The sequence below is a fragment of the Phocaeicola intestinalis genome (assembly GCF_014837065.1).
Lineage (GTDB): Bacteria > Bacteroidota > Bacteroidia > Bacteroidales > Bacteroidaceae > Phocaeicola > Phocaeicola intestinalis.
The window spans coordinates 1-57,671 of the sequence record NZ_JACSPP010000017.1 but is presented as its reverse complement, the minus strand read 5'-3'; the positions used below and the strand labels follow the sequence as shown (position 1 = coordinate 57,671).

At 46.0% G+C, this 57,671-nt stretch carries 50 protein-coding genes and 1 tRNA gene (1 of these 51 running past the window's edge); 24 read left to right on the top strand and 27 right to left on the bottom strand.

Annotated elements, in window-relative coordinates:
* The 3 genes from xyl3A to purT form a co-directional block, all read left to right on the top strand.
* Positions 1-1,216 carry the 3' end of a xylan 1,4-beta-xylosidase gene (xyl3A, locus tag H9625_RS07520; protein WP_225226345.1) on the top strand. It extends 1,349 nt beyond the left edge of the window, so the window shows 1,216 of its 2,565 coding nt (coding positions 1,350-2,565); its start codon lies off the left edge, out of view; it ends in the stop codon at positions 1,214-1,216.
* 122 nt (positions 1,217-1,338) lie between these two features.
* Positions 1,339-5,556 carry a hybrid sensor histidine kinase/response regulator transcription factor gene (locus H9625_RS07515; RefSeq protein WP_225226343.1) on the top strand — a complete coding sequence of 1,406 codons (4,218 nt, stop codon included), beginning with the start codon at positions 1,339-1,341 and terminating at the stop codon, positions 5,554-5,556.
* A 115-nt stretch (positions 5,557-5,671) separates the two neighbouring features.
* Positions 5,672-6,841: a formate-dependent phosphoribosylglycinamide formyltransferase gene (purT, locus tag H9625_RS07510; RefSeq protein ID WP_022039361.1), complete on the top strand. Its 1,170-nt coding sequence runs from the start codon at positions 5,672-5,674 to the stop codon at positions 6,839-6,841.
* A gap of 118 nt (positions 6,842-6,959) precedes the next feature.
* Here the strand turns inward: purT and ccsA are convergent, their stop codons facing one another.
* The 4 genes from ccsA to H9625_RS07490 all read right to left on the bottom strand — a co-directional run bounded on the left by ccsA (position 6,960) and on the right by H9625_RS07490 (position 13,720).
* Positions 6,960-9,170, bottom strand: coding sequence for a cytochrome c biogenesis protein CcsA (gene ccsA, locus H9625_RS17975; protein WP_191763717.1), 2,211 nt, complete (start codon positions 9,168-9,170; stop codon positions 6,960-6,962).
* Positions 9,171-9,285: 115 nt separating this feature from the next.
* Positions 9,286-10,962 (bottom strand): di-heme oxidoredictase family protein, encoded by a 1,677-nt coding sequence (locus H9625_RS07500; RefSeq protein WP_191763715.1) that lies wholly within the window; start codon positions 10,960-10,962, stop codon positions 9,286-9,288.
* Positions 10,963-11,064: 102 nt separating this feature from the next.
* Entirely contained in the window at positions 11,065-12,333 is a 1,269-nt protein-coding gene (locus H9625_RS07495; RefSeq protein WP_225226341.1) for an imelysin family protein, read from the bottom strand.
* A gap of 46 nt (positions 12,334-12,379) precedes the next feature.
* Positions 12,380-13,720, bottom strand: a complete 1,341-nt coding sequence (locus tag H9625_RS07490; protein WP_087249639.1) for a hypothetical protein — start codon at positions 13,718-13,720, stop codon at positions 12,380-12,382.
* A gap of 157 nt (positions 13,721-13,877) precedes the next feature.
* On the opposite strand from H9625_RS07490, the gene H9625_RS07485 reads away from it, so the two are divergent.
* Positions 13,878-14,588: a DNA alkylation repair protein gene (locus H9625_RS07485; protein WP_191763713.1), complete on the top strand. Its 711-nt coding sequence runs from the start codon at positions 13,878-13,880 to the stop codon at positions 14,586-14,588.
* Between the two features lie 224 nt (positions 14,589-14,812).
* On the opposite strand, the gene rlmH is transcribed toward H9625_RS07485, so the two are convergent.
* Complete coding sequence (gene rlmH / locus H9625_RS07480) at positions 14,813-15,283, bottom strand: 23S rRNA (pseudouridine(1915)-N(3))-methyltransferase RlmH (protein ID WP_191763711.1); 471 nt, start codon at positions 15,281-15,283, stop codon at positions 14,813-14,815.
* 99 nt (positions 15,284-15,382) lie between these two features.
* Between rlmH and nadC the strand changes: the two genes are divergently transcribed.
* The 3 genes from nadC to H9625_RS07465 all read left to right on the top strand — a co-directional run bounded on the left by nadC (position 15,383) and on the right by H9625_RS07465 (position 18,848).
* Positions 15,383-16,237, top strand: coding sequence for a carboxylating nicotinate-nucleotide diphosphorylase (gene nadC / locus H9625_RS07475; RefSeq protein WP_087398210.1), 855 nt, complete (start codon positions 15,383-15,385; stop codon positions 16,235-16,237).
* Positions 16,238-16,322: 85 nt separating this feature from the next.
* A complete protein-coding gene (locus tag H9625_RS07470; RefSeq protein ID WP_022039370.1) occupies positions 16,323-16,946 on the top strand; it encodes a DUF4923 family protein in 624 nt (207 codons plus the stop codon).
* A 267-nt stretch (positions 16,947-17,213) separates the two neighbouring features.
* On the top strand, positions 17,214-18,848 hold the full coding sequence (locus H9625_RS07465; protein WP_191763709.1) for a glycoside hydrolase family protein: 1,635 nt from the start codon (positions 17,214-17,216) through the stop codon (positions 18,846-18,848).
* Between the two features lie 27 nt (positions 18,849-18,875).
* Here the strand turns inward: H9625_RS07465 and H9625_RS07460 are convergent, their stop codons facing one another.
* Positions 18,876-19,943, bottom strand: coding sequence for a PspC domain-containing protein (locus H9625_RS07460; RefSeq protein WP_022039373.1), 1,068 nt, complete (start codon positions 19,941-19,943; stop codon positions 18,876-18,878).
* Entirely contained in the window at positions 19,921-20,286 is a 366-nt protein-coding gene (locus H9625_RS07455) for a PadR family transcriptional regulator (RefSeq protein WP_022039374.1), read from the bottom strand. The genes H9625_RS07460 and H9625_RS07455 overlap by 23 nt, the downstream gene beginning before the upstream one ends.
* Before the next feature lie 194 nt (positions 20,287-20,480).
* Between H9625_RS07455 and H9625_RS07450 the strand changes: the two genes are divergently transcribed.
* Positions 20,481-20,978: a GNAT family N-acetyltransferase gene (locus H9625_RS07450; RefSeq protein ID WP_087249633.1), complete on the top strand. Its 498-nt coding sequence runs from the start codon at positions 20,481-20,483 to the stop codon at positions 20,976-20,978.
* Here the strand turns inward: H9625_RS07450 and H9625_RS07445 are convergent.
* Complete coding sequence (locus tag H9625_RS07445) at positions 20,968-22,056, bottom strand: endonuclease/exonuclease/phosphatase family protein (RefSeq protein ID WP_449428998.1); 1,089 nt, start codon at positions 22,054-22,056, stop codon at positions 20,968-20,970. The genes H9625_RS07450 and H9625_RS07445 overlap by 11 nt on opposite strands.
* Positions 22,057-22,076: 20 nt before the next feature.
* Positions 22,077-23,534, bottom strand: a complete 1,458-nt coding sequence (locus tag H9625_RS07440; RefSeq protein ID WP_191763707.1) for an aminoacyl-histidine dipeptidase — start codon at positions 23,532-23,534, stop codon at positions 22,077-22,079.
* A 139-nt stretch (positions 23,535-23,673) separates the two neighbouring features.
* On the opposite strand from H9625_RS07440, the gene H9625_RS07435 reads away from it, so the two are divergent.
* The 3 genes from H9625_RS07435 to trxA all read left to right on the top strand — a co-directional run bounded on the left by H9625_RS07435 (position 23,674) and on the right by trxA (position 25,009).
* A complete protein-coding gene (locus H9625_RS07435; protein ID WP_022039378.1) occupies positions 23,674-23,910 on the top strand; it encodes a hypothetical protein in 237 nt (78 codons plus the stop codon).
* Between the two features lie 24 nt (positions 23,911-23,934).
* Positions 23,935-24,534, top strand: coding sequence for an OmpH family outer membrane protein (locus H9625_RS07430; protein WP_022039379.1), 600 nt, complete (start codon positions 23,935-23,937; stop codon positions 24,532-24,534).
* A gap of 178 nt (positions 24,535-24,712) precedes the next feature.
* A complete protein-coding gene (gene trxA / locus H9625_RS07425) occupies positions 24,713-25,009 on the top strand; it encodes a thioredoxin (protein WP_022039380.1) in 297 nt (98 codons plus the stop codon).
* A gap of 3 nt (positions 25,010-25,012) precedes the next feature.
* On the opposite strand, the gene H9625_RS07420 is transcribed toward trxA, so the two are convergent.
* Both H9625_RS07420 and udk read right to left on the bottom strand, forming a co-directional pair.
* Positions 25,013-26,392 (bottom strand): MltF family protein, encoded by a 1,380-nt coding sequence (locus H9625_RS07420; protein WP_191763705.1) that lies wholly within the window; start codon positions 26,390-26,392, stop codon positions 25,013-25,015.
* A complete protein-coding gene (udk, locus tag H9625_RS07415) occupies positions 26,389-27,000 on the bottom strand; it encodes a uridine kinase (protein ID WP_191763703.1) in 612 nt (203 codons plus the stop codon). Before udk ends, H9625_RS07420 begins: the two co-directional genes overlap by 4 nt.
* A gap of 257 nt (positions 27,001-27,257) precedes the next feature.
* Here udk and H9625_RS07410 point away from each other — a divergent pair, with 257 nt between their 5' ends.
* The 3 genes from H9625_RS07410 to tpx all read left to right on the top strand — a co-directional run bounded on the left by H9625_RS07410 (position 27,258) and on the right by tpx (position 28,659).
* On the top strand, positions 27,258-27,560 hold the full coding sequence (locus H9625_RS07410) for a Dabb family protein (protein ID WP_022039383.1): 303 nt from the start codon (positions 27,258-27,260) through the stop codon (positions 27,558-27,560).
* Positions 27,561-27,567: 7 nt separating this feature from the next.
* A complete protein-coding gene (locus H9625_RS07405) occupies positions 27,568-28,041 on the top strand; it encodes a PaaI family thioesterase (protein ID WP_022039384.1) in 474 nt (157 codons plus the stop codon).
* A gap of 111 nt (positions 28,042-28,152) precedes the next feature.
* Complete coding sequence (gene tpx, locus H9625_RS07400) at positions 28,153-28,659, top strand: thiol peroxidase (RefSeq protein ID WP_022039385.1); 507 nt, start codon at positions 28,153-28,155, stop codon at positions 28,657-28,659.
* Positions 28,660-28,731: 72 nt separating this feature from the next.
* On the opposite strand, the gene H9625_RS07395 is transcribed toward tpx, so the two are convergent.
* The 5 genes from H9625_RS07395 to H9625_RS07375 all read right to left on the bottom strand — a co-directional run bounded on the left by H9625_RS07395 (position 28,732) and on the right by H9625_RS07375 (position 35,445).
* A complete protein-coding gene (locus H9625_RS07395; protein WP_022039386.1) occupies positions 28,732-29,796 on the bottom strand; it encodes a mannose-1-phosphate guanylyltransferase in 1,065 nt (354 codons plus the stop codon).
* Between the two features lie 252 nt (positions 29,797-30,048).
* On the bottom strand, positions 30,049-31,521 hold the full coding sequence (xylE, locus tag H9625_RS07390) for a D-xylose transporter XylE (protein WP_022039387.1): 1,473 nt from the start codon (positions 31,519-31,521) through the stop codon (positions 30,049-30,051).
* A gap of 118 nt (positions 31,522-31,639) precedes the next feature.
* Positions 31,640-32,956 (bottom strand): xylose isomerase, encoded by a 1,317-nt coding sequence (gene xylA / locus H9625_RS07385; protein ID WP_022039388.1) that lies wholly within the window; start codon positions 32,954-32,956, stop codon positions 31,640-31,642.
* 251 nt (positions 32,957-33,207) lie between these two features.
* Positions 33,208-34,695: a xylulokinase gene (locus H9625_RS07380; RefSeq protein WP_022039389.1), complete on the bottom strand. Its 1,488-nt coding sequence runs from the start codon at positions 34,693-34,695 to the stop codon at positions 33,208-33,210.
* Positions 34,696-34,707: 12 nt separating this feature from the next.
* Complete coding sequence (locus H9625_RS07375) at positions 34,708-35,445, bottom strand: NUDIX hydrolase (protein WP_191763701.1); 738 nt, start codon at positions 35,443-35,445, stop codon at positions 34,708-34,710.
* 464 nt (positions 35,446-35,909) lie between these two features.
* Between H9625_RS07375 and thiD the strand changes: the two genes are divergently transcribed.
* The 3 genes from thiD (at position 35,910) to H9625_RS07360 (ending at position 38,599) form a co-directional block, all read left to right on the top strand.
* On the top strand, positions 35,910-36,743 hold the full coding sequence (thiD, locus tag H9625_RS07370; RefSeq protein WP_191763699.1) for a bifunctional hydroxymethylpyrimidine kinase/phosphomethylpyrimidine kinase: 834 nt from the start codon (positions 35,910-35,912) through the stop codon (positions 36,741-36,743).
* A 138-nt stretch (positions 36,744-36,881) separates the two neighbouring features.
* Complete coding sequence (gene fabD, locus H9625_RS07365) at positions 36,882-37,766, top strand: ACP S-malonyltransferase (protein WP_013618893.1); 885 nt, start codon at positions 36,882-36,884, stop codon at positions 37,764-37,766.
* 89 nt (positions 37,767-37,855) lie between these two features.
* Entirely contained in the window at positions 37,856-38,599 is a 744-nt protein-coding gene (locus tag H9625_RS07360; protein WP_191763697.1) for a hypothetical protein, read from the top strand.
* 533 nt (positions 38,600-39,132) lie between these two features.
* Here H9625_RS07360 and H9625_RS07355 read toward each other — a convergent pair.
* The 8 genes from H9625_RS07355 to H9625_RS07320 form a co-directional block, all read right to left on the bottom strand.
* Positions 39,133-39,327: a hypothetical protein gene (locus H9625_RS07355; protein ID WP_158100131.1), complete on the bottom strand. Its 195-nt coding sequence runs from the start codon at positions 39,325-39,327 to the stop codon at positions 39,133-39,135.
* Between the two features lie 43 nt (positions 39,328-39,370).
* The gene (locus H9625_RS07350; RefSeq protein WP_191763695.1) at positions 39,371-41,068 is read right to left on the bottom strand and encodes an alpha-amylase family glycosyl hydrolase; all 1,698 of its coding nucleotides are present in this window, start codon (positions 41,066-41,068) and stop codon (positions 39,371-39,373) included.
* Between the two features lie 90 nt (positions 41,069-41,158).
* Positions 41,159-42,244, bottom strand: a complete 1,086-nt coding sequence (locus tag H9625_RS07345; protein ID WP_022039395.1) for an HpaII family restriction endonuclease — start codon at positions 42,242-42,244, stop codon at positions 41,159-41,161.
* A 382-nt stretch (positions 42,245-42,626) separates the two neighbouring features.
* Positions 42,627-43,295, bottom strand: coding sequence for an FKBP-type peptidyl-prolyl cis-trans isomerase (locus tag H9625_RS07340; RefSeq protein WP_191763693.1), 669 nt, complete (start codon positions 43,293-43,295; stop codon positions 42,627-42,629).
* The gene (locus tag H9625_RS07335) at positions 43,295-44,839 is read right to left on the bottom strand and encodes a glycine--tRNA ligase (protein ID WP_191763691.1); all 1,545 of its coding nucleotides are present in this window, start codon (positions 44,837-44,839) and stop codon (positions 43,295-43,297) included. The genes H9625_RS07340 and H9625_RS07335 overlap by 1 nt, the downstream gene beginning before the upstream one ends.
* Before the next feature lie 123 nt (positions 44,840-44,962).
* Positions 44,963-45,157 (bottom strand): hypothetical protein, encoded by a 195-nt coding sequence (locus tag H9625_RS07330; protein WP_087249615.1) that lies wholly within the window; start codon positions 45,155-45,157, stop codon positions 44,963-44,965.
* Between the two features lie 105 nt (positions 45,158-45,262).
* Positions 45,263-45,418 carry a hypothetical protein gene (locus H9625_RS07325; protein WP_162608546.1) on the bottom strand — a complete coding sequence of 52 codons (156 nt, stop codon included), beginning with the start codon at positions 45,416-45,418 and terminating at the stop codon, positions 45,263-45,265.
* A 198-nt stretch (positions 45,419-45,616) separates the two neighbouring features.
* Positions 45,617-45,940 carry a DUF6722 family protein gene (locus tag H9625_RS07320; protein WP_225226339.1) on the bottom strand — a complete coding sequence of 108 codons (324 nt, stop codon included), beginning with the start codon at positions 45,938-45,940 and terminating at the stop codon, positions 45,617-45,619.
* 12 nt (positions 45,941-45,952) lie between these two features.
* Between H9625_RS07320 and H9625_RS07315 the strand changes: the two genes are divergently transcribed.
* The 5 genes from H9625_RS07315 to H9625_RS07295 all read left to right on the top strand — a co-directional run bounded on the left by H9625_RS07315 (position 45,953) and on the right by H9625_RS07295 (position 52,531).
* A complete protein-coding gene (locus H9625_RS07315) occupies positions 45,953-47,302 on the top strand; it encodes an MATE family efflux transporter (protein WP_191763689.1) in 1,350 nt (449 codons plus the stop codon).
* 438 nt (positions 47,303-47,740) lie between these two features.
* Positions 47,741-50,380, top strand: coding sequence for a DNA gyrase/topoisomerase IV subunit A (locus H9625_RS07310; protein ID WP_087212415.1), 2,640 nt, complete (start codon positions 47,741-47,743; stop codon positions 50,378-50,380).
* Positions 50,377-51,294 carry a DUF3316 domain-containing protein gene (locus tag H9625_RS07305; RefSeq protein WP_225226337.1) on the top strand — a complete coding sequence of 306 codons (918 nt, stop codon included), beginning with the start codon at positions 50,377-50,379 and terminating at the stop codon, positions 51,292-51,294. The genes H9625_RS07310 and H9625_RS07305 overlap by 4 nt, the downstream gene beginning before the upstream one ends.
* Positions 51,295-51,297: 3 nt before the next feature.
* A complete protein-coding gene (locus H9625_RS07300) occupies positions 51,298-52,311 on the top strand; it encodes a S41 family peptidase (protein WP_013618564.1) in 1,014 nt (337 codons plus the stop codon).
* 138 nt (positions 52,312-52,449) lie between these two features.
* Positions 52,450-52,531, top strand: a tRNA-Leu gene (locus tag H9625_RS07295).
* Between the two features lie 8 nt (positions 52,532-52,539).
* On the opposite strand, the gene H9625_RS07290 is transcribed toward H9625_RS07295, so the two are convergent.
* Positions 52,540-53,958, bottom strand: a complete 1,419-nt coding sequence (locus H9625_RS07290) for an ATP-dependent DNA helicase (RefSeq protein ID WP_191763687.1) — start codon at positions 53,956-53,958, stop codon at positions 52,540-52,542.
* Between the two features lie 100 nt (positions 53,959-54,058).
* Here H9625_RS07290 and H9625_RS07285 point away from each other — a divergent pair, with 100 nt between their 5' ends.
* Positions 54,059-54,886: a DUF3822 family protein gene (locus H9625_RS07285; protein ID WP_191763685.1), complete on the top strand. Its 828-nt coding sequence runs from the start codon at positions 54,059-54,061 to the stop codon at positions 54,884-54,886.
* A complete protein-coding gene (locus tag H9625_RS07280) occupies positions 54,877-55,410 on the top strand; it encodes an RsmD family RNA methyltransferase (RefSeq protein WP_087213300.1) in 534 nt (177 codons plus the stop codon). Before H9625_RS07285 ends, H9625_RS07280 begins: the two co-directional genes overlap by 10 nt.
* Here H9625_RS07280 and cls read toward each other — a convergent pair.
* A complete protein-coding gene (gene cls, locus H9625_RS07275; protein WP_087213304.1) occupies positions 55,407-56,843 on the bottom strand; it encodes a cardiolipin synthase in 1,437 nt (478 codons plus the stop codon). The two genes, H9625_RS07280 and cls, sit on opposite strands and share 4 nt — an antisense overlap.
* A 9-nt stretch (positions 56,844-56,852) precedes the next feature.
* Entirely contained in the window at positions 56,853-57,494 is a 642-nt protein-coding gene (locus H9625_RS07270; RefSeq protein WP_087213307.1) for a MarC family protein, read from the bottom strand.
* Positions 57,495-57,671: the final 177 nt, after the last annotated feature.

Here is a 57,671-nt window from a genome sequence, read left to right as displayed (position 1 = left end):
ATTCAAATCTACTTATTGGAACAACATCCGACAGGAAGGAACTCCTGCGGCAATAGTACAAACCACTACTCCGTTCCATTTTACGACTTTAGGTGCAACTGTATTTGCACCGGGAGTAAACATTACCGATTTTTCGGCACGCTATGAATCCGTATTCACAGCAGACAAGACAGAAAATATAGGTTTTCATTTCCAGACACAAGGCATCATACGCTTGTCGGTCAACGGCAAAGAAGTAGCCTCAGGCAAATATCTTCAAAATAATGCCAATCTTTATACCCTAAAAGCTGAAGCAGGAAAATCATACGATATCCGAATTGATTTCATCTTCAACAGCAAAGACCGTGCGGCTCAGCTGGATTTCGATATGGGCCGAAATATCCCTGTAAACCTGCAGGCATCAGTAGAAAAAGTGAAAAATGCCGATGTAATTGTCTTTGCCGGTGGTATCTCTCCCACTTTGGAAGGAGAAGAAATGCCGGTCAATGTAGAAGGTTTCAAAGGTGGAGACCGTACCACCATCGAACTGCCTGCCATCCAAAGACAAATGATCCGGGAATTGAAAAAGCTTGGCAAACCTATTGTTTTCATCAATTTTTCAGGCTCTGCAATGGGGCTTGCTCCTGAAAGTGAAATCTGTGACGGTATCCTTCAGGCTTGGTATCCAGGACAAGCCGGAGGAACAGCCATCGCCGATGTCCTGCTAGGCGAATATAACCCTTCGGGCAAATTACCGATAACGTTCTATACCCGTACAGAGCAACTGCCCGACTTCGAAGATTATTCGATGAAAGGACGTACCTACCGTTATATGACCGAAGCTCCGTTGTTTTGTTTCGGACATGGACTTAGCTATACTCAGTTCGTTTATGGGAAAGCACGGATAAGCAGTCCGACATTCAGCAAAGGCAATACTTTGACACTGACTGTCCCTGTCACCAACAATGGGAATAAAGACGGAGAAGAAGTGGTACAAATATACCTGCGCCGTCCGGGAGACACCGATGCTCCTTCGCATACCCTACGCGCATTTCAACGTGTATATATTCCGAAAGGTGAAACCAAAGAAGTTGTCTTGACGCTTTCAGATGACAATTTCTTATGGTTCGATACTCAAACCAATGCGATGAATCTGATAGAAGGAAATTACGAACTTCTATATGGAGGAACATCGGACATCGACTCTCTGCACAAGATTCAGGTTAAAGTTTTATAACAACTCAAATGAACAGATGACAGCCAGCGGAGGAAAGTAATTTCCAATGCACACAATCCACTGGCTATCATTCATTATGACTATCATTTATACTTATGCTAAAAAAGATTCTATATACCGGTTTGTTTTACTGTTTTGTTGTAGCGGAAGCTTTTGCGCAAATTTCCGTTCTCTATTCAACTGATAATCAAATATCGAGTAGCCTTATCAACGACATCTATCAAGACAGAAGCGGGTTTATTTGGATATCAACAGAATATGGACTCAACCGTTTTGACGGAAACAAATTCAACACCTACAGACATCAGGACAATGATACTACCTCGCTAAATAATGACTACGTGCATCTGACTTTCGAAGACAGCAAAGGAAATATCTGGGTAGGCACTATGGGAGGACTGGTAAAATACAACCGGAACACCGATTCTTTCACAAACATACCGCTATATAAAGAAGAACGACAGATTTATACAGATGTAACCCACATCATCGAAGACCGAGAAGGCACTTTATGGGCATCGACTTCAGGAGAAGGTTTATTCCGTATTCATCCCGAAAAAGAACAGGGAGAATGCATCATGGCCATCAACCAATTAGGATTCCGGCATCTGAGCACAATACTGGATGACGGGAAAGGCAACTTATGGATTGGCGCAGAAAATGATGGACTTATCTGTTACAATATAATCAAAGAAACCATAAAGACATTCAAGACTCCTCTTATCAGCGAAAATAATATATCCAGCCTGGCTAAAGACCCGTACGGAAATATTTATATCGGCACTCTGACCGGCGGACTGAATATTTATAACAACTCGACCCGGAAATTCAGACAAATTCCCTATCAAGACAGATACAACCTGCCCGTAAAAGCTCTGACTTATGCCAACGGACAACTTTATATCGGTACTGATGGAGAAGGACTGAAAGTATATACGACGGAAAAACATGAAATAACAGACAAAGAATTAGAGGATACACAGTTCAATCTGAAAAACAAAAAGATACATACCATCCTTTTTGACCGTAACAATGACCTATGGTTAGGATTATTCCAGCAGGGAGTAGCTTTCATCCCGATGAGACATAATCCATTCCAATACCATGGATTCAAATCCATGCACGGAAGTCCTTTCGGCAAACAATGCGTCATGTCGATATTCCAAGACAATAAAAAGAATTTGCTTGTCGGGACCGACAACGACGGACTATACATCCTGGACAACCATTTCCATACGCTCCAACACCTGACACCGGACAAAGGACCGCATAGCGTAGCAAATACCATACTGAGCATATTCCAAGACTCGGACAATACGATATGGTTAGGCTCCTATACAAAAGGCGTTGCCCAACTAAATCCAAGCATGAATTCATGCACTTTCATACCCGAACTATATAACGAGCGGGTATTTGCCATTACCGAAGACCACGACCGGCACCTGTACTTCAGTTCATACGGCAACGGACTGTTTGTCTATCATAAAGAAACAAAACAGTTCACACAGTACAAGTCAACAGAAAAGAGTACATCTGCACATAGTTATGACGAATTGCCAAACAATTGGATTAACAGCCTCTATTGCGACAGTGAAGGACTGGTTTGGATTGGACACTTCAAAGGAGTGACTTGTTTCAACCCTAAAACTAAAAGTTTCATAAACTTCACACAAAAGAACTATATCCTGCAAGGATGTATCGGATATACCCTTACAGAAGACCATATGGGAAACATTTGGGCAGGTACCTCAAAGGGACTGTACAAATTCGATAAAAAAAACAAAAAACTGAAACGTTATTCCCAACAAGAAGGACTCAGCAACAACATCATATGCGGCATTTGCGAAGATAAACTGGGAAATATATGGGTAAGTACATTCAACGGCATCAACCGGCTTGACCAAAAAACGCAAACTTTTACAGTCTATCACTCTGGAGACGGACTGCAAGGCAACGAATTTACACGAGGCTCTTATTTCCACTCATCCGATGGTACCATCCATTTTGGCGGTATCAACGGAATCACCAGTTTCGTACCTGAACAAATCATCAACGAGCGTACTGTTCCACCCGTAGTCATCACAGATTTCAAGGTGTCCGGACAGTCTGTCAACACCAACACCTTATCGGGAGGACACCCCATCATCAATACTGCTGTAACGGATGCCAACCGTTTCAAGTTGAACTATACCGACAATACGTTCAGCATTTCGTTCTCTACCTTACAATTTGCACAGGCGGGACAGGTTATTTACAAATACCGCATCCATGAGCTGGATAAAGAATGGCAAACGACTGCACCCGGAACCAACTTTGTCACCTACAACAACTTGGCTTCCGGGAAATATACCTTCGAAGTCTATGCCATCGACCATGGATACCATTCGAACATAAAGACAATAAGCATTCTCATCACACCTCCCTGGTTCCAGTCATGGTGGGCATACTTGTTATATAGTGCATTGATTGTACTTATTGTGCTTGCCTTTATCGGCTATGCCCGCACACAGCTCAAACAACGGAAAGAAATGGTAGAACGCAAACATACAGAAGAAATCAATGAAGCCAAACTACAGTTCTTTATCAATATCTCACACGAAATACGCACACCGCTTACACTCATCATCAATCCGATGGAAAAGTTAATAGCCAACTGTGACAATCCGGAGTTAAATAAAACCTATTTAATGATCTATCGTAACTCGATACGCATCTTGCGGCTGATAAACCAACTGATGGACATACGCAAAATAGATAAAGGACAAATGAGTCTGAAATTCCGCGAAACAGACCTCGTCGGCTTCATCAATGATGTCGTCAACACATTCGGCTATCTGGCACAAAACAAACACATCACATTTACCTTTCATCATAACGATGAACGGCTTAAAGCATGGATAGATCTGAACAACTTCGACAAAGTACTGATGAATCTACTTTCAAATGCCTTCAAATATACTCCCGAAGGAGGAAGTGTAGACATTACCCTCACCGTAGGAGAAGATGCAGCTGCACCTGCTCCTCTAAAAAAATACATTGAGATAACAGTTTCTGATACAGGCATAGGATTGGATGATGCACAAATAGAACGTATCTTCGAACGGTTCTATCAGATAAACAATGACATTACCCGCAATCAGGCAGGTACTGGCGTAGGACTTCATCTGACCCGTTCGCTCGTAGAACTTCACCATGGAACTATCACTGCCTGCAATCGCACTGATTGCCAGGGCAGCAAGTTCATCGTACGCATTCCTCAAGGCAGTAATCATTTGAAGATGGAAGAACTGGATATCTCGCACAACAATCTTAATCTGAAAACCTTCAAACAGAACAAAGAAAAACAATATATCGGAAAGAATGACTCTGAAACATCTGAACCAGAAGCAGGAACAAAGAAAGCGAAAACGAAATACAATCTTCACGTTCTAATAGTTGATGATGAAAAAGAAATACGCGAATATCTATGCAACGAACTGTCTGACGAATACAAAGTAGATACGTGCAGCAACGGATCCGAAGCATACGATTTCTTGCTAAACCATCCGGTAGACCTGCTCATCAGCGATGTAATGATGCCCGAAATGGATGGTATCACATTGTGCAAAAAGGTACGGTCGAATACGAATATCAACCACATCCCTATCATTCTGCTTACAGCCAAAGGAAGGAATGAAGAACAAGCGGAAGGCATCGAAACCGGAGCTGACAGCTACATCGTCAAACCTTTCAGCATCGAAGTGTTGCGGAGCACCATTACCAATCTGATAGAAACACGACGTTTACTGAAAAACAAATTCAGCGGAGCTCAAGAACAAAATGACAAGATGCAGGAAGTAAAAGTTCCATCATCCGATGAAATGCTGATGAGCCGCATTATGAAAATCATTAACGACAACTTAGCAGAGCCATCACTCAGCGTAGAAATGCTTGCCAACAGCATTGGTTTAAGCCGTGTCCATCTGTATCGGAAACTGAAAGAACTTACCAATCTTTCTACGCGCGATTTCATTCGCAACATCCGTATGCAGCAGGCAGCCAAATTGCTGAAAGAGAAGAAACTGTCTATCTCGGATGTTGCCTATGCTGTAGGTTATAGCAACTTGTCTCATTTCTCGAATACTTTTAAAGATTTGTTTGGACAAACACCTAAAGAGTACATGCAGGCATTCCGTGATTTACCAACAGAAGAGGAAGAAGAAAATGTAGACAACGAACTTTCAGAACCAGACGAAACCCAATCCGAACAGCCACAAAATGAACCGGATGAAAATGAAAATGATAAAAATAATGAAACATCATCTCAAAGCCAGACAGCCACACCAGAAGAAAGTGCATGACGCGATAACTAAGTCGGATACCCCATGAAAAGAATTGATACTGTTTTTTCATAGTTTCCATGCAAGCAAAGCAAAATTTGTGTTATCTTTGTCCACATAGAAAAAAGTTAATCGTATGACGAAGAAAATATTGTTGCTGGGTTCCGGCGAATTAGGAAAAGAGTTTGTGATTGCTGCCCAACGTTTGGGACAGTACATCATTGCGTGTGATTCGTATGCAGGAGCTCCTGCCATGCAGGTGGCAGATGCTTGTGAAGTATTCAATATGCTGGATGGCGATGCGCTCGACCGTGTAGTTGAAAAATATCATCCGGACATTATTGTGCCTGAGATTGAAGCCATCCGTACCGAACGGTTGTACCATTTGGAGAAAGAAGGCATTCAGGTGGTGCCCAGTGCGCGTGCCGTAAACTTTACGATGAACCGCAAGGCGATACGCGACCTTGCCGCAAAAGAATTAGGATTAAAGACCGCGAAATATTTCTATGCCAAATCATTCGACGAATTGAAGGAAGCGGCAGAAAAAATCGGTTTCCCCTGTGTCATCAAACCCTTGATGTCCTCATCGGGCAAAGGCCAGTCGGTAGCGAAAGGTCCGGAAGACCTGGAACACGCATGGCATTACGGTTGCGAAGGAAGCCGGGGCGATATCAAGGAACTGATAATCGAAGAGTTCATCCAGTTTGACAGTGAAATCACCTTGCTTACGGTGACGCAGAAGAACGGTCCTACCCTGTTCTGCCCGCCTATCGGACATGTACAGAAAGGCGGGGACTACCGCGAGAGCTTCCAGCCTGCACACATCGCTCCCGAACATCTTGCCGAAGCGCAACGCATGGCAGCAAAAGTAACCGAAGCATTGACCGGCTATGGCATTTGGGGCGTAGAGTTCTTCTTGAGTCACGAAAACGGCGTGTACTTCTCCGAACTTTCTCCACGTCCGCACGATACGGGTATGGTAACTTTGGCAAATACCCAGAACCTGAACGAATTTGAATTGCATTTATACGCTGTGCTGGGATTACCTATCCCAGGCATTACACAAGAGCATATCGGTGCCAGTGCCGTGATTCTTTCGCCCATAGCCAGCAAGGAAGCTCCGCGTTATCGGGGTGAAGAACTGGTCTGCTCACAACCCGATACGTATTTACGCATCTTCGGCAAACCGTTTACGAAGCTGAACCGCCGTATGGGCGTAGTGGTTTGCTACGACAAACCGGACGGCGACCTCGATGCCTTGCGCGACAAGTGCAAGTCGCTGGCTGCCAAGGTGGAAGTATATTGATATTGAATCCCCATCATACAAGACAATCTTTTATAGCAACAGAGGCCGGTGCTCACGCATCAGCCTCTGTTTTCATTCTCAACAGAATGACAAGTAAAAACAAATGATGCTTTCTTTTTTAAGCATAGCTATGTATGCCGCCTAAGATGAAATTGACGCCAAAATAAGTAATCAGTACGCTCAAAAACGCGATAACGGCAAACCAGTGAAAGAACATAGGCCGACGGAATGCGGGGAGCGACGAAGCATGCAAGGCTGCCGCATATATAAATAAGGTGATAAGCGCCCAAGTCTCTTTCGGGTCCCATCCCCAATAACGCCCCCATGAAACATTCGCCCATACGGCACCGATGAAGATGCCGAGTGCCAGGCAGAACACCGCCGGATAAAGGATAATCCGGCTGATGACTTGCAGGCGGACGATGGCTTCTTGGTAATCTGTGCGGGTGGAGCGCAACACAATCGCCATGATGCCATTCAGCATGACAAATGCGGTCAATGAATAGGCAATCATGATGGTCACCACGTGGAGGCTCAGCAAAGGAGATGCCAGTACCGGCATCAGTTGGGTGATGGGTGGATTGGCTTCACCCAGCATCGCCACCAGCAATGCCAGCCCGCATAGCATATAGCCGAAAGCGATAACGGTTTCCAGCTTGCGGTAAAAGAGGAAAGTGAGCACGACGGCGCACAACGCCATGAATTGCATCGTTTCGTATCCGTTCGAGAGCGGAAGGTGTCCGCTTACGAACCCTCTCAGGCAGATAAGTATAAGCAGATAGCCCGCTACGATGCCCAATGTGGCGAGCAGGAAAGCGTTCAAGCGTGTTTTGTCATATAGCGAGCGGCTCATCCTCCGTGCATAGAAGACAAAGGACAGGATGCCTATGGCAAGGCAGGCCATAGCCAAGGGCTTGGTATAATCCAAGCGGTTGTAGAGCTTTTCCGCCTCGAAGCGTGCGTCGGAAGGTAACACTTCGCCTGCGGTCTTTTGCTGGTATTTCCGTATCTTGTTTGTAAGTCCGATAATGGCGGCATCGTTTCTTTTCATCACCTGTTCGCTCAACAATCCCAGGCTTTTGCGTATAAACAACCATTGTTCATCGGGAAGTTCTTTGGGAAGGTCGTCTACGGGGGCGAACCAGTTTATTCGGTTATGTACCACAGGGCACGGATAGATTTCCAGGATGCTTCCCGTAGCGGTCATGCTAATCAGGTTGAACTTCTCGTTCGCCTCGTTCCATTCACGTTTGTATTGGGAACTGCCCGTTCCATTCTCTTTCAGCTTATACCCTTCCGTTCCGAAAAAATCGTTCAGGCAAGCATAATCCCCTCCGATACCCAGCCGGCGTTGCACTTCCTTGCTTTTAATGCGGATGACAGGCTCGGCTTTCCAGTCATCGTAATAAAAGAACCAGCCCGTAAACACCTGTTCGGCAGTCAGTCCTTTGTAGGTCGTTTTGCCGTAAAGCTTTACGGTAAAGTCTTTCGCCAAGGTCTGCAAGGGACAGATGCGGTCGTGGTAATAGATGTAGAGGTTGCCTACCGCGGATGCCGCCTCACGGGATAAGTGCTTGGGTTGTCCCGAAGCCATGCCAGCGACGGATGAAAACAGCGCGATACCTAACAGAACGGTTTTATTACGCAACGCGGGATGACGGAGAAGCCGGCGGAACATGCTGTCTTTCTGAAAAAAGAAGCCCAAGACAGAGAGCAGCAATAAAGCATATCCGGTATAGGTAATGCCGATGCCCCACGGGTCGTAAGACACCGCAAGGGTAGTTCCTTGCCCGTCCTTGTCGTATGCCGACTGGTAGAAACGGTAATGGCGATAGGTGAATATCCGGTTCATCGACACTTCTCCCTCTGCCTGCATTCCGTTATCCTCAATTCGGATGCGGCTGGTAAAGTCCATGGGCGCAAAGCTTCCTTTGTAATAGTCTATACGGAAATCGTGCAGCCGCACATCGAAAGGAAGCGGCTCTTCCTCCGTTCCTGAAGTGACGAAAGCCGAAACAGGCGTATCGTTCATCCGCAAATGGATGCTTCCTTGCTTTCCGCAAAGGCGCGTGGTGAGCGCTCCTGCCAGGATAACCAGAAACGCGATGTGCAGCAGGAACGTAAAAAAATCCCGTTGCATCCTCCGGCTTATCAGGTAAACCAAAGCGCATACCGCCAGGATTCCCCACAGTATGGTAAAGAACGGAGAGCCATAGATAGCCGTCCAAGCCGTACCGGTTCCTTGCAGTTTTTCTACAACGGTGGCGGCCATCATCAGCAAGACGAGCAGTCCTGCGCTTCCGAAAGCAATACGTTTTATCAGTTTCATTTGTTTTTTATTAGGTGACTAGTTGACTAGGTACTAGTTGACTAGGTACCAGGTTTTAAATAGTCTTTAAAACGAGGTGTTTAATACCTAGTCACCTAGTACCTAGTCTACTGATTTAAATAGAATCGATGAATTTCACGATGGCGTCACGGTCTTCTTTCGAGAGCTGGCGGAACTGTTCCACAGTCTCGTAAGCATCGCTCTCAGTGCTGGTTCCGTGCCACATGATGGCTTCCAGCGTGGTTCGTGCACGGCAATCGTGCAGACGGTCAGCATATTCGGCTCCGGTGCAACGTTGGTGTAAGCCGCGTCCCCAAAGCGGAGTGGTGCGGCACCAGCCGGTACGGATATCGTTCTGCATGTGCAGCTTGTGCTGTATCATGTCGGTATAGGGCCAAATCTTCTGGTGCGGATAACGGGGCAACTGGTTTGCCTTGTCTCCTGTGAAGAAGCGTGCCGGGTCGCGTATCTCGTCATCGCCCGTAGTCCAGCTGGGCTTGTGGCAATACGTACAACCGATTTGCTCGAAGAGTTCCTTGCCTTTCAATACTTCTTCATCGTCTACGTTGCGTGCGGCAGGTACGGCAAGCCCACGATGCCATACCATGAGGTCGATGTAGTCTTGGTCAGACACTTCCACGTCCAGTTCTTTCGAAGTCAGGTAGTTGTAGATGTTCTGCTGTTCGTTGTACGTGCCGTCCTCGTTCTGGATGTGCCAGTCGGGATGATTCTTGTCGGGGTCTGCCTGCTCGATGTAGTCACGGAAGCCTGCCTGCACTTCGGGGTCTTCCGAAGAATACTGGGCATACGTGCCTGCCGCATCCAGGTAATGGAACCGGCGGTCGCTACGTGTAACGTTGGTGATGTTCCAAAAGGCGTTGGCTCCGGCTGCATCCTGCAACGGACCACGGCTCAGAGCATACGTATAACGGAAAGGATATTTCGTCCCGTCACCTCCCTGTGCCGTGTTGGCATATTGCCCCGTCCAGTCTCCGTTGGCAAAGATGTTGGGGTTCAGCCCGTTCTTCAGATAACCGTCTTTTTCTTCCTGCACGTATTGCGCCTTCAGGTCTTCATCCGAAATGGCATCCAGCAAGCCGGTACCGTAAATGCCGATGGTGGATTCGAGGCGGACTTCGTATGTGCCCACATCATATCCTTTGTTGGCTACATAAATGGCACTCTTGGGAATCGTTATTTCCGGATAGCGCAACGAATAGGTCTCACCGTCGGGGAACTTGTTCCCGTTCTGGTCGGTATATTCATGCCAAGTCAGCATAATCTGGCTTTCGTCCAGCGGAGCCTTGAAAGGGGCCACGGCATGGGTCTGCGGCATACCTGCAAGCCAAGAAACGTAGGCATTGGTTGCAGGGTTGTAGACAACTAATAAGTAGCCGTTGCCTATTGTGTTTGTATTGAAAGAACCGGCAGGTTGGCTTTGTCCGTGCCCGTATCCCGGATGGCAATGCTGGCAAGAGGTACGGATATAGATAGGTCCCAAACCGTGACGCATACCAGAGAAATTAGATGTATAAGGTTTCTCGAAGAATTGTTCTCCTCTGTTAAAAGAGGCGGTCATATCGGCATCACCGTCCACTACGGGAGTCGGGTCTTCGAAGGCGGTAGAAGACGAGTTGAATGTCGTACCCAATTCTCCACCTGTATAATACCAGTCAGGGAGTTCTGACGGTTCCGGATTGGGAGTGGGATTATCTGTTTTTACTTCATCGTCGCTACAAGCCGTTAGCATGCCTATTGTCAGAAATGCGACTAAATAATACTGTTTCTTCATAATCAAAAGTAATATAAAGTTAGTGTGGTTACGGTATGTTTAAAGGACATAGACATTCTTCCGAAGAGGAATGCCTATGCCTTTGTATCAGGGCAAATCGTATTAATGGTTTGCTTGTAGCAAAGCTTTCACTTCGTCGAAGATGTCATTCATTACGTTGCAGGCATCGATTGCGTCTTGGTTAACGGTATCATACTCAGATGCTCCGCACGTATATGCAAACGGTTCACCCATCAACGAAATTTTATCGTATGCATCTTGGATGGCTGCTTTCACACGGTTGTCCAGGTCGGCATCAAGTGTAGCGATATATGTGCTAAGCGTATTCGTTGGCACTTGGATGGTTCCGTCTACCGAAGGAGAACCCTGGTAGGCGTTGCGGATGCTTTGGATATTGCCCAGGAAGTCGCGGATGGAGTTCAGGCTATAAGGCGATTCAATATAGTTCGGGTCGTATTCCATACCTCCCGAAGGAAGTCCTTTACCTGTCGGGTTCCCGATTTTGATATTACCTACTTCGTTTGCGATGTTTTGGATTCCGGCGGTGATGATGTCGTACATCACATCAAGATAGTTTACGTATTCACTGCCTGCGTTGCCTGCATTTTTGATACGTTCACCGAAGTTGATGCCTTTGTCCAATTCGGTATCGGTCAGAATCTGTTGTTTTTCAGCCGTTACATTTTCGGTGCCTGCCCAGCATGCTTCCAATAAGATGCATTGATTACGCAAGTCCGCAGCTAAACCTACTAAATAGTTTAATTCTTCAGCGCTATAGTTCAGGTTATGTGCCACGCTTTTGGAATCAGCTGTAGCATTGCCGTCTGCATTTGTATTTGTCAATTCGAATAAAAGATATTCGATGGCGTGGAATCCTTGTAATGCATATCCTAAATAGTTACCTACGTATACACCTTCATCATCCATTTGTGCCATCTGCGCTGGGTTGTTTAGCAGAGCGTCCATACCGGTCTTATCAAGCGGCCAAGAGTCAATGTGCGGGTCTATATAGTAGTCTCCGGCTGGGCCGAACAGCCAGGCTTCGCTTTTTTCCCAATAATCGCGTGCGGTTTTCCAAGCTTCGCCGGCTGCTTCTACATCGGCGGTAGATAAGGTTCCGTCCGCTTTTTTGGTACGAATATCAATACATAGGCTATGCAGTTCCATAGCGGCATCTGCCATTCCTTTGTAAGTAGGTATCACAGTTTGGTCTGTATAATCAGTTATTACATCTTTCAGAGCCTGTTCCTGTGCAGAGAGAGTTCCAGATTCTTCCTGATTAACAGGGTCGTCATCACTACAAGCCGTAACATTCATGCCTACCATGGCAGACAATGCCACGTAAATCGGAAATTTCAAATACTTTTTCATTGTCTTATTTTTAAATTAGTGTTTTGTTTGTATCTTGTTTTTGATTTTACAAATTGAAGAAACCGGAATATGCTACTCCCAATGAGACGGCAGGTTCATTATTAAATTTGCTTTTAAGGATACCCAATGAATATTCCCCCTTCAGTACAATGTCTTTCATCGGATAGTAGTTGACACCGAAAGCGATGCGTTGCCGTCCATATTCTTCATAATCAGTCACTGCATCTTCCGTTTTATACATTGAATCATAATATTCATAACGACCGAAAAGATAGAATTTGCGTCCTTTTTCTTGCTGCTTTTTGCCAAGCCAACCGAATAAGTCGTAGCCCACTTCTACCCCTGTAGAAATTGCTGATGTAGCTACAGGTCTTTTTTTCGCAGGCGAGTCATTGGAGAAACTTTGGTTATAACGGGTTATCAAAGCAGCATCCGACAAGTGTCCATAATCGAAATTTCCACGTGCCACCCAGTTATGGTCGTTGTAATGAAAATCAAATGAACCGATTAATACTGTTCCCTTTACATTGTCGTATATGGCATTGGTCGCTTTCTTCAGCGTATTGCTGAATGTGTTTCCGGCATATCCGCTTACAGAAAGTCGAAGGCCTTTTACCGAATAATTATCTACACGGACAGCACCAGCCATAGCATTGGCTATCTTGAATTCGTAAGGACTTCCGGCACCGCCTTTTATCCATTCCTTATCATTAAAACGGTCAGAGTCAAGTCCAGGAAGCAACATAGCTTCATACCGCCAATCTCCTGCACGTCCCCAAATGCTTAATCCGGTTTCATGCCACGTACAAGGCATAATGGTATTTTCACCTTCCGGACGATATACACCAAAGAATTCGGTAGGAAGGTGATGGGCATTCGTAGCACCTACCGGGATGACCATGTGCCCTAATTTAATGTTGAACTCCGGACAGAAAGATTTCTGGATCCAAAATTGCTCGAGGGCAACTTCACCTCCACGTTCCACTTCGGTTTCGTATTCACCTCCTTCATGTTCTTCTATCTCAACGGCACTTTCTGTACCTCCGTGTTCAAATTCGATTTCCATCCCCATTGACCAGCCTTTGCCAAAATCATATCCTAACATCAGGACAACATGTGGCAGGTCAAAACGTCCGTGTTTATCGTCTTTATAATCCTGCGGACTGTCATAGCGCAAATAATTGTCGCTATAAAAGTTCCGGCTATATACCGCTTCGCCATACCCGCCGATGGTGAAGCGTGATTTCTTCTTTTCCGTCTTAACCGTTTCCGATGCGCTCTCTGCGGTTATGTCCGCATTGCTTTTACTTGCCTGCTCTGCTATAGCGAAAGCGTGCGGGGCAAGCATCGCTAAACAGAGTGAGAATAGGAGTCTCGTTGTTTTCATTTCTCTTTATCTTTTGTTGATTTTTAACTACCGCAAAGGTATGGAGCTTGCTTTATAGCGGCAATACCTACTTTTAGGTAAAAAAAGATGTTAAATACCTACTTATGGGGATAGCAATGCGTATTTTTGCAGGAAATATGACAACAAAGCAAAAGATATGGAAGAATACAGACTCGAAGGCTTGACCATCAAAGAGCATCTGCTCCGGTTGGCAGAGCAGGGGAACAAAAAGTTTACCGAAAGCCTGAATCCGGGCGTGGAACATGTGTTGGGTATCCGTGTGCCCCACTTGCGGAAACTGGCGGCACGCATCGCCAAAGCCGATTGGGAAGCTTACCTCGATACCGCCGACACCTATTATATGGAAGAGCGGATGTTGCATGGAATGGTATTGGGCTGCATCCGTCCCGATGCCGACATCGAGGTGTACCTGCACCGAGTGACCCGTTTTGTATGGAACATCAACAGCTGGTCGGTATGCGACACGTTCAAGTTCGGAGGAGGAAAGCGGTTCGTCGAAACGAACAAAGAACGGCTGTGGGAGTACCTGAAGACTTGGATGCAAGCCGAGGGCGAGTATGAAATCCGTTTCGGAGTGGTGATGGCGATGCAGCTCTTCATCGACAAGGAGCACATCGGTGAACTTCTCTCCTTATATAATATGATTCACCACGAAGGCTATTACGTACGGATGGGAGTGGCATGGGCACTCTCTGTCTGCTTCGTGAAATTTCCCCAACAGACGATGGCATACCTGCAACAAAATTCGTTGGACAACTTCACTTACAACAAGGCATTACAGAAAATCGTAGAGTCATACCGGGTAGATGCCGCCACAAAAGACGTGATACGGGGAATGAAGAGGTAATTCGGATACAGTAGGCTGCGTTGCCGGATGCGGCAAACTGCATAATTAAAGCCATTGGATTGCGTAAAAAGTCCTGTGCAGTCAGGATTGCTGTCCCGATAGGTCAGGACTCCAGTCCTAGTAAGCTTAGGACTGCAGTCCTAGCAATATGGGATTGAGGGAGGACTGGGATGTCCCGGACTGGGCAGCCGTTTGACTTTGTAAAAACAGTAATATGTGTCCATCTATTCGTGGTGGTACGGACTGTTGTTCAGGATGCTCATCGCACGATATAATTGCTCGACAAAGATGAGACGTATCATCTGGTGCGAAAAAGTCATTTTCGAAAGTGAAAGTTTTTCTTGCGCCGCCTGATAGACGGCAGGCGAGAACCCGTACGGACCTCCGATAATGAACACCAACCGCTTGACGGAATGCATCTTGCGTTCTATCCAAGCGGCAAATTCTGTCGAGCGGAACTCCTTGCCGTGTTCATCAAGCAAGACCAGCACGTCTCCAGGCTGGAGTGCTTTCAGTATCAGTTCGCCCTCCTTTTCTTTTTGCTGGTCGGTACTAAGGCTCTTGGTATTCTTCAGTTCCGGAATCACTTCAATGTCGAACGGAATATAATGCTTTATCCGCTGCACATAATCACCTATGGCGGAAATGTAATGTTTCTCTACTGTCTTTCCTACAACCAATAGTACAAATTTCATAATCTTTAATCGGGTTTTAAACATTTTCTTTTTGCAAAGGTATGAATAAATCCGTACCTTTGCCCCGATTTGATAGTACAATAAAAAAACAGAACGAATATGGACGAGAAAATTGTAAAAGATTTGATTGACCGGCTTATCGACTTGTCGTTTGCCGAAGATATAGGTGATGGCGACCACACTACATTATCGTGCATTCCAGCCGATGCTATGGGAAAATCGAAGCTGCTGATAAAAGAAGAAGGCATACTGGCAGGCATTGAAGTGGCAAAGGAAGTATTCCGCCGTTTCGACCCGACATTGAAAGTGGAAGTGTTCATTCAGGACGGCACTCCTGTGAAACCGGGAGATGTACCCATGATAGTATCGGGAAAAGTGCAGTCGCTTCTGCAAACCGAACGTCTGATGCTGAATATCATGCAACGCATGAGCGGCATCGCTACAATGACCCATAAATACGTAGAGCGTCTGGAAGGCACAAAAACCCGCGTACTGGATACGCGTAAAACTACTCCGGGCATGCGCATTCTGGAAAAGATGGCAGTAAAAATCGGTGGCGGAGTAAATCACCGCATCGGTCTCTTCGATATGATTCTGCTGAAAGACAACCATGTAGATTTCGCCGGAGGAATCGACAAGGCCATTTTGCGTGCGAAAGAATATTGCAAGGAGAAAGGAAAGGATTTGAAGATAGAAATCGAGGTACGGAACTTCGACGAACTGCAACAAGTGCTCGACTTGGGTGGTGTAGACCGCATTATGCTGGATAACTTTACGCCTGCCGACACACGCAAAGCTGTAGAAATGGTAGGAGGACGCTACGAAATCGAATCATCAGGAGGCATCACCTTTGATACTCTTCGTGATTATGCCGAATGTGGTGTCGACTTCATTTCGGTAGGTGCGTTGACCCATTCGGTAAAAGGATTGGATATGAGCTTCAAAGCTTGTTGATTTTCCTTTTCATCACAGAGTCACAGAGTCGTTTTGCTGTACACTGTGACTTCTGCCATACTAGAATAATGAAAGGATGAACAAAATGAAAAAGAACAATTTCATAAAAGGAATGTTGGTGTTTGCCTTATGCTTTGTATTTTGCAGCACAGGCAAGGCACAAGACTGGAAATCGATTCTTTCCGGAGTAGCCAATGCGATAACGGAAGGAAAAGGAAGCGACCTTGCTTCGTGGTCGATAGAAGGCACGTGGAATTATACGGGACCCGATTGCAAGTTTACCAGTGACAATCTGTTGGCAAAAGCGGGAGGCGAAGTAGCGTCAAAGAAAGTAGAAGAGAAGATGACTGGCATTCTGGAAAAGCTGGGCTTTACAGAAGGATGTTCATACACCTTCAATTCCGATGGTACCTACACCTCGACAGTAAAAGGGCGTACCACATCTGGAACCTATACGTATGACAGTGAAACGAAAGAATTGCAACTGAAGACAAAACTGGGACTGAAATTCAACGCCATCGTTTCGCAGAATGTACTGGCTCCCAAGAAGATGAGCCTGCTTTTTAAGGCAGACAAAGTCATGTCGCTGATGCAGACAATAGGCAGTGCCTTAAGCAGCAATTCCTCCAATTCGGTGGTAAGCACCGCCAATTCCTTGCTGGACGAATACGACGGCCTGCAGCTAGGCTTCGCACTGGAAAAACAATGACAAGACAGACTTATAACCAATGCAGAAGCCGATTGGATACATACAAACAGCGTAAATTCCGCGACACAAACAGTGTCGATGAAATCAGCCCAAAAAGGTCGTATCATTACTCAAAGCAGTGATTGATATGACCTTTTTAAGTATTAAGTAACTGTTTACACGTTCCAATAACATTATCAACGGAATCTTTCATGCCGGAAAGAATTATCTGATATCGAAAAGACAGAATACTTTAAACTAATATACTAAAACCAAACACAGAAGAATATGAAGAAAAACATCGCAACCAAAATACTCCTGGGACTGTCTGTACTAGCATGCAGCACCAGCACCTATGCACAAACCGTCGAACGCGAACGTCCTGCCGAATGGCAACAACTGGTTCCCGGAGCCCGGTTTATGGACCGCTTCCTTGCCATGCCTGAAGGAACCCAAGGAAAACAGACATGGGGAACAGACAGCGTGCAGAACCGATATACAGACAACGGCATCGAACTGCCAGACATCTCTTTTTGGGGAGGCAATATCCTCCAGACTCCCGACAAACGGTATCATCTATATGTATGCGGATGGCCGGAAAACTCACCCAAAGGACACATGTTCTGGTCTAATTCGACCGTCTTTCACGCCACCTCCGATAAACTGACCGGTCCCTATCACATCCAGAACTCCATCGGGAAAGGGCATAACCCTGAAGCCTTCCGACTGGACGACGGACGTATCGTAGTCTATGTTATCGACGGATACTACATCGCAACAAATGAAGATAGCCCGATATGGTATTACCAGAAATTTGATTTCGACCCACGCGACAGACCAATCATCGAAGGATTGTCCAACCTCACCTTTGCCCGCCGGCAAGACGGCTCACGCCTGATGGTATGCCGTGGTGGAGGTGTATGGATTAGCCGCGACGGCATCTCCCCTTACCGGCAACTGACAGGCAAACGGGTCTATCCTGCTGTAGAAGGCAAATTCGAAGACCCAGTGGTATGGAAAGACAGCCTACAGTATCACCTGATTGTCAACGATTGGCTAGGACGCATAGCCTATTACCAACGTTCGAAAGACGGCATACACTGGGTAACGGAACAAGGCGAAGCCTACATGCCCGGCGTATCTTTCCATCGCGATGGAGAAATAGAGCATTGGTTCAAATACGAACGACCGAAAGTTTTCCAAGACCACAACGGACGAGCCATACAAATGAATTTTGCAGTCATCGATACCATTAAATGGAATGATCTTCCAGGTGACCGGCATTCATCGAAAAACATCTGTATCCCACTCAACAAAGGAATACTGCTTTCGGTACTCAACACCCAACCCATTGATGACTCTACCCGACGTATTGAAGTACGGATACAGGCCGAACCGGGATTCAATCCTCAAACAGACATAGATATTCAGTCCCTCCGCTTCGGTGCATACACAGAAGTCAATTACGGACGAGGTTGCCTGCCAGTAAAGACACGCAAAGACGGAAAAGACCTGATAGTGACCTTTGACGGAAAAGGAAGCGGTATCACTCCCGATGAATTTGCGCCCAAACTTATTGGACACACAACAAAAGGTGAGTTACTGTTCGGCTATGCCTACCTGCCCTATGTCAACTATACTCCTGCCCTTCTCTCGGCACGCCGCCCACAATACGACTCCTCGCAAGGAACCCTGAAAGTAAAAGTGGAAAACTTCGGACTTTCTACCTCACAACCAGCTGAAGTTGAAGTGCGCCTGAACGATAAAACCATAGCACAAGGTACTGTAGAAAGCCTGGAACCTTACGGAGTATCCGAACTTATACTGCCCCCCTCATTCCACCCAGACGGTGACAACCTGCCATACGAAGTAATCATCCGTTCGGGTGGAGTAGAAATGGAGCGTCATACTTTTCTACAATAGGAAACTGTATACAGACTGGCACAAAGTTCAAACCCAGTCGGTGACACTATGGATAACAAAGGGAAGCTGGAACACAAAGAATGAACCTACTGCTACCGCTATAATCCATAACAATATCAGAGTCACCTTGACTCCCGTAGCCATCGGACGCCAGACCTTGAAACTCTGCAAGATAACCTGCAACAAACCGACTACGGGAATGCCTATTACCAACAGTGCACAGACTGCGAGCCCGATAACAGGAGCAGGGCTCGTAGTCAGCATGCTCCAATCTACTTCTGGCAATGCATAATAAAGCAGGGCAGGCGTACTTGCCAATACTCCCGTGGCAGCCATCAACAATGCAAAGGCTACAGCCAGCCCGACAAGCAATGCCGGCACACAACAAATGGCAACCAATACCAGCACTACCTTGATGAGGAAACCTGCCACTTGTATCACAGCATCGCAAAAACGTGCCAGCAACGAACGAGACCCGGCAGAACGTATCTTATCGCCTTCCCGTTCGAACCCGTCGGTCACTGTCCGCCCGATATTCTCCATATTGATGGGTTCACCTCGCATCTGAAGTTTCTCGGTGGCGGTGCGTGCCTGGGGAATAATAATCCACATGATAATATATGCCAACATCAACGGGAAAAATCCTCCCACACTGAGCAGGATAAAGCCTAATATCAGCAACAAAATACGTAAAGGAGTAGAATCGATGCCGAAATAAGCAGCCAATCCCGAAAGTACACCGCCCAGAATACGGTCGTCCGGATTACGGAACAAGCGCCGTTGCACTCCTTGCAACGATTCATCGGTCTTTCTCTCGGCCGTTTCTTCCTCATCCGGACTCAGGTCTTCAGGTTTTCCCATACGGGCGATAACCTCTTCCACTTGCACAACGGTAATGACTTGAATGCCTCCGGCAAGGTATTCATTAAACAACTCCGAAATGCGGATTTCCATATCACGTACAATCTCGTCGGCACTTTCTTCTTTCCGGAAATGATAGCGAAGATTATTCAAGTAATTGTCAAGCAAAATATAGGCGTCCTCGTCTATATGATAAACGGTTCCACCCAAATTAACAGTCAGTGTCTTTTTCATTGTCTTTACAGGTTATTAGTTTCGTTCTTAAATGATTTACCGTAGCCGCCAGTTCGTCCCATGCCGTTTCCAGCCCTTTCAAGAACTCTTCCCCTTCGGAAGTGAGGCGATAATATTTCCGTGGAGGTCCTTGCGTGGATTCCACCCATTCATACGACAACAAATTATCATTTTTCAGGCGTGTAAGCAACGGATACAAAGTACCCTCCACCACAATCAGTTTTGCTTCTTTCAGGTTCTGGATGATATCCGATGCATACAGAGGCTCCCGATGAAGCAGCAATAAGATGCAATACTCAAGCATCCCTTTGCGCATTTGAGATTTCACATTATCAACATTCATCTGTCATTCCTCCTTATTTCTTTGTATGGCACAAATATATGTATTATATAAATACCTTGTATTGCATAGTACTTTTATTTTATCTCTTTTAACAAAACAAAGTATGCAATCATACTTTTTGAAACAGAATTTATCCTGTCTTTATTCTTCTTTTTCAAGCAAAAACAATAACTTTGTAAGAAAAATCAAGAACAATGTTTACAATTAGAAAAGCTACACTCGAAGACATTCACTTAATCAACCAATTGGCAAAAGAGGTCTTCCCTGCCACTTACAAAGATATCCTGACTCCGGAACAAATCGACTATATGATGGACTGGATGTATTCGCCCGAAAATCTGAAAAAACAAATGACAGAAGAAGGGCACATCTACTATATTGCCTACGAAGAATGCGAGCCTGCAGGTTACGTATCCATCCAACCCGAAGGGGAAGACCTGTATCACTTACAGAAAATCTATGTGATTCCCTATTACCAAAAAAGTCATCTAGGCAAACTCCTGTTCCAACAGGCCATCAAAGGTATCAAGGAACTGCATCCGGCTCCCTGCCGAATGGAATTGAACGTAAACCGGGAAAATCCGGCTCTTGGATTTTACCAACACATGGGAATGGAAAAAGTACGTGAAGAAGACACGCACATCGGCAACGGCTTTTATATGAACGACTATATTATGGGAATCAGTATCTGATTCGGATATCCAGACATACGGGCAGATGATCGCTGTATCCGCCTTGATACCTCATCCCCTTGTAAGTGCGAAAAGGAGTAATACCTCCATATCGTTCGTCTTCTTCAAGCAAAAAAGGAAAGTCAAGCACATGGGCTTCCGCAGTACCGGTATGAAGTGAGGCTGAAGGAAGAAGCATACTGCCATTAACGATGAACTGGTCGAGTACTCCCCATTCTCCACGGTAACGATAAGTTCCGGGTTCTTTTCCCGCCATTAAATTATAAAGAAGAAAAGATGAGACATCATTCTCCTCTTCTGGCGTTTGTGCCCCCAGCACTTGGGATATTGAACGGCTGGACGGTTCATCATTGAAATCGCCCATTATAATAAGGTAAGGGGATTGACGTACGGAGAGCAACGAATCGACCGTATGACGCAATACATCCGCAACAAACAAACGGTATGGTTCGCTTTGCCTTGTTCCGCCAGAACGGGAAGGAAAATGACAAACAAATACATCAAGGGTATCGCCTGAAATGACACGCCCGCTTACATGCAACAAGTCACGGGTAGGCTTTCGCCCGATACGGAAAGAAGGAATACGGATGCACTGCATACCAAGCAACCGGAACGTAGCAGGCTGATAAAGCAAAGCTACATCAATGCCACGTTCATCAGGCGAATCAGTCATCACATACCGATAAGCGGCATCACGCAAAGGCGAATACCTGGTCAGTCCATCCAGGCAATAGGCATTTTCCACCTCACACAGTCCTACCAAATCAGGAACCTGATTACTCGAAGCAGTCAACACCACCTTGGCTATCTTATTCATCTTTGCATGATAACGGTTCCAGTTCCATCCACGGACGGCATGTGGTAAGAATTCTTCGTCTTGTTTCAAGGAATCATCACGGCAATCGAAGAAATTCTCTACATTATAGTGCATCACCCGAAAAGATTCCTGTGCACTGACCCGCAAACAGAAAAAGCACACACCTAACACAGACAAACATAAAAAGCCCCTGATTCTATTTACTTTCCTGCCGATACGGCATCCGGTAAACCTATATGAACTTACGTGTGCCTGTGCCATGGGTGTGCAATCATTTTTTATCAAGATTTCGCAGGAATATGTGCCAAAACATCCAGCAGATGACGCCAGAACTTATCTACTGTAGGAATCAGCATACGCTCATCGGGCGAATGCACGCCACGCAAAGTAGGTCCGAACGATACCATATCCAACGAAGGATACTTCTCCAAAAACAATCCGCACTCTAATCCGGCATGAATGGCTTTTACTTTCGGTTCTGTTCCAAACAAGCGCTTGTAACTCTCTACGGCAATGTGCAATATTTCTGAAGAAGGATTGGGTTTCCAACCCGGATATCCGTCACCTGTTGAAACAGAAGCACCACCCAACAAAAATGCTGCACTTACCATCATCGACATATCCTCACGCGAAGAAAGGATGGAACTACGCTGACTGGTCACCACTGTCAGTTCCCCTTTTCCTTGTTTCACCGAAGCCAGGTTAGACGAAGTCTCTACCAATCCTGCAATGTCCTGGCTCATAGCATACACTCCATTATGCACAGCATAAATAGAAAGCAAGAAACGCTTCATGTCAGCAACTTCCATCACTTCCGCACGAGGTGCTTCCGATTCCAAGTCCATCTGCAAATTAGGTTCAGTTACGGCATATTCGTTTTCCACTTCCGACAAATACACGTTCAGGTCCACACGCACCGACTCCTTGTTATCCATCGGGACTGCACATACAGCATAAGCCTCGCGCGGAATGGCATTATGCAGATTCCCTCCGTCTATCTCGCACAGACGCAGGTCGTATTTCCGCATCAGTTGCACCAAGTAACGGTTCAACAGTTTGTTAGCATTCGCACGGTTCTTATTTATATCATCCCCTGAATGACCTCCAGTAAGTCCTTTTACAACTACACGGAAAAAGAAATATCCTTCGGGAGCATGCGTCATCGGACAAGGAAATACAGCCGTCGTACCCGCCCCTCCGGCACAACCGATAAATAACTCTCCTTCATCCTCCGAATCCAGATTTATCAGGATATCCCCTTTCATAAAACCTTCTTTCAAAGCGAAAGCACCGGTCAGCCCTGTTTCTTCGTCTACCGTAAACAAACATTGAACAGGTCCGTGTTCCACATCATCCGAAGCCAGCAAGGCAAGTTCGGCAGCTATTCCGATACCATTGTCGGCTCCCAACGTGGTTCCTCTGGCTCTCAACCATTCCCCGTCAATATATGTTTCTATCGGGTCGGTTTCGAAGTTATGCTGTGTATCCTTGTTTTTCTCACACACCATATCCATGTGCGACTGGAGAATTACCGTTTTCAAATTCTCCTTGCCCCGCGAAGCCGGCTTCTCTATCAATACATTTCCAGCATCATCGGTCCGGGCATGCAACCCGTGCTTCTGGGCAAAATCCAACAGATAAGCTCTTATTTTTTCTTCCTTCTTGGAAGGACGAGGCACCTGGCACACTTCTTCAAAATATTGGAAAACAATAACAGGTTTCAAATCTTTTTTCTCCATAAATCAAGTGTTTATTTTTCTACTTCCGTAAAAATAAGTTAAAAATACGAATTAATGAGGATACTCCCCGCTTTTTTCAAGGACAAACATCCAATTTCGATAACAAAAAGTATATCTTTGCAGCACAAAATTAATAGAAATGCTTAAGACTATCCTCTTTACTGTGTTAATAGTTGCTATCAGCATAGCACTATTCTCTGTAAAGATACTCTTTACAAAAAACGGAAGATTCCCTAATACCCACGTCAGCGGCAACAAGGCGTTGCGTAGGAAGGGTATCGGGTGCGTACAATCGCAAGATCGCGAGGCAAGGCAAACGAATCCGCATGCCATTGCCGAACGTATGCCTAACGGAAAAGAACAGGAAAACAATTAATAACTAAGATACTGAAAAAACATGATGAAAAAAATGAAGTATGTCCTGAATGGATTTTTGGCATTGGCTCTTGCGCTGATGTTCACACAATGCACTGACAAGAAAGCAGAGAATGGAAACTCGACGGAAATTACAGCTACCGTACCGGGAAGTATGAAAATAGCATACGTCGAAATAGACTCATTGCTGACTAAATACAAGTTCTGGAACGACCTGAACGAACAGATGATTCAGAAGGAGGAAAATATCCGTACTACCTTGAACGAAAAAGCCAAAGATTTGGACAACGATATGCGCGAATTCCAACGCAAATTGGAAAACAATGGTTTTGTAAGTCAAGAGCGTGCCGAACAAGAAAGAGTACGTATTGTCCAAAAACAGCAGAAATTGCAAGAACTGCAAGAAAAATTAACCAACGAACTACAGACAGAAAACCAAAAGAACAGTTTGCAATTGCGCGACTCCATTAATTCATTCCTGAAAATCTATAACAAAGACAAAGGATATAGCCTGATTATCAGCAATACCGGATTCGACAATCTGCTGTATGCAGACGACGCATTCAACATCACCGATGAAATTGTTGAAGGACTGAACGCCCGTTACAATCCGAGCAAGAAATAAACTTTTTTATATACAAAGACGAGGCACGACTTGGAAAGAAGAACATTCTCTTTCCGGGTCGTGCCTCATCTTTATCAAAAAATCCCCGGTTCCTACCGAACAAAACAAGAACCGGAAATGTTATAATAACAGATACATTCGCCCAATCAGACTATGACCCACTAAAAGCATTACGATTATGGAAACGTTTGCAGATTTAGTTACATCATCCACTCCTGTACTGGTAGACATCTACGCAGAATGGTGTACACCTTGCAAGGCTATGACACCTATCTTGAAACAACTGAAAGCAATGCAAGGAGATGCCATCCGGATTATCCAAATAAACATCGACAAGAATCCTCAAATAGCCCAGCATTATGCAGTACACTCTGTGCCTACACTTATGATATTCAAAAACGGCAAACAGCTATGGAGACAAAGCGGATTTGTGAACATCCATGAACTAAACCAAATCATCGAACAATTCAAATGATGTTTACCTTTTGATTTTCTTTTTGTAAAGGTCGGCACGCCCCATTACATCACGCACAAAATTATAAGTTTCCGTACCACGGAAATAACCGTTTTTACAAACCGGATCCTGATAATATTCCTCATTGCTCTTCAGCAAGATATAATGGTCTACATGGTGCTCCCACCGATAAGGGTCTTTTCCATATTTCTTCGCCAAAGCCATGGCATCGGTTATGTGTCCTGCTCCTGCATTGTAAGCCGCCAATATGAACTTCACCTGCTCATCCTTGTCATCCACCTTCCGGAAAATATTCTGCAACTGGGCTATATACTTTACCCCTCCTTTGATACTCTCTTCCGGGTCTTGCTCCTTGCCCCTTGGAATCCCCATAGCATGAGCCGTAACAGGCATCAGCTGCATCAGTCCTTTAGCACCGGCCCACGACACTACATCCGGATTGAAATTCGATTCCGTATAAACCAATGCTGCAAGCAACCGCCAATCCCATCCGATTTCTTTAGCATACTTACGGAACAAATCATCGTAATGCGATATCTTTCCATCCTTCACCGAGAGGATAGAACCATGCACCGGCTGCTTGTTAAGTTCAAAATAACGGCGTGCACTTGCCTTGAATTCCGGTGAATTGATATTTTCCTTGTGCCATTTATCTGCTGCCTGGGCAAGCAAAGGCGATGTTTTACGTACTGCCCACGAAGCACGCTGGTCGAAACTGACAACCAGCCTGATATCCAAGTTAGAATAATATGTACGGTTTATCTTTGCCACTTCATTGGTAGCTACGGTATAATCTATCTTACCTTCAGCCACCTGCGTAATCAAATCCTCGGTCGACAAGCTGTCCGCATCTACCAAATGAATACGTATGCCTCCTCCCAGCTCTTCATTCAAATGAACCAGACGTTCATAGTACTTTCCGGGACTTACATACACATCTTTGTCAATTAACTGGGTCACATCTTTCACTGCATCTCTACCTCTGCGTTGTACTACGACCTGATGCGTAATATTCTCCTCACCACAATAAATCAGACTGTCTTTCCACGCCTGTGTAATATCCAGATTATAAGCTATGAGGTCGCCTTTACCTTCCAGCAGGCATCGCACCATTTCCGAAGGATTGTTCACCACCTTCAGCTTCATTTTCAATCCCAGCGACTGCACGAACTGCTGTGCCAACTCATATTGAAATCCCATCGGTTCGCCCCGATAATTGAAATAGGAAGTAGAACTGTTGGCAGTAAGCACCACCAGTTCTCCACGTTCTTTAATGACAGGCAAATCAACATTCGCCTCACCTCCTGCCGACTGCCTGCCACTACAAGCTACCGACAGCCAACATATCAGTCCTATCCAACTCCAGAAAACAACTGTTTTCATCGGCCAATGATTTTTTCTATATATAGCTTCAGTATCTCGATAGCCTTCCAGTTGTGTCCACCTTGTGGAACAATCAAGTCTGCATATTGCTTGGCTGGTTCAATAAACTCCTGATGCATCGGTTTCAGCACCTTTACATACCGGTCCATCACGGCTTCGGCTGTACGTCCGCGCTCAATCACGTCCCGCTGGATAACCCGGATCAACCGTTCATCCGAATCTGCATCCACAAACACCCGCAAATCCATCAAATCCCGCAAGCGCTTATCACTTAATGCCAGAATACCTTCGATTATCACCACTTTACGCGGTTCTATATGAATGGTTTCAGGTTGTCGTGTACAAGTCAGATAAGAATAAACCGGCTGTTCTATCGCTTTTCCCTGCCGGAGCATCTCCACCTGTTTCGACAAAAGTTCCCAATCGAATGCATCAGGATGGTCGAAATTTATGTTCTGGCGTTCCTCTACAGGTACACGGCTGCTGTCCTTATAATACGAGTCCAAAGGCAATAATGCCACTTCGTTGGCAGGCAAACTATCGACTATACTTTTTACGACTGTTGTTTTTCCGGAGCCTGTTCCTCCGGCAATACCGATGATAATCATGCTTTACTGGTTTTTAGATGTGGATAATTTGCACAAATATACACATTTTTCTCCTGCCCGCATCAAAAAAACGTTTTTTCAGCATATTTTATACCTTGAATTTACAAGAATGAGACATTGGCTGAATGAGGACATCCATGAAAAATAAAATCCATAAATCCGAAATGAAAAAAGCCCCTTGAAACAATCGCCGTAATCCGGAAAATACTTACATTTGTAGCAATAGACACAAGCATAAATTTTAAAACTTTTACATCATGGTAAAACATATTGTATTATTCAAGCTGAAAGAGACACTGACACAAACCGAAAAACAAGACGTTATGCACCGCTTCAAGGAAGCCATCGAAGCCTTACCGGCCCGCATACCGACTATCCGGCACATCTTTGTAGGACTGAACATCAATCCGGATGAAAAATGGGACATCTGCCTGGAAAGTGAATTTGACACACTGGAAGATATGAAAGCCTATTCGATTCACCCCGACCACCTGGCTGCTGCCGGAATCCTGAATGGATACAGACAAGACCGCGCCTGCACAGATTATATCATCAATTGACAAAGTTATGAAAAAAATTATCAACCCATGGGAAGGCATGAAGGGATATAACTGTTTCGGATGTGCTCCGCAAAATCCTTCAGGACTGAAAATGGAATTTTATGAAGATGGAGACAGTATCGTCAGTTACTGGAAACCTGATGAAAAATACCAGGGATGGCTGGACACACTGCATGGAGGCATCCAGGCTTTATTGCTCGACGAAACATGCGGATGGGTCGTCATGCGTAAACTACAAACCGCAGGCGTCACTTCAAAAATGGAAACCCGTTACCTGAAACCAGTACATACCACTGACAAGCTGCTTACCATCCGCGCTTCCATCCGTGAGCAACGAAGAAACATTATCACCATCGAAGCAACCCTCACCAATGAAGCAGGCGAAGTATGCACACAAGCCGTCTGTACCTACTTTGCCTTTCCACGTGAAAAAGCCGAACACGAAATGCATTTTCATGAATGTAAAGTAGAAGGAGAATAAAAAGAACTATTCGAAAAACATAAAAATAGCAAAAAGCATAAACTTGCACAACCAAAATCGAGGTTCTTTTGTTAACTTTACATAGAAGTTTAATTGATATACAAAGTAAATATGGCAAAAACAGCATTTCAAGGAAACCCTGTCACCCTGGCAGGTGAATTTGTAAAAACAGGAACGCAAGCTCCTGATTTTTCACTGGTAAAAGGGGATTTAAGTAGTTTCACCCTGGCAGACACCAAAGGGAAATATGCCCTGCTGAACATCTTCCCCAGCATGGATACAGGAGTATGCGCAGCATCGGTACGTAAATTCAACCAACTGGCAGCCCAAATGAGTGATACCATTGTATTGGCAATCTCGAAAGACCTGCCTTTTGCCCAAGGACGGTTCTGTACGACAGAAGGCATTGAGAACGTCATTCCACTATCAGACTATCGCTATACGTCCGATTTCGGAGAAAAATATGGCGTACTGATGACTGACGGTGTATTGTGCGGACTACTGGCACGGGCGGTGGTTATCATCAATCCGGAAGGCAAAGTAGTTTATACCGAACTGGTACCTGAAATCACCCAAGAGCCTGATTACGAGGCAGCCCTTGCCGCCCTGAAAGGCTAAATCCATCACTGCGGATTACACGGATAAAATCTCATAAGCAGATTTTTTATCTGTGTAATCCGTAGTGTTTTTTTATTCTGCAGCAAATTCCTTGATGCGCTGTTCTTCACTCAAGCGGCAAATCAGCAGACGGTCATTTTTTTCAGCAACGATGTAACCGTCAAGTCCTTGTACCACCACTTTCTTTTCTTCGGTAGTATGTACAATGCAATTACGGCTTTCGTGCAAATGAATGTTTTCTCCGATGCATACATTATTATGAGCGTCTTTATGCAAGTTATCGTGCAACGATCCCCATGTACCCAAGTCACTCCAACCGAATGAAGCCGGGAACACATAAATTTCTTCTGCTTTTTCCATGATGGCATAGTCGATAGAAATGTTTTCGCACGTAGGGAAAAGCTTGTCTATTTTCTCCTGTTCCACCTCTGTATAATAATAAGGCAGCAATCCTTCGAAAATGTTCGACATAGTAGGCTGGTACACCCGAAAAGCATTGACGATGGTGCTGACATTCCAAATGAATATACCGGCATTCCAGAAATAATTTTTCCGTTGTAAGTATCGTTTGGCCGTTTCCAAATCCGGTTTTTCCTTGAATGCATCTACCCGGTAGATTTCTTTATTGGAAGGACATGCCATAGAAAGATCACCTTCAATATATCCATATCCTGTTTCAGGACGCGTAGCCTGCATACCCAGAGTGACAATGGCATCAGAGTCGGCCGTAAACTTCAAAGCAGAATTGACTACCCTTACAAACTCACGCAAATCCATCACTATGTGATCACTCGGAGTAACCACTATATTTGCCTTGGGATTCTTCGCTTTGATTTTCCAACTCACATACGCTATACATGGAGCCGTATTTCTACGGCAAGGTTCTAATAAAATATGCTCGGGATTAATATCTGGAAGCTGTCCTTTCACCAGCTCTGCATAAGCCGCCGATGTGACAATCCACATATTTTCCACTCCGCACACATCACGAAAACGTTCAACCGTAAGCTGAAGCAACGTCTTTCCACATCCTAAAACATCAATGAACTGCTTGGGGAAATCAGTAGTACTCATCGGCCAGAACCGACTTCCCACTCCTCCTGCCATAATGACGACATGATTGTTATTCGAATTCATACTGAATTTATTATTTTAAATCTCAGTTGCAAATATATGTATTTTAATTTCATTAAGGCCATATTCAACAATTTTTTATCTCTTTTTCCAACGCAAAGTGTTATCAAACATAAGAACCTGACTGCTCCTTCTTTATCATAACAGAAACGATGCCATAAAAGCATTTCACCTGAAAAAAAACAAAAGGAGTTAGAAGTAAAATGTAAAGACTTCTAACTCCTTGAGATTATTTCCTGTCCGGAAAAGCCGAAATCAGCGTTTCCGTTTCCAAAGATTACTCATATCTTCCAGTGTCTTTCCCTTGGTCTCCGGAACCAGCCTCCATACAAACAGCGCAGCTATAATACAGATAGCCCCATAAAGACCATAAGTAAACCAATGTCCGAAATCAGGGTCATTGCTTGTCTGCATATTGAACATGGGGACAAACGAAGCACTCACAATCCAATTGAATATCCATTGGAAAGCCACGGCAATGGCTACAGCAGCTCCCCGAATCGTATTAGGAAATATTTCTGAAATGAGCACCCAGCAAATAGGTCCCCATGACATCATGAATGAAGCGCTATAAACCATGATGCTCAACATCGTCACCAGCTCCACACCGGCATGTCCGAAAGTAAACGCTACCCCCAAGGCACCGATAGCCATCCCGATAGAACCTGTGATAAGCAAGGGTTTACGTCCCCATTTTTCAACCGTAAAGATAGCAATAAGCGTAAACAGAATATTGACAATACCCATGATAATGGTTTGCATCATAGGATTCGCCATACCCATGTCATCAAAAATTCGCGGAGCATAATAAAGCACAGCATTGATACCTACAGCCTGCTGGAACACACTCAACATAATACCGACGAAAATAACAAGTACACCGTAAGTAAATACTTTCTCGGTTTTTTCCGTAATGGTATTTCTTATCTCGTTCAGAATGTTATTCCCTTCCGTCTTTCCATTGATTTTACAAAGCACGGAAAGTGCTTTGTCATCTTCTCCAGCCATGACGAGGTAACGCGGAGTCTCGGGCACAAAACAAATCAGTAAGGCAAATAACCCTGCCGGTACAGCTTCACTACCAAACATATAACGCCATCCGGTAGATATGGTCCACGGATCACTTCCTGGAGCCACAGCATTGATGCCCTGACCGATAGATTCTATAACAGGATTGGTATGATCGCCCAGAATAAAGAAATTCACCATATATACGACCAGCTGACCAAAAATAATGGCAAACTGATTCCACGATACCAATGTACCTCGGATATTAGACGGAGCCACTTCAGCGATGTACATCGGACAAATTGCAGAAGCAAGCCCTACCCCTACTCCTCCTATGACACGATAAATATTAAAAGCGATAAGCAACGGATAAGTCGGCACCCCATGCTCGAAAAACAAGAATTCAGGTACCATCGAGCCCAATGCAGAAATAAAAAACATGATACCGGCAAATATCAACGATTTTTTCCGGCCCCAATTCGAAGCCATATAACCAGAAACAGCACTGCCGATAATGCAGCCAATGAGCGCGCTGGCACATGTAAAGCCGTGCCATCCATCCGTATATACAAAATCTTCCGCTCCCAAGAAGAATGCCTGCAATCCTTTTTCCGCACCCGAAATGACTGCTGTATCATATCCGAACAGCAACCCTCCCAACACGGCTACAAGCACAATCGTAAAAAGATAAGTTTTACTTCCTTTTTCGGCGTAATCCATGATATAAAAACAAATAAGGTAAAGAATGAAGAACAAAAAAAATGAAGAACGAAGAATGAAGAACCGGGGGTACATCCGCCTATTCTTCACTCTTCATTCTTAATTCTTCATTCAACTATCAGCAATACATATTCACAATAGCTTCATACAATTCTTGCTTGCCGCTAGTCTGTTTCGGTTCGCCTACGGTCTTGGCGTATGCCACAACATCTTCCAGCGTCAGCTTGCCTTCTTCAAATTCTTTGCCCTTACCAGCATCGAACGAAGCGTAACGGTCTGCCAGCATCTTCTTGTATGGAGATTCTTCCAGCAATTTGGCTGCACTCAGCAGAGCACGTGCCATTACATCCATACCTGCGATGTGGGCGATGAAGATATCTTCCAGGTCGGTAGAGTTACGACGGGTCTTGGCGTCGAAGTTCGTACCGCCGTTGCCCAGACCGCCGTTTCGGATAATCTGCATCATGGCCTGGGTCAGTTCGTAGTTGTCAATCGGGAACTGGTCGGTATCCCATCCGTTCTGGTAATCACCGCGGTTGGCGTCGATAGAACCCAGCATGCCGTTGTCTACAGCTACGCACAATTCATGTTCGAATGTATGACCAGCCAATGTAGCGTGGTTTACTTCGATATTTACCTTGAAGTCCTTGTCCAGATTGTGGGCCTTCAAGAAACCTACTACAGTTTCAGTATCCACGTCATACTGATGTTTTGTCGGTTCCATCGGTTTCGGCTCAATCAGGAATGTACCGGTAAAACCTTTAGCACGTGCATAGTCGCGAGCGATGGTCAGCATTTGTGCCAAGTGTTCTTTTTCACGTTTCTGGTCGGTGTTCAGCAACGACATATAGCCTTCACGTCCGCCCCAGAACACATAGTTACTACCGCCGAGTTCGATTGTTGCATCAATGGCATTCTTGATTTGAACACCAGCACGTGCTACAACATCAAAGTCCGGATTGGTAGCAGCACCGTTCATATAACGTGCATGACCGAATACATTAGCCGTACCCCACAACAGTTTGATGCCAGTTTCAGCTTGTTTCTGCTTCAGATAAGCCACCACTTCTTTCAGGTTAGCTTCATATTCTTCAATTGTATCGGCTTCATCGCAAAGGTCTACATCGTGGAAGCAATAATACTCGATGCCCATTTTCTGCATGAATTCGAAACCGGCATCCACCTTGTCTTTGGCAGCTTGTACCTTATCAGGATTTCCTTTCCAAGGGAATTTCTTTGTTCCACCACCGAACTGGTCGCCACCTTCTGCACAAAGAGTGTGCCACCATGCCATAGAAAACTTCAACCAGTCTTTCATCTTCTTACCCATTACGACTTTTTCAGGATCATAATAACGGAAAGCCATCGGGTTCTTGCTTTCTACACCTTCGAATTTGATTTTACCAATACCAGGAAAATACTCTTTTGTTGCCATAGTTTTATTTGTTTAAAAGTTAATGTATTGAGTTTGTGAGTTTTTAAGTTTTTAAGTTTATGAGTTTTTAAGTTTATGAGTTTTTAAGTTTGTGAGTTTTTAAGTTTGTGAGTTTTTAGCCTCCTTGTGTTTTCGCACCTTCTGTAGAGACGATGTGCACATCGTCTCTACGATGATGATACCAACGAATGCACACATAATGCCCAAAGAAGCATTAACTAAGAAACTAAAAAACTAAAGAACTCAAAAACTCAAAAACCTACCTTATGCATGCATTCCAGCCAACGTTGGTAGGCATCTTCGTATGCCGATTTATTAGCCGCATCCGGTTCGATGACAGCCAGCTTATCCAAGGTAGCAAACGCCTCATCATTATTCTTATAAATGCCTGCGCCCATACCTGCACCTTTTGCTGCACCTACCGAACCATCGGTATCATAAAGTTCAATAGTCGCACCGGTCACTCCAGCCAGCGTATTGCGGAATATCGGGCTAAGGAACATATTGGCATGCCCGGCATGGATTTTTTGTACATCCATTCCCATATTCCTCATGATGTCGATGCCATACTTAAACGAGAAGACAATACCTTCCTGTGCCGCACGGATGATATGGTTGCGCGTATGCAGATTAAAGTTAATGCCATGGATAGAGCATCCTGTTTCCCGATTCTGAAGCATACGTTCCGCTCCGTTACCGAAAGGAAGGATACTGATACCACCTGCCCCAATAGGTGCCTGAGCAGCAAGGTCGTTCATTTCAGCATACGAAACACCTGCGGGTACTACCGTACGCTTCACCCATGAATTCAGTATACCCGTACCGTTAATGCAAAGCAATACACCCAAACGAGTCTGGTCTGCCGTATGATTTACATGAGCAAACGTGTTCACACGTGATTGAGGATCGTAATTAACCGAACCGTTTACACCATAAACGACTCCCGATGTACCTGCGGTAGAGGCAATCTCACCCGGATTGAAAACATTCAGAGAAAGTGCGTTATTCGGCTGGTCGCCCGCACGGTAGGTCACCGGAGTTCCTTCTTTCAATCCTAATTCGGCGGCGGCAACGGCGGTCACTCTTCCTTGTTCGGAAAAAGTAGGACGGATATCAGCTATCAACGAACGGTCGAAACCATAATAATCAAGCAGGAACTGAGCGACATCGTTTGCCTGGAAATCCCAAAACATACCTTCCGACAAACCAGAAACGGTAGTACAGATTTCACCAGTCAGACGCATGGCAATGTAATCGCCCGGCAGCATGATTTTATAAATCTGCGAGAAGACATCCGGTTCATTCTCCTTAATCCACGCCAATTTCGAAGCGGTAAAGTTACCCGGAGAGTTCAGCAAATGCGAAAGACACTTCTCTTCGCCCAATGTCTGAAAAGCTTTCTCCCCATAAGGAACAGCACGCGAATCGCACCAAATGATAGCCGGACGAAGCACTTGCTGCTGTTTGTCTACACAAACCAAGCCATGCATCTGATAAGAAATGCCGATAGCGGCAATTTCTTCTTTCTTTGCCCCGCTTTCATTCATAATAGCTTCTGTAGCCAACTTCAAGTTAGCCCACCACATTTCCGGCTTCTGCTCAGCCCATCCCGGATGAACGGCGATAATTTCCGCTTCCGTTTTCGGATAGAAAGCCGAAGCCACACATTTACCTGTCCCGGCGTTTACCAAACTGGCTTTCACCGAAGAACTACCAATATCATACCCTAACAAATACATAGTACAGTACGTTTATTTATGTTTATTATATATCTTCCTGTCAAAACGATAATACCGTGCGGCACGATGCGCAACTCCCTTTTCCTTTTCCTCCAATGGAACCACGTACGGCAACAAAGCGATTTTCTTATGGAAATTACGCACATCAAACTCTTTATCATACACCAGCTGATAAAGCACGCGCAACTGGGCTGCCGTAAATTTACGGGGAAGCAAGTCAAACATCACCGAAGGCGAACTTTCCACATAATGGCGGAGAACCACCAGCGCATCTTTGAGGACACGCAAATGATCAAAAGCCAAACCCTTCACCTCCGATACCGGCATCCAGCAAGCATCATAAGTAGCCGAAAGATTCGTGCTACGGCGGTCTATCTTCAACAACGACAAATAGGCAACGGTTACAATCCGTCCCACCTTATTTTTCGTTATCCGGTGAAAATGTTCCAGCCACAACACATCCCGTGGATCCGACGTACGGTCTTTCGAACCGTAAGTCTTGAATTGATTCATCCGGATATTCTTCAAACCCGTCAATTCCGTAAGCACCCGTTTGGCCGCATCGTCCAAATCCTCATCAGCATAAATCAGACTCCCCGGAAGCTTCATGTCGTTATATCCACTCCCTGCACCCTTGCCGATCTGCCGGACTAAAAGCACACGGAACTGCTCACCATCAAAACCTATCACCACGCAGTCGACCGACACGTGAACGTCTATTATCTGGTTATTTCCGGTTTGCTTTTCCATGAGTATTTTTCTTTGAACACTGCAAATATAAACACTTTTTGCATACGTTGTACACAAATACATAAATTATTTATCATGTTATTAAACATTATTCTTCAAACAAATAGTTTTCGTACATCATACAACAACCATGCATTGCTTTATCGTATCAGATACAAAAAGGGTAAAAGACCGCTTCCGGCTCCTTGCATTCTGCTTTTCAGCCGGCTCTGTTTATCCCGCCAACAGGCTATATTTCCCGGCAAAGCCGTCTTGTTTTTATATTCCATGGGCTGGAACGTACATTCCAGCCCATGGAACATACGTTCCAGCCCGTGGAATATATGTTCCGGCTGGCGGAATATAAAACATACCTAACCGCATAAGACATATCACACACCCAGACAGACGTTTTAAAGCAGGTCCGAACAAGATAACGGGAAATTTCCTACCTTTGCAACCTGAATCATCCAGACACCAGAGACATGAAACACTACCCATGCATATTGACCATCGCCGGTTCCGATTGCAGCGGAGGAGCCGGCATACAGGCAGACATCAAGACCATTTCTGCCTTAGGAGCCTATGCGGCAAGCGCCATAACCGCCATCACCGTACAGAACACCTGCGGAGTAACAGGCATCCACGCCGTGCCTCCCACCTATATCCAAGGGCAAATCCAAGCGGTTATGACGGATATCCCACCTATATCCGTAAAGATAGGCATGCTGAATGACGCCGGAACCATCCGTGCCATAGCCGAATCCCTGCACAGGTTTACACCTTATTATAAATACATCGTGCTCGACCCCGTCATGGTCTCAACCAGCGGGTGCAAGCTCATAGAAGACGATGCCATCGAGGCACTGACCTCCTTGCTGATGCCCCTCGCCACCCTTATCACGCCCAATCTGAGCGAAGCGGAAGTGCTGACGGGAAAACGCATCGCCACGATACCCGACATGGAAAAAGCCGCAAAAGAATTGCTCGCCTTCGGAAGCCAGGCGGTCCTGGTCAAAGGCGGACACCTGAACGAGGCGGAGATGTGCGACGTGCTATATATAAAAGGAGAAGACCGGCCTCACCTGTTTTCTTCACCCAAAATCGAAAGCCGCAACACGCACGGCACCGGATGCACCCTTTCCTCTGCCATTGCCACGTATCTTGCCTTGGGAGAACCCTTGGAAGAAGCGGTCCGGAAAGCCAAGGCATACGTCTATCAAGGTATCTTGTCGGGAAAAGACGTGCATATCGGAGAAGGGCACGGACCGCTGAACCATTTCTTTGCACCGGTTCCCCTAAGGGTAAATGAAGAATGAAGTATGAAGAATTGGCTTATGTATTCCCTCTCCGCACGGAATTGGCAAACGCCGAACGTTGTTTCTTCATTCTTCCTTCTTCATTCTTCATTAAAATCACTATCTTTGTCCCAAACATTAACTTAAAAAACAATCGATATGAAAGCATTTGTATTCCCCGGCCAGGGAGCACAATTCGTAGGTATGGGAAAAGACCTTTACGAGACCTCTCCACTGGCGAAAGAATTATTCGAGAAAGCGAACGAAATCTTAGGATACCGCATTACGGATATCATGTTCAACGGCACTGACGAAGATTTGCGCCAGACCAAGGTGACCCAGCCTGCCGTATTCCTGCACTCGGTTATCTCGGCATTGTGTTTAGGCGATGAGTTCAAGCCCGAAATGACCGCCGGACACTCATTAGGCGAATTCTCGGCACTGGTAGCTGCCGGAGCCTTGTCGTTCGAAGACGGATTGAAACTGGTTTACGCCCGTGCCATGGCGATGCAGAAGGCTTGCGAAATGCAACCCTCTACCATGGCGGCTATCATCGCTTTGCCCGACGAGAAAGTGGAAGAAATCTGTGCACAGGTAAGCCAGGAGGGCGAAGTATGTGTAGCGGCCAACTTCAATTGCCCGGGACAAATCGTCATCTCAGGTTCTATCGAAGGCATCAACAAGGCTTGCGAACTGATGAAAGCAGCCGGAGCGAAACGTGCCCTTCCGCTGAAGGTAGGCGGTGCTTTCCATTCTCCGTTGATGAACCCAGCTAAAGTAGAATTGGAGGCGGCTATCAACGCCACGGAATTCCATGCACCGAAATGCCCCATCTACCAGAATGTAGATGCCAGACCGCATACAGACCCGGCTGAAATCAAAGCTAACTTAGTAGCCCAATTGACCGCATCGGTACGCTGGACACAGACTGTACAAAACATGATTGCCGACGGAGCCACTGAATTCGTAGAATGCGGACCGGGTGCCGTATTGCAGGGATTGATTAAGAAAATCAACAAAGAAGCGAACGCACACGGGATCTGAGAAAAATAAGGAAGAATCTTGCATACATCACAAAACTCGTATGCAAGATTCTTCCATTTTATGATTACATCTAACAATCTTCTTATTTTATGAAGAAAATCTCTCATCCCACCATTACTTTCCTCGCAATAACCACTCTTGCTTTAACCATCACCGGATGGTGCTGGAATCAGTTATCCCCTTTCTTAAGCGGCATTTTTGTATTTGACATCAAAGAATATTTCAAGACATCATTCTATGGAATCATTTTATGCACCATCTGGTTATATACTACACGAAAAAGACATAAAGAAACAATAAAACTTTTTCACGCGAAAAAAGAAAGGATGAACCAGGGTTATCAATCCCTTCAAAAAGAATTAAAACAAAAAGAAATCCAAATCGAACAATTACAGTACAAACTCACCTGCCAACAATCTGATATTAACAAAAAAGCGACTTTACAAAAAGAGTTAAGAAACTTAAACGCCCAGCGTGACATTCTTTTACAAGAAATCATACAACATTCAGATACCCGCACTAAAATAGAACATATCCTTAAACAAAAAGGACATTCCAAAGAAACACTATCCGAAAAAGATTGGAGAAGCCTTGCCAACGAATTAGACCAAAAAGACATCATACTACAATATAGCAACCAATTTTGTTTCACTCCAAGTGAACAAAATTATTGTTATCTATTATTGACCGACTATTCAGCTACCGATAGAGGAAAACTCCTACAATTAACCAGACAAACAGTATACCGTAGAGAACATGATATTCTAACCAAATTAGGCGAAAATTATGAAGCTGGAAAATTGAAAAACATTGTCCGGAAATGGGTAAATTAAAACAATAAAAAGACCTAAACAAACACACATGTTCATATACGTAATGTAAATGTTACACTTTTCTACGATATTGTTACACCTGTAACAGCCTCATTCACAAAAAGGTTATCTAATTTTGCATTGTCGAAAAGGACCAAGACACAACACTTTATTATGCCTCTTTTCGCCACATTAAATGAAAAATTAGGAACAATCTCTATAACCTTTAAAAACGTAGAAATTATGAACAACAAAAAATTTATAAGAAAAAACGAAATCACATTTTACTTGCTATTTATAGTATTATGGCCTATTTTTTCTTCAATATTTCAATATCTATCGAATAACCATATTTCTATATCAGAAATAGCCATACAAACTTTAATAATAGCAGTTATTATGCCAATTATTATTCTTATTGGACGATTTTTTTAAAATTAAATAACATTTATGGAGATTGTTCCTTTTCACAACAGACGGTTAAAAAACAACCAATGACTCGTAGAAGTGTATCGCATACACCCCTACATAAGAATTGCAAAGGCGCAAAATCTTCACTCCTCCTGCACCTTTGCAATTTTAGAAGCTGTTTTGAATTTCTCCAAAAAGTTTTTCTTGGCTTGATGTATCCTTTTTCGTGTGTGCTTTGGGCGATTTTTTGGTTCTTTTCGCTCCTGTTCTTCGTCAGATAGCCCGCTATCTTCCTCATCACAGAAGCGAAAATGCCTCAAAAACTCATCCCAAATCATCGCACGATAAATTCAAAACAGCTTCTACATTTGCCGCATAAATTCAAAAAGAAAGCTTCAGCATCTTCCCGCCCAGTGCCGGCACATCTATCGTGACCGCCTTATCAGGCATCCACGAGATGATTTCTTCCTTTCCGGTCAGCAGGTCAGTGACATTGCACCGTGCAAACGAAGGCAGATGAAGAAAATCGAATGCATGTTGCGGAATAGTCACACCGATATGCACGGGGATAGCCTCAAAGTTTGCCACAACCAGAATCACTTCCTTGCCATACTTGCGCAAGAATGCATACTGGCGGTGCTCGTTCATCAGCCAGCCGCCCTGATTGACATACATCAGATCGAAGAAACTCCCCTTGGAAAGTGCAGCTTCTGTTTGACACAGATTGAGCACATGTTGGTAATAGCGACGGATTTCCTTTTCTTTAGCGTTCAGCAAATGCAGGTTGTAACGCCCGTGATTGCTCCAACGGCGGATGCTGGGGATGCTCCAATAGTCGAATATCGTGGTGCGCCCGTCACGTCCGCTAAAGCCTTCCGAATCCATTCCTTCCTCACCCAATTCCTGCCCGAAATAAATCATCATCGGATTGGTGTTCATGCAAGCCGAAACCAGCAATGCCGGAAGCCCCTTGCGTGCATCGCCCGCAAAGAAATCGGAAGCGATACGCTGTTCGTCATGATTCTCCAGGAAGTTCAACATGTGCGGCTGGATGTCATTCACACGCTGCCAACACCCGGTAATGGCGGTTGCCGATGTATATCCGCACACCAATGCACGCAAGGTATCATACAGCCCCACCTTATCATACAGATAATCGAAATGCCCTTTATAGATATAATTACGGTATTCATCCGGATTGTATACCTCGGCAATAAAGACCAATGCCGGATAATGCGCCTTCACTTTCGGGATAACCCAGCCCCAAAACTCGCAAGGCACCATCTCTGCCATGTCGCACCGGAAACCGTCGATGCCTTTCGAAGCCCAAAACAACAGGATATCCAACATCTTGTGCCACGTGTCCGGTTCGGGATCGAAATGATTGCCCGTATTGCCTATGTAGTCTACACCATAGTTCAGTTTTACCGTTTCATACCAATCGGTCTTGTTGGGGTAAGCATCAAAACGGTCGTTGCCAGTAGCCTTGGCAGGCATCTCATCATACAATCCCTGCTCTTCATCATAGAAATCTATCTCACCGCCAAGATGGGCACCGGGAATATAATAAAAATTATTATCCGGAGCAAATGCCTTCGACGGGTCATCATCCTCACCCAGATCTTTCACACCTTCGGGCTTAGCTATCGAATGGTACTGACGCGCCACATGATTGGGGACAAAATCGATAATCACCTTCAACCCGTTTGTGTGCGAGCGTTGCACCAAAGCCTCAAACTCTTCCATGCGGCGGTCTACATGAACAGCCAAGTCCGGGTCTACATCGTAATAATCACGGATAGCATATGGCGAGCCCGCTTTTCCCTTCACTACTGCCGGATGGTTGCGCGGAATGCCGTAAGCCGAATAATCGGTCTGCGAAGCATGGGCGAGGATACCCGTGTACCAGATATGAGTAGCGCCCAGCTTCTTGATCTCGTGCAAGGCCTTGTTGGTAAAATCATCCATTTTTCCACACCCGTTTTCACTTAAGGTTCCATTTATCTTATTGCGGAGCCCTTTGTTTCCGAACAAACGGGTGAACACCTGATAAATAATCATTTTCCCTTCTTGTTCCATAGTCGTATTTTTTATTTACTAATGTACTACACTTGTGTGTTGTCTGTATTCAAAGATAAAATCCGTATAACCTGTAGCGGAAAGATTTCATCACCGTTTCGTCAGTCCTACTTTCAGATTCAGCTTAAAATAATACACACCGTTCTCACGCTCCAGATAGCCATACTTGTCTTTAGAGGTAGAACCTTTTTCCAGACGCGTATTGTAGAAAAGGAAGTCGGCAAATACCTGGCGGAAAGCCCGCTGGTAACAAAGCACATCTCCATTTCCCGTCACCAACAAGCATCCGTCGATAGCCGAATCGATGCCGTTGTATATCTTTGCCGGACGCATACCGGTAGCAACGGCAAGCAGGAATTCTTTTATCTTATAATCGTAGAAACCGTGCTTGACAATCAATTCATCCTTAATCTTCAGCGGGTTAAGCTGCCTGACGGCTTCTGTCAGATCGGATACCTTAGTCTTGCCCTCCAGCCACATCAGCCGGGTCATTTCACCCAACAAGCGTCCCATGTGCAGGTCTATCATCGAGAGGTTGCTGCGGAAAATCTTGTCAGCCACATCATTATACTTCAAGTTTCCTCCCATACGTTCTATCATCAGCATACGCCCCAATACATCTTCTTCCTCACCAAAGGCATTGATTTTTGCCACAGCAGGTACCGGAAACTTGATGCCAGTCTGCTCGAACTTGAAGTTTGCAGCCCTCCCACCGTCCAGCAAGGGATATAATGCTCCCAGCCTCGAACGCACACAGAAGCCCGTCAAGGGCGCGTCTTCACGATAGAACGCTACCTTAAAATCGGTACGGTCATCGGTTTTGGCTTCCAGATTGTATATCGCCACTTCGTCCAAGAAGCCTTCCACTCCTTCGGGCGAGGCAACATCATCGGTTTCCGATTCACGCAAAGCCTGTAATACCAGTTCCGATACCGTAGCAAAATCTTCCCTCGGAACGCGCTTATCCATTTGTTCTCCACATATCCTCACTTCATTCTTCCCGATTACGTACCGGCGTGTCCCATCGTGTTCTTCACGTTGCACCATAGCCACCGGCAGGCACACAGCTTCATTCTGTTTCACATCCGGCGTACCGGCATACACCTGTCCGTCTGCCAGCAAACGGAAAAACGCATAGAGTTCACTCCATTCTTTCTTTGTCGCGTTAAATGCCATAGTCTTGTTATCTTCTTTTTATACTTTTACATCGGCAAAGATAACTAAAAAGCCTTTCAATATCCCTAATATCCGGCGCCGATATCTTAAACAATGTTATAAAACAGATATTTTCCTCTGGATTATTTGCAGATTCAATAAAAGTCCGTACATTTGCAATGTGTTTTTCATAGTATTAGATTTAAGGTTAACAAAAGGTTGGAGTACAGCGGTACTCCTTTTTTTATGCCCTTATGTTCCAAGACGAATCCGGAGCGGAATTTTTCACACAATATAATTCAAAAATAAGTATAAAAACAACATCGGAGATAAAGCTTTGTAACCAGCCTTATCTCCGATATTTGTTCTTTTATCATGCAATGCAGTGATGTTATACCACGGATTATTCGTCAACGGATACCTGATTTTCCGTTGCCAGAGAAATTGCTTTCCGGCTCCGGTCGTCCGGACCTTTAGGATGAATCACTTCCTCCAGACGAATGTCGAATATCAATGTGGAATACCCACGAATAGTACCATTTCCCGATGTTCCATATCCCATCTGATACGGGATATAAACCTCCCAATGCTCGCCTTCCTGCATATGAAGCAAGGCAGTAGTCCAACCGGTTCTCACCTCGCTTGCCGCAAACGAAACCGGCACATGTACCTCCGCATTCCAATCTCCGGAATAACTTTGGTCGAACACTTCTCCGTTTATCAACCATCCGCGATAATGTACCGCTACCGTATCGGTTGCAAACGGTGTTTCACCTAATTCAGCATCCGCTTCCGTCAAATCCTTTACGTACACATAATCTGAGTTGGTCAGGGTTAAATCTGTACCCATTCCATCGTTCTGGATTTTATAGTTCGCATAACGGTACCATGTTTCTCCAGCAGGCGGATTGGCTACAACATCAGCAATGGAGTCTATATAAGCTACGTTGCGCGCTTCCCAATCGGCGTATGGGTCGGCGGTAGGTGTATCGTCGCTACACGAAGCAAAGACACACATTACCATACCGAGTATCCATAGCCAGCCACAATATGTCTTTGTCGACCTTTTCATTATTGCAAGGTTTTCAGCAGACTGGTGATGCTCACCTTGTCGGCGATAATATTGTTCAGGTCGGCAATAGCCACACGCTCCTGCTCCATCGTGTCGCGGTTACGCAACGTCACGCAGTTGTCTTCCAGCGTCTGATGGTCTACCGTTACGCAATACGGCGTACCGATGGCATCCTGACGGCGGTAACGCTTGCCGATAGAATCCTTCTCGTCGTACTGGCAATGGAAATGGAACTTCAGGTCGTCCATAATCTCGCGCGCCTTTTCGGGCAGCCCGTCTTTCTTCACCAACGGCATCACGGCAAGCTTCACCGGAGCCAGGGCGGCAGGGAGCCTCAACACCACGCGTGTCTCGCCGTTTTCCAGCTTCTCTTCCGTGTACGAAGCACTCATCACGCTCAGGAACATACGGTCTACGCCGATAGAAGTCTCGATGACATACGGAGTATAAGATTCGTTGATTTCGGGGTCGAAATACTTGATGCTCTTGCCCGAGAACTTCTCGTGCTGGCTCAGGTCGAAGTTGGTGCGCGAGTGGATGCCTTCCACTTCCTTGAACCCGAACGGCATCAGAAACTCGATGTCGGTAGCTGCATTGGCGTAATGCGCCAGCTTCTCGTGGTCGTGATAACGGTAATGGTCATCACCGAAGCCCAGCGCCTTGTGCCATTTCAGGCGGGTTTCCTTCCACTTCTTAAACCATTCCAGCTCGGTGCCCGGCTTAACGAAGAACTGCATTTCCATCTGTTCGAACTCGCGCATGCGGAAGATGAACTGGCGTGCCACGATTTCATTACGGAACGCCTTGCCTATCTGGGCGATGCCGAAGGGGATTTTCATGCGCCCCGTCTTCTGCACGTTCAGGTAATTGACGAAAATGCCCTGTGCGGTTTCCGGACGAAGGTAGACTTTCATCGAGCCATCGGCGGTAGAGCCCATTTCGGTAGAGAACATCAGGTTGAACTGGCGCACCTCGGTCCAGTTCTTCGTGCCCGAGATGGGGCACACGATTTCTTCGTCCAGGATAATCTGGCGCAGCTCGTTCAGGTCCGGTCCGGCATTCATCGCCTGTGTATAGCGTTCGTGCAGGGCGTCACGCTTCGCCTGATGCTCCAGCACGCGTGCATTGGTCGAACGGAATTCCTGCTCGTCGAAAGCATCGCCGTATTTCTTGGCGGCCTTTGCCACCTCCTTGTTTATCTTTTCGTCGTATTTCGCAATCTGGTCTTCAATCAGCACATCGGCACGATAACGCTTTTTCGAGTCACGGTTGTCGATAAGCGGGTCGTTAAATGCGTCTACGTGCCCCGAAGCCTTCCAGATAGTGGGGTGCATGAAGATTGCCGAATCGATTCCCACGATATTTTCGTGCAAGAGCACCATGCTCTGCCACCAGTATTGCTTGATGTTGTTTTTCAGTTCCACACCGTTCTGTCCATAGTCGTAAACGGCTCCCAGCCCGTCGTAAATTTCACTCGACGGAAACACAAAGCCATATTCCTTACAATGCGAAACCAATTTCTTGAAAACGTCTTCTTGTGCCATTTTTCTTTATCTTTAAATTATTAATTCCGAAACTCATAAATGCGCACAAAGATACGGATTTATCCATAAAAAAGAAGCACAAGTTTATTAATTTATGCGAATCAGGAACAAATCGCCCCGTTTTCATTCGGGCTTCTCGTGAAAGAGCTGCACCGCACGTGCAAACTCCCCACTGATTTGCACCGCCCGCGGATGGTCGATGCGGAACAAGAGGGCAACAATGTTCTCCACGCCTTCATCGTCCGTTATCGTCGAGCTTAAATAATTAAATGAGTATTTGCGGTCGTGTGTCACGCCGGATTTGTAATCCGGAACCATTAGTTGATGATGCGGATTGCAATTGGCTTCGCCGACCTACGGTTTCGCACGCAGAATTACGCTGGATTACAAATCCAGCGTGACAAAAAATCCAATGTCATCATATCACCACACATTAAAAGATGTCACATCCTCTCCCGTACGTTCCTTAATACGGTCGTGCATTTCTTTCTGTATGGTTTCAATAAGTACTTTTTTCTTCCTCCGGTGTTCCTCCAGCCTGCGCATCAGTTCCTCGCGGGTAAAAGCAGCCTGTTCCATAGTTTTATTCTTTTGGTTGAGGTCAAAGATAAGCAAAAGAATCCGTATAGCCCTCAAATCTTGCTTACTACACGCATTCATCCAATGCTTTTATGAGATTTTATGAGATTGCTGTTTCCGCAACTGATTCACTCCCCACATAATAATCCCTAAAGCTATCAATCCGAAAAAAGACAAAAACAAAATCAATTCCATAACTCATTTTTCTTTATTAGAATTTGCCAATAATATACATATAAGACCCGCAGATACCGTCAATAAGACAACAACTGTTCCCAATCCGAACAACAAGGCACGATTTACGTCCAGTTTCATAATACCAGCCAAAACCACGCCACCAAAAACTAACTTAGAAATATCAATACAATATTTTCCAAGTTCACCAAGCATCACTTGCTTATTTGTTTTCCTTTCATCCTCCATTTTTGCAAATATACACCTTTCTTCTGAAAGCGCCAATCTTTTTCTTCCTTTTTCAGTCCACCGTCCGCCAAATTCACTAAATTTGCACCGGCAATCCATGAAAAAACGGTTATGAAACACAAGCACATCGACAAATATACCCTGATGACCACCGCCCCCATCCCCCGGCTGATAGGGTCGCTTGCCATACCCACCATCGTCAGCATGCTGGTCACTTCATTCTACGTGATGATAGATACCTATTTCGTAGGGAAAATCAACACCCAGGCCACCGCCGCCGTAGGGATTTCCTTCTCGGTCATGGCTATCATACAGGCGTTCGGATTCTTCTTCGGACACGGGTCGGGCAATTTCATCTCGCGCCGGTTGGGGGCGCGCGACTATCAAAGTGCCGAGAAAATGGCGGCAACGGGATTCTTCAGCGCCTTCATCATGGGATGCCTCATCACGCTTTTCGGGCTCTTGTTCCTGACCCCTATCTGCCGCATACTGGGCTCTACCCCCACTATCCTGCCCTATACCGAGACCTATCTGGGCATCATCCTGCTGGGAGCGCCCTTCATGGCATCGTCGCTGGTGCTGAACAACCAGATGCGCTTTCAGGGCAACGCCGCCTACGCCATGGTGGGCATCACCGCCGGCACGGTGCTCAACATCGGGCTGGCTCCGCTGTTCATCTTCGTATGCGGCATGGGCATCGCCGGAGCGGCATACGCCACGCTGTGCGGACAGGTGTGCAGCTTCGGCATCCTGCTCTACATGGACAGCCGGGGAGAAAACATCCGCATCCGCCTGAGCAACTTCACGCCACAACTAGCTTATTTCCGCGAAATCCTTTACGGAGGAAGCCCCTCGCTCTGCCGGCAGGGACTGGCAAGCCTTGCCGCCATCCTGCTCAACGTAGCCGCCGGACGGTATGGCGACGCCGCCATTGCGGGCATGTCTATCGTGGGACGTATCTGCATGTTCATCAACTCTTTCCTCATCGGTTTCGGCCAAGGCTTCCAGCCCGTATGCGGCTACAATTACGGCGCAGGTATCTACCCACGCGTACAACAAGGCTTCTGGTTCTGCGTAAAAGTAGGGGTAGTGTTTCTCACCCTCTGCTCAATTGTCGGCTACATCTACGCACCCGAAATCGTGGCATGGTTCCGCGAAGACGACGCCGAGGTAATCGCCGTAGGTGCGCGTGCCTTGCGCTGGCAGCTTATCACATTGCCATTGGGCACGTGGGTCATCCTTTGCAACATGCTGCTCCAAACCATCCGCAAGCCCGTACGTGCCGTGTTGCTTGCCTCCGCACGCCAAGGGCTGTTCTTCATCCCCTTTATCATCCTGCTACCCCACTGCTTAGGTCTGCAAGGTGTAGAGATGAGCCAGGCCGTAGCCGACTTCTGCTCGTTCATCTTCGCCCTGCCCGTAGCGATTCCGGTACTCCGCTCGTTACGGAAAACAGACTAACTGCAATAGGGAATATATATTGCATGACACACGTACCTATCTGCACCGGGCTATGCACGTATATCCCCGGCACGATGCAGCTATATCCGATAAAAGCCGTTTTTGAAAGGGCCTTATCCCATTGCTATGCGTTACAATTGTTACAATTACAGTTAATGTAAAATGCTTTTTCAATCCCGGACAAAAAAAGAAATCCACCTATTAAAATTATATATTATATATATTTATATATAAATATATATAATATATAATTTATAACAAGTTTTTCCCGCTATCTGATTTTCAACTTACATCAACTGTAATTGTAACAATTGTAACGGTTGTAACTGTGCAACGGAGGCCCCCTGTGCTTCTGCATCTCTGCGTTCCATTCCATTCATCAAAGCACTTGTTTTTTCCAATAATTATCCGTACATTTGCATCAAGCAGAAAACAATTATGAGCGACGACACATTAGACAAAAACGAAACAACGGATATACCTGAAAAAGAATCGGATACGAATTACAAGCCCGCCTCGCCGGCGGACAAGGCAGTGAAATACCAGCTGAGCGGAATGTATCAGAACTGGTTCCTCGACTATGCCTCGTACGTCATTCTGGAACGTGCCGTACCCCACATCAACGACGGACTGAAACCGGTGCAGCGGCGCATCCTGCACGCCATGAAACGGCTGGACGACGGACGCTACAACAAGGTGGCGAACATCGTGGGGCATACCATGCAGTTCCATCCGCACGGCGACGCTTCCATCGGCGACGCGCTGGTGCAGCTGGGGCAGAAAGACCTGCTCATTGATTGCCAGGGAAACTGGGGAAACATCCTCACGGGCGATGATGCAGCCGCCCCCCGATACATCGAAGCACGCTTGTCGAAATTCGCCCTCGACGTGGTGTTCAATCCCAAGACCACCGAATGGCAAGCCTCTTACGACGGGCGCAACCGCGAACCCGTAACCCTGCCGGTCAAGTTCCCCCTGTTGCTGGCACAGGGCGTAGAAGGCATCGCCGTAGGACTTTCATCGAAAATCCTGCCTCACAACTTCAATGAGTTATGCGATGCAGCCATCGCTTACCTGCACGGCGAAGAGTTCCACCTCTACCCCGACTTCCAGACCGGAGGGGCGGTAGACGTGTCGCGCTACAACGACGGCGAGCGGGGCGGAGTGGTGCGCGTACGTGCCAAGATATCGAAAATAGACAACAAGACACTCTGCATCAGCGAAATTCCCTACGGGAAAACCACATCGTCGCTCATCGACTCTATATTGAAAGCCGTAGAAAAAGGGAAAATCAAGGTGCGCAAGGTAGACGACAACACCGCCGACAAGGTGGAAATACTGGTACACCTCGCCCCCGGAGCCTCGTCGGACAAGACGCTGGACGCCCTTTATGCCTTTACGGATTGCGAAGTGAACATCTCGCCCAACTGCTGCGTCATCGAGGACAAGAAGCCGCATTTCCTCTCGGTAGGCACGGTGCTCCGCAAGTCGGTCGACCACACCCTCGGGCTCTTGCGCCGCGAACTGGAAATACAGCGCGACGAGACCCTGGAGACCCTGCACTTCGCCTCGCTGGAGAAAATCTTCATCGAAGAGCGCATCTACAAAGACCGCGGCTTCGAGCAAGCCGAAAACATGGACGCCGCCTGCGCGCATATCGACGAGCGGCTTACCCCGTTCTATCCCCAAATGGTGCGCGAAGTGACCAAGGATGACATCCTGCGCCTGATGGAAATCAAGATGGCACGCATCCTGAAGTTCAACAAAGACAAGGCGGACGAGAACATCGCCCGGCTGAAAGCGGACATCGAAGAGACCGAAAACCACCTGGCGCACATTACCGACTATACCATCGCCTGGTTCCGCCGCCTGAAAGAGAAATACGGAGCACAGTTCCCCCGCCGCACCGAGATACGAAACTTCGACACCATCGTAGCCACCAAAGTGGCGGAAGCCAACGAAAAGCTCTACATCAACCGCGAGGAAGGCTTTATCGGCACGGGACTGAAAAAGGACGAATTCGTGTGCAACTGTTCCGATATCGACGATGTAATCATCTTCTACCGCGACGGGAAATACAAGGTGGTGCGCGTACAGGACAAGCTCTTCGTAGGCAAGAACATCCTCTACGTCAACGTATTCAAGAAGAACGACAAGCGTACTATCTACAACGTCATCTACCGCGACGGGAAAGACGGATACCACTACATCAAGCGTTTCAACGTGACTTCGATGATACGCGACCGCGAGTACGACGTGACGCAAGGCACACCGGGTTCGCGCATCGTCTACTTCACCGCCAACCCCAACGGCGAGGCGGAAACCGTGAAAGTGACCCTGCGCCCCAACCCGCGCATCAAGAAACTGGTGTTCGAACGCGACTTCAGCACCATCAACATCAAGGGACGCCAGTCGATGGGCAACTTGCTCACCAAGTACGAGGTACACAAAATCGGGCTGAAACAACGCGGAGGCTCTACCCTGGGCGGACGCAAGGTGTGGTTCGACCACGATGTGTTACGCCTCAATTACGACGGGCGCGGACAATACTTAGGCGAGTTCCAAAGCGATGACCGCATCCTCGTGGTACATACAGACGGCGACTTCTATACTACCGACTTCGACCTGAACAACCATTACGACCCCGATATCCGGCTCATCGAAAAGTTTGATGCCGACAAGGTGTGGACCGCCGTGCTCTACGATGCCGACCAGCAGAACTACCCATACCTGAAACGCTTCTGCTTCGAGGCGACAAGCAAGCGCCAGAACTACTTGGGCGAGAACAAGCAAAACCGTTTGCTCCTGCTCAGCCCCGAAGCCTATCCGCGCATCCAGGTGGTATTCGGCGGACACGACGCGTTCCGGGAACCGCTGATAGTAGAAGCATCCGACTTTGTAGGCATAAAGAGCTACAAGGCTAAGGGCAAACGCCTCACCACCTACACCGTGGGCGAGGTAAACGAACTGGAACCTACCCGTATGCCGGAACCCGAAGAAGTTCCCGACACAGAAGATAACGGAACATCCGAAGACGAAAACGGACAAATGAACCTATTCGATAACGAAGAAGAATGAAAACATTGATTTATATCGAACACAGAGACACAAAGACACTGAGAATAAAAAATAAAGCCTCTGTGCCTCTGCGCCTCTGTGTTTTTATTCTGATAGTCTTAACCTGCCTTCCGACCCGTATCCAAGCGCAAGACTCCCTGCAAGCCACACGCCACGTGATGCGCTCGGTGATGATAGGAGCCGGACACAACAACACATTCGAGACCTATCTCTCGCCCTTGGAATACGAAGGTCCAGAAGTGCGCTTCGCCTACGAAACGATGCGGATGACCCGCCTGATGGACGGGAACGTTTCGGCGCAAAACCTGTTCCAGCTACATGCCTCGTACACCGAAAACATTTCGCAAACCAACCATACGTATGGCGGTCTGGTGAACTGGAACTATGCCCTGCATTACCAGTTCCGCCCTGCCAAGGGACTGAAGATACTTTTCGGCCCCATGCTCGACCTCAATGCAGGCGTTGTATACAACCGGCGCAACTCGAACAACCCTGCCCAGGCAAAAGCCTACGGGGGCTTAGGGGCATCAGGGATGCTCATCTACCGGTTCCGCATCAAGAACTATCCGCTCACGGTACGCTGGCAAGCGAACCTGCCCCTGCTGGGCGTGATGTTCTCGCCTGAGTTCGGCGAATCGTATTACGAAATATTCTCGCTGGGCAACGGAGGACGGAACGTAGTGTTCACCTCCCTGCACAACAACCCGTCCCTGCGCCAGCTCCTTACCCTCGACTTCCCGGTAGGGAACACGGTGATGCGTGTGGGCTACGTATGCGACCTCCAGCAAGCAAAGGTAAACAACCTGAAAAGCCATACCTACTCGCACGATTTCATGATAGGCGTCGTGCGCAATCTGTACCTGTTCCATGGAAAGAAACACATGACCACGCCACCTAAAATAACTCCGTTTTAAACCATGAGAAAATATATCCTCTACCTATGCATTACCGTGCAGGCATTGTTCGCCTCCTGCATCCGCGAAGACATATCAGGCAATACGCCCGAGTCGAACTTCGAGTCCCTATGGAAAATCATTGACGAACAATATTGCTTTCTGGAATACAAGCACGAAGAATACGGGCTGGACTGGGACGAAGTGCACACCCGCTACGCCCAGCGCATCACGTCCGACATGACGTGGGAAAACCTCTACGAAGTGCTCTCGGACATGGTGAACGAGCTGAGGGACGGGCATGTCAACCTGTCCAGTTCCATCGGCACATCGCAATACCGCGCATGGTTTGACGCCTTCCCCCATAATTTCAGTGACAGCATCCAGAGCAATTACCTGGGAAAAGACTACGTGAACTCGTCGGGCATTACCTGGTCGATACTGGAAAACAACATCGGCTACATCTATTGCGAAAGTTTCTCGAACGGCATTGGAGACGGAAATCTGGACCAGACCCTGAACTCGCTTGCCGTATGCGACGGACTGATTGTAGATGTACGGGATAACGGAGGCGGAAACCTGACCACGGCACAAAAACTGGCGGCACGTTTCACCAACGAGCGGGTGCTTGTAGGCTATATGTACCACAAGACGGGACCTGCCCACGATGATTTTTCCGACCCTAAACCTGTCTACATCGAGCCTTCGGACGGCATCCGGTGGCAAAAGCCGGTGGTAGTGCTCACCAACCGCCGTGCCTATAGCGCCACCAACGATTTTGTGAACAGCATGAACCAGTTCCCCAACGTGACCCTTGTAGGTGACAAGACAGGCGGAGGCTCAGGGCTTCCCTTCTCATCGGAAATCCCCTGCGGCTGGTCCATCCGTTTCTCTGCCAGCCCGATGCTCGACCCCGAAATGAACCACCTGGAATTCGGTATCGACCCTGACGTGAAAGTAGACATGACCAGCGAAGACATCGCCCAGGGGAAAGACACCATGATAGAAACGGCATGCCGGGTGCTGAAAGGACAATAAGGAAATGGTTTCTACCGGAAATGGTTTCTATGCACCTCTGTAGTGACCCACCTCTGTAGTGAAATTTCACACAAAGATTTGGCGATTTCGAAAATAAGCCTTATCTTTGCACCCGCAATTCCATTTTAACATGGACATGCGCCTGTGGCGTAATTGGTAGCCGCGCCAGACTTAGGATCTGGTGTCGTGAGACGTGTAGGTTCGAGTCCTATCAGGCGCACTTCTTTTTTATTCCTTTTGGCTCTCAGGCCAGTTCACCAAATACAAAGTTCCTTTAGCACGCGTAATTGCCGTATAAAGCCAGCGGTAATAATCGGGCGAAACCATATCCTCGGTCAGATACCCCTGATCGATGAACACGTTTTGCCATTGTCCGCCCTGCGCTTTGTGGCACGTTACGGCGTATGCATACTTCACCTGCAAAGCGTTATACCACGGGTCTGCCTTTATCTTCTTCATCCGCCCCGCTTTCGTGGTAATATCCTGGTAATCTTCGAGCACGGCATGAAACAAACGGTCGGCATGCTCTTTGGGCAATGCCGGCGCATCGGTATGGAGCGTATCAAGCAGGATTTTCACCTCCAGCTCAATATCGTTGTAATCAGGAAACGCAAGAAGCACATCGGCAAAACGGAATCCATACATCTCGTGCACCCGGCGCACCCGGCGTACCACGGCTATATCCCCGTTGGCGATAAAATCCAGTTCCTTGACATCGGCTCCCCAAAAATAATTGTTCTTCGCCACCATCAGGATATCGCCCGCATTCAATTCATCCTCACGATAAAGAATCGTATTCCGTATTCCCTGGTTATAAAGGTTAGCCCGCTTGTTCGAACGGCAAATCACGATGGTTTCGTCCATTCCCTCGCGCCCATAACAGGTGTTGAGGGTCTCTATCAGTTCGCTCCCCGGCACTACACGCACATCAGGAAATCCCTCTACCCGTATGTGGGGAAGCTCTCCGGAAAACTCTTCCGCCATTTTCCGGCGCAGGCAAGTGGCATTGTACAAGATGCCCGACTCCGACTCCTGCCGGACTACTTGCGTCAGCTCCTGCTCTACGACCTCCAACCCATACCCTCTCAACACATCTGCCGAGAGTGCCGGACTCTCTTCTTCGCCTACAGGAGGCAGCTGGGCGGTGTCGCCCACCAACACCAACCTACACCCTTGCCCGCCATATACATATTGTATCAGGTCGTCCAGCAAGCGTCCGCTCCCGAACACGTTTCCCGACAAGCCCAGATTGGATATCATCGAGGCTTCGTCCACAATGAACAACGTGTGCTGGTGCAGATTGACATTCATCGTAAAATTATCCATCTCGTTCGAAAAAGTACGCTGGCGGTAAATACGCCGGTGGATGGTGTAAGCCGGATGTCCGGAGTGAAGCGCGAATACTTTGGCCGCCCGCCCCGTAGGAGCCAGCAATATACATTTCTGCTTCATCCCGTCAAGAGTTCTCACCAATGCACTTACCAGACTGGTTTTTCCTGTTCCAGCATATCCTTTCAACAAGAAAACGGTATCCGGTTGAGAGGAGAGAAGAAAATCAACGAACAAATTCATCGTTAATTCTTGCCCGGAAGTTGGCTTATTAAAGAAATTTTGCTTTATCTGATCCAATAATTTGATGTTCAGCATACTTATCCTATAAATTTTAGTAACTTTGTCCACTCTTAAAAACAGAAGTCATATTTTTATACACGAATATAAACCAAAAAACGCAAAAAGAAGAAAGAATATGCCAGAAAAAGATACCAACCAGACTCAACCGGAATTCCAAACTCTCTCTATCCGACTCAGTCCGGAGGGATTTTCTTTTGCAACCTATCATCCGGCAGATGCAAGCCATATCTATTTCCAGCATACCGCAGTAAACGTGCAACGTTCGATGGCAGCCAATGTAAAAGGTTTCCTGTCTCAAACTCCTGAGCTGAACGTTATATACCATCAAACCAACATCCTGATACATACTTTACGGTATACTACCGTTCCCCTCGAACTCTTCGAAGACGAACAAATGGAAATGCTTTTCTACCAAAACGTACCCAAACAGAACAATGAAATCGTTTTATGCAACATCCTGGGCAACAGTAATGTGGTAGTATTGTTCTCTATTGACAAACTAACCCACGTATTTTTGTCCGAGCATTTTCCTCGTGCACGTTTTTTTGCTACAGTAAGCCCTCAGATAGAATACTTTACCAAAGAAAATCGTCAAAGACAAACACAGCAAATATATGCCAATATACATGCCGACAATATGGAAGTATTCTGTTTCTCTAACGGCAGATTACAACTTGCCAATACCTATCCGATAAGCACCAATGAAGACCGTTCGTATTACCTGCTGAATATCTGGAAACAATTAGACTATGATACAGAAAAAGATGAACTGCATCTCACAGGGCTTACGAAAGAGGAACTGCACGGACAAATTAGTTTCCTCCGACAATTCATCCGGAAAATATTCATAATCAACAACCCTCAGGCGGAACTCCAGCAGTCTTCCGACACTTCGCTGGAAACGATTCCGTTTGATATTCAATCTTTATTTATATGCGAGTAATCAGTGGAATCTACAAACACCGGAGGTTCGATGTGCCCCATACTTTCAAGGCTCGTCCTACTACCGATTTTGCCAAAGAAAACCTTTTCAATGTCTTAAACAATCATTTCGATTTCGAAAACAACGTAACGGCACTCGACCTGTTTGCAGGAACTGGAAGCATCAGTATTGAGCTTTTGTCAAGAGGATGCGACAAAGTCGTATCAGTAGAAAAAGACCCTCAACACTATGCCTTTATCTGCAAAATCATGAGCGATATAAAGACCGACAAATGCAAGACCATACGAGGTGACGTATTCAAATACATCAGTAAATGCAAGGAACAATTCGATTTTATCTTTGCTGACCCTCCCTACGCTTTACCGGAATTAGAAAGCATCCCAGACAAGATATTCGAATACAATCTGCTCAAACCCGACGGACTTTTCGTTTTGGAACATGGAAAGAACCTGAACTTTGAAAGCCATCCGCACTTCACCGAACACCGGCACTATGGAAGCGTAAACTTCTCATTTTTTCACTAAAGCAAGGGAGCCAGCAAACGTACAACCGATTCGGTTATCTTATTCTTCCATGAACGCTGGCTCCATAACTTGCGCGACAAAAGCTGACAATGCTTTTGGTCGGCAAGAAACACTCCTTTCAGACGCAAAGCCATTTCAACATCATAAAAAAAGACATTCGCTTCAAAATTGTGCTCAAAACTCCGAAAATCCATATTGGTAGATCCGACCGATGAAAACTCATCATCCGACACCCATAGTTTGGAATGCAAAAAGCCCTTCCTATACAAATAAACCTTAACACCCGCGCGCATCAATTCATCCAAATAAGACAAAGACCCTTTATGAGTCAGATACGTATCCGCACGCTTAGGCAACATCACCCGTACATCCACCCCTGAAAGGGAAGCGGTCTGCAATGCCACCACCACTTCTTCTGTAGGAAGCAAATAAGGAGTCTCAATATAAAAATACCGTTTGGAAGAACACAAAGCCTTGATAAGCCCTTGCATAATGTCGTGCCAATCTCCAACCGGTTCCGAAGTTACAATCTGCGCCACCACGTTGCCTTGCCATTCCATTTTCGGAAAATACTCAGAAGAAGTAAGTAACATCCGGTCCACAACAAACCAATCAGTCAAAAATGCCGTCTGCAAACCATATACAGCCTTTCCTTTGACACACACATGCGTATCACGCCAAATCCCCCACGAAAATCCACGCAAATAACGTTCGGCGATATTCATACCTCCGATAAATCCTACTTTCCCATCAATAATCGCTATCTTCCGGTGATTCCGATAATTAACCTTACTGGTAAAACGGGGAAAACGGACTTTCAGAAAACTCTGTACCTCAATTCCCTCACACATCATCTCATCATAAAACAAAGGATTTACTTTCCAACAACCCACATCATCGTACAGCAAGCGTATTTTCACTCCTTCACGTGCTTTATCTATCAGCAAATCCCGCAACAAACGTCCTACCGAATCGTCTTCAAAAATATAAAATTGGAGATGAATGTGGTGCTTTGCCTGACCGATTTCATGCATCAATGCCTGTAACATCGCATATCCATCTGTATAAACCGCTACTTGATTTCCATCAAACGGCAAAGCACTATTGATTTTCCGGAAAAAGGATATCAATGGATTTTTATTATTCAAGTCATAAAAAGCCTCTTGCGCCTGATATTCTGCCATCGGCCTTTTGTTCAAACGTGAATAGCCTTTCTTGCTTATCAACCTTTCCCGACGTGTACTTCTTCCAAAAAAGAAATAAAACACCAATCCTACCAGCGGCAAAAAGAAAAGCACAAGTATCCACGCCATGGTTTTCACCGGATTACGATTTTCTAGAATGACTACAAATATAGTAGTCACAATCACTGCCAGATAAAGAATCCGGAATATACTCCAGAGCACTTCACTCCAAACAATCGCATCCATCATAAAAAACACTTATAAAGAAGATTGAATGATATCTATCAAAATCGGTTTCATACCGCTCACAAAACATTCCACGGCAATCACCATCAATATAAGCCCCATCAAACGCATCATCACATTATTTCCAGTTTCTCCGATAACCTTGACTAGACGAGTTGACAAACAAAGTATAATGTAAGTCAATACATAGACAATAGCAATAACAGCCACTAACGTCACTTTTAATTCCCAACTATCTGCATCACTCATCATAATAATACCATTCGCTATAGCTCCAGGACCACACAGCATCGGAATAGACAAAGGAGTAATGGAAATATCATCAGCATACGTCTTAATTTCTTCATCTTTCAACTTCGTATTAGTATAACGGGCCTGCAACATGTCATACCCAATTTTCAAAATAATAATTCCGGCAGCTATACGAAATCCATTCGTTGAAATACCAAAGAACTTAAACAAGAACTGACCAAAAAAAGTAAATGCCATCAAAATTACAAAAGAAATAATAGTGGCACGTTTCACTATGTGTTTACGTTCTTTATCCTCCAGTCCATTAGTCATTGTCAAAAATACTGGCATAGTTCCTAATGGATTAGTTAATGTAAAAAAGGAAGTAAAACAAAGTAATGCAAAAGGCAGAATTGTATCCATATTAAAATTCAATAGTAAGTCTGGGCAAATATAAGAAAATAAATGCATAATCTCAAAAAAAGAAAGGGATCCTCCCCCGGTTTGATATCCGGAGGAGAATCCCAAAACGGCGGCTACCTACTCTCCCACTGTTACGCAGTACCATCGGCGTGACGAAGCTTAACTTCTCTGTTCGGA

Excerpts from the sequence above, each read along its gene's own strand:
- H9625_RS07495 (WP_225226341.1), bottom strand. The coding sequence starts at position 12,333 with ATGAAAAAGTATTTGAAATTTCCGATTTACGTGGCATTGTCTGCCATG.
- H9625_RS07485 (WP_191763713.1), top strand. The coding sequence starts at position 13,878 with ATGGAAGAATACAGACTCGAAGGCTTGACCATCAAAGAGCATCTGCTC.
- fabD (WP_013618893.1), top strand. The coding sequence starts at position 36,882 with ATGAAAGCATTTGTATTCCCCGGCCAGGGAGCACAATTCGTAGGTATG.
- H9625_RS07430 (WP_022039379.1), top strand. The coding sequence starts at position 23,935 with ATGAAAAAAATGAAGTATGTCCTGAATGGATTTTTGGCATTGGCTCTT.
- H9625_RS07270 (WP_087213307.1), bottom strand. The coding sequence starts at position 57,494 with ATGGATACAATTCTGCCTTTTGCATTACTTTGTTTTACTTCCTTTTTT.
- xylA (WP_022039388.1), bottom strand. The coding sequence starts at position 32,956 with ATGGCAACAAAAGAGTATTTTCCTGGTATTGGTAAAATCAAATTCGAA.
- nadC (WP_087398210.1), top strand. The coding sequence starts at position 15,383 with ATGGACGAGAAAATTGTAAAAGATTTGATTGACCGGCTTATCGACTTG.
- trxA (WP_022039380.1), top strand. The coding sequence starts at position 24,713 with ATGGAAACGTTTGCAGATTTAGTTACATCATCCACTCCTGTACTGGTA.
- H9625_RS07355 (WP_158100131.1), bottom strand. The coding sequence starts at position 39,327 with ATGATTTGGGATGAGTTTTTGAGGCATTTTCGCTTCTGTGATGAGGAA.
- udk (WP_191763703.1), bottom strand. The coding sequence starts at position 27,000 with ATGATTATCATCGGTATTGCCGGAGGAACAGGCTCCGGAAAAACAACA.
- H9625_RS07345 (WP_022039395.1), bottom strand. The coding sequence starts at position 42,244 with ATGGCATTTAACGCGACAAAGAAAGAATGGAGTGAACTCTATGCGTTT.
- H9625_RS07375 (WP_191763701.1), bottom strand. The coding sequence starts at position 35,445 with ATGGAAAAGCAAACCGGAAATAACCAGATAATAGACGTTCACGTGTCG.
- H9625_RS07465 (WP_191763709.1), top strand. The coding sequence starts at position 17,214 with ATGAAGAAAAACATCGCAACCAAAATACTCCTGGGACTGTCTGTACTA.
- H9625_RS07460 (WP_022039373.1), bottom strand. The coding sequence starts at position 19,943 with ATGAAAAAGACACTGACTGTTAATTTGGGTGGAACCGTTTATCATATA.
- H9625_RS07440 (WP_191763707.1), bottom strand. The coding sequence starts at position 23,534 with ATGGAGAAAAAAGATTTGAAACCTGTTATTGTTTTCCAATATTTTGAA.
- H9625_RS07490 (WP_087249639.1), bottom strand. The coding sequence starts at position 13,720 with ATGAAAACAACGAGACTCCTATTCTCACTCTGTTTAGCGATGCTTGCC.
- H9625_RS07395 (WP_022039386.1), bottom strand. The coding sequence starts at position 29,796 with ATGAATTCGAATAACAATCATGTCGTCATTATGGCAGGAGGAGTGGGA.
- H9625_RS07360 (WP_191763697.1), top strand. The coding sequence starts at position 37,856 with ATGAAGAAAATCTCTCATCCCACCATTACTTTCCTCGCAATAACCACT.
- H9625_RS07300 (WP_013618564.1), top strand. The coding sequence starts at position 51,298 with ATGAGAAAATATATCCTCTACCTATGCATTACCGTGCAGGCATTGTTC.
- cls (WP_087213304.1), bottom strand. The coding sequence starts at position 56,843 with ATGATGGATGCGATTGTTTGGAGTGAAGTGCTCTGGAGTATATTCCGG.
- H9625_RS07285 (WP_191763685.1), top strand. The coding sequence starts at position 54,059 with ATGCCAGAAAAAGATACCAACCAGACTCAACCGGAATTCCAAACTCTC.
- thiD (WP_191763699.1), top strand. The coding sequence starts at position 35,910 with ATGAAACACTACCCATGCATATTGACCATCGCCGGTTCCGATTGCAGC.
- H9625_RS07500 (WP_191763715.1), bottom strand. The coding sequence starts at position 10,962 with ATGAAGAAACAGTATTATTTAGTCGCATTTCTGACAATAGGCATGCTA.
- H9625_RS07330 (WP_087249615.1), bottom strand. The coding sequence starts at position 45,157 with ATGGTTCCGGATTACAAATCCGGCGTGACACACGACCGCAAATACTCA.
- H9625_RS07445 (WP_449428998.1), bottom strand. The coding sequence starts at position 22,056 with ATGGCACAGGCACACGTAAGTTCATATAGGTTTACCGGATGCCGTATC.
- H9625_RS07320 (WP_225226339.1), bottom strand. The coding sequence starts at position 45,940 with ATGGATTGCCGGTGCAAATTTAGTGAATTTGGCGGACGGTGGACTGAA.
- purT (WP_022039361.1), top strand. The coding sequence starts at position 5,672 with ATGACGAAGAAAATATTGTTGCTGGGTTCCGGCGAATTAGGAAAAGAG.
- xylE (WP_022039387.1), bottom strand. The coding sequence starts at position 31,521 with ATGGATTACGCCGAAAAAGGAAGTAAAACTTATCTTTTTACGATTGTG.
- H9625_RS07405 (WP_022039384.1), top strand. The coding sequence starts at position 27,568 with ATGAAAAAAATTATCAACCCATGGGAAGGCATGAAGGGATATAACTGT.
- H9625_RS07335 (WP_191763691.1), bottom strand. The coding sequence starts at position 44,839 with ATGGCACAAGAAGACGTTTTCAAGAAATTGGTTTCGCATTGTAAGGAA.
- H9625_RS07455 (WP_022039374.1), bottom strand. The coding sequence starts at position 20,286 with ATGAATGTTGATAATGTGAAATCTCAAATGCGCAAAGGGATGCTTGAG.
- ccsA (WP_191763717.1), bottom strand. The coding sequence starts at position 9,170 with ATGAAACTGATAAAACGTATTGCTTTCGGAAGCGCAGGACTGCTCGTC.
- H9625_RS07280 (WP_087213300.1), top strand. The coding sequence starts at position 54,877 with ATGCGAGTAATCAGTGGAATCTACAAACACCGGAGGTTCGATGTGCCC.
- H9625_RS07470 (WP_022039370.1), top strand. The coding sequence starts at position 16,323 with ATGAAAAAGAACAATTTCATAAAAGGAATGTTGGTGTTTGCCTTATGC.
- H9625_RS07315 (WP_191763689.1), top strand. The coding sequence starts at position 45,953 with ATGAAACACAAGCACATCGACAAATATACCCTGATGACCACCGCCCCC.
- rlmH (WP_191763711.1), bottom strand. The coding sequence starts at position 15,283 with ATGAAATTTGTACTATTGGTTGTAGGAAAGACAGTAGAGAAACATTAC.
- H9625_RS07420 (WP_191763705.1), bottom strand. The coding sequence starts at position 26,392 with ATGAAAACAGTTGTTTTCTGGAGTTGGATAGGACTGATATGTTGGCTG.
- H9625_RS07435 (WP_022039378.1), top strand. The coding sequence starts at position 23,674 with ATGCTTAAGACTATCCTCTTTACTGTGTTAATAGTTGCTATCAGCATA.
- H9625_RS07325 (WP_162608546.1), bottom strand. The coding sequence starts at position 45,418 with ATGGAACAGGCTGCTTTTACCCGCGAGGAACTGATGCGCAGGCTGGAG.
- H9625_RS07380 (WP_022039389.1), bottom strand. The coding sequence starts at position 34,695 with ATGTATTTGTTAGGGTATGATATTGGTAGTTCTTCGGTGAAAGCCAGT.
- H9625_RS07305 (WP_225226337.1), top strand. The coding sequence starts at position 50,377 with ATGAAAACATTGATTTATATCGAACACAGAGACACAAAGACACTGAGA.
- H9625_RS07450 (WP_087249633.1), top strand. The coding sequence starts at position 20,481 with ATGTTTACAATTAGAAAAGCTACACTCGAAGACATTCACTTAATCAAC.
- H9625_RS07410 (WP_022039383.1), top strand. The coding sequence starts at position 27,258 with ATGGTAAAACATATTGTATTATTCAAGCTGAAAGAGACACTGACACAA.
- tpx (WP_022039385.1), top strand. The coding sequence starts at position 28,153 with ATGGCAAAAACAGCATTTCAAGGAAACCCTGTCACCCTGGCAGGTGAA.
- H9625_RS07310 (WP_087212415.1), top strand. The coding sequence starts at position 47,741 with ATGAGCGACGACACATTAGACAAAAACGAAACAACGGATATACCTGAA.
- H9625_RS07340 (WP_191763693.1), bottom strand. The coding sequence starts at position 43,295 with ATGAAAAGGTCGACAAAGACATATTGTGGCTGGCTATGGATACTCGGT.
- H9625_RS07350 (WP_191763695.1), bottom strand. The coding sequence starts at position 41,068 with ATGGAACAAGAAGGGAAAATGATTATTTATCAGGTGTTCACCCGTTTG.
- H9625_RS07290 (WP_191763687.1), bottom strand. The coding sequence starts at position 53,958 with ATGCTGAACATCAAATTATTGGATCAGATAAAGCAAAATTTCTTTAAT.